Source organism: Pseudoalteromonas sp. NZS100_1, assembly GCF_015864285.1.
Lineage (GTDB): Bacteria > Pseudomonadota > Gammaproteobacteria > Enterobacterales > Alteromonadaceae > Pseudoalteromonas > Pseudoalteromonas arctica.
This window is the reverse complement of record NZ_JADYXN010000008.1, coordinates 1-57,671: the sequence shown is the minus strand read 5'-3', so window position 1 is coordinate 57,671 and position 57,671 is coordinate 1. Positions and strand designations below refer to the sequence as shown.

The window sequence follows — 57,671 nt, the reverse complement described above, 5'->3', positions numbered from 1 at the left end:
AACGCATCAGGTTAATAATCAGGTAGAGCAACTTAGAAGTTTACTGCAAAAGCTCGATGACGAGAACGCTCAACCGCTCTCGCAACTAAGCGAAGTATGGTACGAAGTAACCACTACGCGCATAGATATAATGCACAAAATTGAACAAAATATAGCAGATCAGTTAATTGATACCGCAGCTATGCAAATAGCCTGTGCTCAACGTAGCTTAAATACAAATAAGCAGGTACTTAACAATATGGTAGAGCAACACATAGTCCCTACTTTTGGCCAATTAGCCGTTAAGCAACCAGAGCCAGAAGTGAGCCAAAACATAGCAGCCGATAAGCTCAATAGTAATAAAAGTATGTACGATTTAATTATCGAGCAAAGCCAACATATTAAACAAATAAACCAAGCGTTACTTGACGCTAAAAAAGTAATTAGTGAGCAAAAGGTAATTCACCAAGCCAAGTACATACTTATTGAGCAGTTAAAGCTCACTGAAGAGCAAGCCCATAAACAGCTACAAAAACAAGCAATGGATACGCATAAAACCTTATTTAGCGTAGCGCAAACAATTATACAAATGAGCGATTAAATATGCTGTTTTTACTTGGGCATGTTGATCTTTGGTAAGAACACTACCCAACATAATACTTATTTATTCAGTTATAAATTTCACGATCAGACTTAGTTTTACCTTATTAGAAAATAGATTCATAAGCTACTGACTATAATAAGGTAAGGCTTTAATTTGGCGTTAATTTATAAAGTGAATAATTCAACACATTCAAAATAATCAACTACAATAAGTTAATCATTTGTTGCATCTCATTTTAATGAGGCATATTTATTTAATACTGTTGTAGGAGTTTGAATGCCCAATGTAGAGAGTTATTTAGAAGGTGTATCATTAATAGATGAGCAGCAATTAACGACTTCTCTTGATAATGACATTCAAACAAGCTTAAAAAGCTTTGCTGAGCTAATTTTAAACATTTTTGATGCAAGCTCATTCTCTATTGTTGCTAACCTGCCTCAACGTGCTGTCGAGCTATATAAATCAGGTTCAAAAATAACAGTAGCTAAAGAGCAACTATCTGATGACGTTTTTAATGAATCGATTATCGAGCATGCTCCTAAAATATTTAGAGTGGTATCACCTATTATTTTGCCCTCAAACCTTAAATTTGGATGGTTGGTATTCGAGCGAGCAAGTGATTCACTACTTACCGAAAAAGAAAAATTAATCTTAAATAGTTTACAAAAAAACTTTGTTAATCAGTTAGTCCAACCTAAAAATTCATTAGATAAAATAAACAGTTCTAAGTTTCACTCAACAATTAGCGAGCTAAAAGAAGACGAAACTGAAAAAGATCGCCTAATCAAAAAATTACAAAAAATGAGCGATGAACTAGATGAATTTACCAGTATTGCTTCACACGATCTCAAGTCACCATTAAATGCTATAAAACGTTTATTAGAGTGGATTTATGATGATTGCAAAGATTTACTCCCTCAAGAGCACCTAGAAAACTTTCAGCTTGTGCTCAGCCGGGCTAATAGAATGCAAGTACTGCTAGAAGATTTACTAAGCTACTCGAGAATAAATAGCTGTGATTCAACTCATGCAAACATATCTTTAGAAAGTATTTACCAAGATATAGAACAAATTTTAGAAGTTTCACAAGCTGTCACTGTTGATATACACGCCAATAACGAAGTACTCGATATACCGCTGATCCCTTTTAAAATTGTTTTTCAAAATCTTATTAGTAATGCAATAAAACATAACAATAAAGAGCACCCGGTTATCGATATTTCACTTATCCCCTCTAATCAATATTACATTATTGAGATAACAGATAATGGCCCTGGAATTGACCCTAAATATTTTTCACTCATATTTAAGTTATTTCAGACATTGCAATCTCGAGATGATGTTGAAGGGAGCGGCATTGGACTCTGTATTGCCAATAAGCTCATTATTAATTATGGGGGCAAAATTGAAGTAGCCTCCGATGGGGAACTTGGCAGTACATTCACTATTTTTTGGCCCAAAGTTTAACTATGAAATTATCAATTATAAACGAGCATCATGTAGATGCTGCTCTTAGAAGGAACTTATGAATATTTTAATTGTTGATGATGACTTAGTTGATCGCAAATTAATTAAAAAAATGCTTATTTCTGATGGCTCTCATCATCATGACATTACCGAGGTAACGTGCGTATCCGAAGGCTTGAAAGCCATTGAAGACACGCACTTTGATATAATACTACTCGATTATAATATGCCTAAAGAAGATGGCATTGAAATGCTAATTGAAATGCGTGCAAAGCCTAAACTCGGTAACACCGCAATTATCATGATTAGCTCCTCAGAGAACTCAGCTTTGGCTATTGAGTGTATAGAAGCAGGCGCTCAAGACTTTTTACCAAAAGGTGATATAACGAGGGATAGTTTAAATAAAGCGCTTATATATGCCAAAAAACGCTTCGAGGCAGAACAACGTATGCACAACAGTTATCTTGCTGTAAAGCATATGGCAGAACGGGATCAGCTTACTGGTTTGTCTAATCGATATCATTTTGAAGAAATACTAAAAGTAATGATAGCTAACAATAAACGTGCTAAAAACTGCGTGGCGTTACTTGCTTTAGATTTAGATAACTTCAAAAATATTAATGATACGCTTGGGCATAGTGTTGGCGACGAAATTTTAATACAAACAGTAGAAAGGATTCATAGTTGCCTGAGGCAAAACGAAGGATTTGCACGCTTAGGAGGCGATGAATTTGCAGTTATAATAGGTGGAATTTGCAATATTAATCAAATAGGTATGATAGCAAATAGAATTTTAGCTGAAGTTTCTAAACCCTTTTTGCATGAAGGCAGAACTTTAAATTGCAGTGTTAGCATTGGAAGCGCCATATACCCAAATGATGCTACTGAATCTCATGAACTGCTAAAATGTGCTGATATTGCAATGTATCGCTCAAAGCAAAGTGGTAAAAGTAGAATAAGCTTTTACAAAGAGCAATATCAATATGAATTTAGTCGTCGGGTAGATATTCAAAATAGTATAAAAGAGCATATAGAGGAAAAAAACTTTAGGCTATTTTATCAACCTGTTTATTGTTCAAAAACACAAATAATGACAGGTGTCGAAGCCCTTATCCGTTGGCCAGATACAACCGTTAATTATACCCCCGATGAGTTTATTCCTATTGCTGAAGAGTGCCGATTAATAGCCCCTCTTGGAAAATGGATAATTGCGAGTGCTTTAAAGCAGTTATCTTTGTGGCAGAAAGACTATCAAACGCCGTTAACTCTATCTATTAATATTTCACCGATACAGCTGCAAAGAGAAGTTTTACAAACGTATCTATTAGAGACGGTCGAAAAATACAATTTAAAAACCAGTAGTATTATTCTGGAAATAACAGAAACAGCTTTTATGGAAAACAGTAAAGAAGTGATTGAAATATTAACTTCTTTGTCTAATAAAGGGTTTAGGATTGCTTTGGACGATTTTGGTATGGGTTATTCATCCATATCTCACCTTATTTCCTACCCTATTGATATAGTAAAATTAGACAAAAGCATGCAATCGTTAGGTGGAGAAAATAATAAGCGATTAAAAATAATCGAGAGCTTATCTTTAATGCTGAAAAAACTAGATTTTTCTGTGGTAGCTGAAGGAATCGAAACTGAAACCCAGCATCAGCTGTGTAAAAAATTAAATATAGACTACTTACAAGGTTTTCTCTTTTCAAAGCCTATGCCTGTAAACGAAATTAATTTGCTGCTCGATGACTATAGTAAAAAATAAGCCTTTAATAAATAGGTTATTTTGAGCCTTTGTAAAATTGAAACTTAAATCAAACACCTTTATAACCTTAAGCTAAAAACCTTTGGTTTGTGCCACATACTCAAACTAAAGGTTCTCCAATTGGCACAGCCTAGTGGGTTAAAACTTAAAACACATGCAAATCAGCTGTGTTTTTCCAAATGCTGACCGATGACAGCCAATACTTTTTCTTTTAACTCTGCTGCCTGAAAGCTTCCTTTTACAAGGTAACCTTTAACAAAATCGTGTGACATTATAATCTTTTTTTCTTCTTCTCTTTCTGATGAGCTAAACATCATAACCACACAAGAGCTGATTTCTATCATCTTCCTCAGTTTAGAAAACTCTTCTAAAAACTGAATACCATTGACTCTTGGCATATTGATGTCCAAAAATATGAGTATTGGAGGAAATCCATCAGGGTACTCTTTTCTGTTAGCTTCATAATTTTCTAGAAATTCTAATGCTTCCTGGCCATCTTTTTTTTCAAAAATTGTAAGATCTAATTCAGCCTCTTTAATTAATCTTTTAAGAATATACCGGTCAACTTCATTGTCATCGACAATTAATATAGGGGGTTTAATTTTTGTCATGTTAGCTTATCCATTGGTATTATTATTTTAAACGTCGTACCTTCATCAGAGCTTTGCAGTGATACTTCACCATTTAAATACTCAATATGTTTTTTAACCAGCGCCATCCCTAAACCAGAGCCTGTGCTCGCCTGTGCATGAAATCGCTTAAACATATCAAACACTTCACTTTGATGCTTTTGTGGTATTCCCATTCCGTTATCTGTAACAGTAATAAAAAACGTCTCTTGCTCATTAAAAATGTCACAGCGGACATAAGGCGAGTCTTTATTTCTGTCGTAATACTTCAACCCATTTGATATCAAATTTTCAATAATTTGAGCAAAACGCGCTTTTTCCGACCTTATAGGTACTGATAGATTAATTGTTGTTTCGAGCGTACAAGGATTATCTTTCATGAGCCAAGACAGTCGTTCTTTCATATCAGTAATTAACTGATTAAAGTCAATTACATCTTTATCTTCATTACCAATTTCAGCTTTGGCTAACAATAAAATATCAACAACAAGTGTTTCTAACTTTTCCATTTGTTGATAAATAACCAGTGCATTTCGGCTTGCCTCCTCTGTGTCTCCCGCTTTTATATCTTCGATAACAAAATGCGCTAAGGATTTAGCCCCTGACAGCGGTGACTTCAGGTCATGGGAAGCCCGATAAGCAAACTGGGCAAGCTCATCATTTGCTTGCTGCAGGGAAGCTGTTTGGCTGTTTATAATCTCTTTGAGTTCAATACTGTTTTCAATATTTAAAAGATCATTTTTAATTCGCTGTCTGGCCGCGATAACGAGTGCTTTTAATTCACCCGACGTTTTTATATCAAGTTCATCGTCCAGATTAATATTGTTTTCGGGCTTACTTGATAAAAGTAGAGTTAGATTTCGAATAGAGCTCGATATTGTGCGAGAAAGATAACTTATAAAAAGAATATTAAAAAAAGATATGATTATAACAAGTGGAATTAACGTCATTAGTATAAACGATACTGTTTTTCTAATTGGTTCCTCAAACAGCTCCGTATTTTTATTAAAGCCACTTAGCGAAGTATTAAGATTTAGTAAAAAAGCGTCTCTACTAAGTTCCCCCTTTTTATACTGATTAACCGACAATAAGGCTTTATCAGCAATTTCAATATCGTTTTCACAGATTGTTAATGTATGATCTGTGTTAATAACTTTCATAACAGCATAATTTAACGGGTTTATTTGTTCAATACATTCAATAGGTTGCTGCCTAATTAACAATATATCCGACTCAATGGCATTTATATCTATGGGGATATCATTTTCTATTTTTTTAACTGACTTGGTAAGTTGATGTGTATACTTTAAATGAAGAAAGTTAAGTTGATGAAACTTAGCCCCTTTAGCTATTTCAAAAGCTGAGTAGACAGTAATACTTATCTCTGCTGCAGTTAATATTACAATAAGCATCAGTTTTCTTGAGATATTCATATACGACACCTATTTTAGCTACTAACCCAAAAATCTTTAAATAACACTATAATAATTATAGTATTTATAACCTTAGGTATAGCAGATTTTATCTTTTTTACTAGCTCCTCTATGAATAACAGTTGATATTTAGCTTTATTCACTTTTAATAAAAAGATCCTTTATTAGTTTTTTGCCACTATAAAGCAAACTTGGGTAATATTACGCCTCTAAAAGTACTGGTGCATTGGCAAATACACCAGTAGCTAAATACAAAACTTTGTTAAGTCATCCCATATTTAAAAAGTGTATTAACATGCAGCATTTTTTGAATGAAAAATATAGGCTCGTGTGTGGTCGTACACTAGGTTAAAAGTAAAAGCGTAAAGGGTTATAAAAAAAGTTACGCCGATATCCATTATTAATGCTTCCCATAAGCCTACGTTTAAAATGCTCGCCATTACGGGAATAGTAAAAACAAGTAACCCGCCTTGAAATAAAATCACGTGAAAAATACGGAATAATACAGAACGTTGCTCTTTTGCACCGGTAGCTACTTTGTCAAAAAACCAATTAAAAACAAAATTCCAACACATCGCAATCGTTGCAATTATAATCATAGTGCCTGATAAAGCCGATATTGCATGCTCTGTAAATACAGCCAAACCAATAATCGACAGCGTTACCGCTAATACTTCAAACAAAACAGCCTGAAACATCCTCTCTAGCGACCCCATTTTTGCATCCATAATTAACCCCTTTTACGCCAAATAATTAAAGAAAATAATAGTGACATAATTTAATTATTTGCAAAGTTAGTAGCCATCACCTTTAGTGATAAGATGAGCAAATAAGTACTCACCTTTAAGTTGAATGATATGTATAGTTTTGAGCAACTAAAAATTTTTGTAACCGTGGTAGAAACAGGATCTTTTTCGGCAACAGCCCGAAAGCTTAACCGTGCACAATCGGGAATTAGCCAAGCTATTTCTAATCTTGAAATAGCGATTAATCAAACATTGTTTACGCGTAATAAAAATATACCCAGCTTAACGATCAGTGGTAAGGCATTGTTACCTGTCGCATACTCTATACTTCATCAGCAAAAGTATTTTGACCAAAAAGTGGATGCATTAGCAAAAAATTATGAGCATGAGGTAATTATAGCTATTGATGAAAGCCTAAATAATCAAGATATTTTAAAAGTGATTGCCCCACTTGCTGATCAGTTCCCGATTACTAATTTCGAAATAATATCGACAACAACTGACGATGTAGAAAACTTAGTAAAAATAGGAAAAGCACAAGTAGGTATCATTTATAGTGATGGGGAACTAAAAGTTGATATGGATTTTTTTCTATTAGGTCAAGCTCGATTTTTAACGATTTCATCACCAGAACACCCGCTTGCAAAGCTAAAGGCTGTAACAAGCAATGATTTAAAAGCCCATAGGCAATGTGTTCATCGCAGCCTTAGCCAAAAAGAGTTATGGTTTAGCTACGCAATTAGCTCTAGAATTTGGTACGCAAATACACATCAAACCCTTATCGACTTAGTAGTTCAGGGTATTGGTTGGGCGCTTGTACCCGAGTTTGCTATTAAGAGGTATATAAACCAAGCTGAAGTGGTAACGCTACCCGTTACTCATGAACAAGGCGGTTGGCTTACTCCTGTGGGATGCGTTGTTTCAAGAAGCCAATCAACAGGACCTGTTCTTCAAAGTTTAATAAATAGGTTGCAGCAACACTTTTTAAAGAGTGATAGCGCGGGAATAAAACAGTTTTAAACTGCTTTATTCACTTTTAATAGCAAGCTTCTTCTTTAGCTTTTCTTGCCACTCTACAGCAAGCTCTGGCAAAGTTAATGCTTCTAAAAGTATGTCTTCATAACCTACGTATTTTTTATCAAAAAATGCCTGGAACAGTTTTTTAACTGATATGTCGTGCGAGGCTTTCTTCTCGATAACAACACTATCACCCGTTTTTGCAACGCCTTGCTCTAGTACCCTAAAATAAACGCCAGTGCAGTAATGCTGCGTAAACAGTTTAAGACTGTTTTTATTATTAAGGGCGATAGCGAGTTTAAAACAGGGTACACGAGGCTGGCTTACTTCAAGCAGTGCAGTACCAATTCGAATATGGTCACCTATGTGTATATTCGCTTCATCAAGGTCAGAAATCGTGAAGTTTTCGCCAAAGGCACCTACTGCCAAATCATCATTCTCGAGGGTTTGTTTCCAATACTCATAATGATTGTGAGAAAAAGCATATACCGCTTTATCTACCCCGCCGTGATTAACTAAATCAGCTTGCTCGTCACCTATAATGTTTAGCTTTTCAATCACTACAGGTTCGTTAGTTGGGGTTTTGAATATTCCCGTTTTCACCTCTTTACCATTATGAATAAGAGTTTTAATTTTAGAGATATTAGTCGAGATGATTTTCATTGCAATACCAACGGATGAGGAAGTAAAGATTAATTATGCAGGTTTTAAAATTATTATAAATAAATTTAAGCAAAAAATGACCGCTCAAGACTAGGGCGTGTTTATCTTTGTGGATTGAAATTTATTCAATCTAGGGGCGATTAAATCGCGGCGCGAGGTTTGTAACCTAGTGGGCTAAGTAAAAACCGAGCAACAAAGAGTTAATCGTCCCTAGAAAGAACCCAGAGGGCAGCGCATGTTTGGTATTTATGCTGCGTTATCGCCCATTAATGGGGAATAACCACACTACATAGGCTCTGCCTTGCCTAAAAACCAAACATACTGCTGTAAATTCAACCACCAAAGTTCAACACGCCCTAAGCAGTCATTTCACAATATACAGTTTTTATTATTCTGCTTGTTTTAAAAAATACGTTTCGGCTAGTCCGTTATGTATTCCAGCTAAGTCTATTTGTATTTCATCGATAAAGTCATGCAACAGACCATTTTTAAGTACTCGTACGTCTTTATTTTCTAACTCAACAATTGCATTATCAATTGATTTAATAATTTCTGTTGAGTTTGGCAAAGGTAAAACCAATGCTTTTAATTCATTCATACAAAATAAAATAGATCGTGGGAATACTTTGCTGTGCATCACAAATTCTATTACATCAGCACGCTGTACTCTAACGCCCATTTCTTGGCGATACATTTGATAAGCACTTAACGAACGCAATAAACTGATCCACTGAATATTATCAAACGGCTTCACTTCTTCTTCATTAGTAATTAACGTAGCAGAGCGAATATCTAAAATTCGCGATGTCATATCTGCGCGCTCTATAATCGAACCAAAGCGGATAAAAACGTAGCCCTGATCATGATTAATTGTGGCATCTAACGCCCCAAATATTTGATGGGCTGAATCTATAATCTTTTTTAAATAATCAAAACGTCCGCGCTTTGTTATCCCTTCTTTTTGATTATCTTTTACATAATAATAAAGAGAGTTAATTTCTTCCCATACATCTCGAGGTATTACATCGCGGATTGTACGCGCGCTTTCTCGTGCCGAGGTAATAGAGTTTAAAATTGACGAGCTGTTATCACTACCAACAAGTAAATACCTTAATGCTTTTTGTTCAGTAAAATCAGTATGGTTTTCTGAATACGCTTTACGCACACCAATAATATCAATTAATGGCTCCCAGCCAGTACATACGCCTTTGGGTAAGTCCATCATCAGTAAATTGTTAACGTTGATTAAACGAGCTACATTTTCCGCACGCTCAATGTATCGAGATACCCAATATAAAGTTTCGCCTACTCTTGATAACATATTATTTAGCCTCTTCGTCAACAATCCAAGTATCTTTACTGCCACCACCTTGTGATGAATTAACCACCAAAGAGCCTTTAACCATAGCAACACGCGTTAATCCGCCAGTGGTAACTTGCGTATCTTTACCTGATGATAAAATAAACGGTCTTAAATCGGTATGTCGACCATCTGGTTTATTACCATCAAATGTTGGTACTGTTGATAAATCTAATGTTGGTTGAGCTACCCAGTTTCGTGGGTCCGCTTTAATTTGAGCAATACACGCTTCTTGTTCTTTTTTAGTCGATTTAGGACCAATTAATAATCCATATCCGCCAGATTCATTTGCTGGTTTAACAACAAGCTTATCGATATTTTTAATCACATGGTCGCATTCTTTCGGGTCTAAACATTTGAACGTTGGGACATTAGCAAGTTTAGCTTCCTCGCCTAAGTAGTACTTAATCATCTCAGGTACATAGGCGTAAACTACTTTATCGTCAGCAACACCTGCGCCTGGTGCATTAACTAAAGCCACATTACCTTTAGACCAAGCACGCATTAATCCAGGAACGCCAAGTTGGGATTCTGGTAAAAAGGCTTCTGGGTCTAAATACAAATCATCTATACGACGATAAATAACATCAACTCGTTGTAGCCCTGTGATTGTTCTCATGTATACACAGTCATCTTTTTCAACAACTAAATCGCGCCCTTCTACCAGTTCGCAACCCATTTCTTGGGCAAGGTAACAATGCTCAAAATAAGCGGAGTTAAATACCCCAGGAGTAAGTACCACAACTTCTGGTTTATCTTGTGGGCGAGGTGACATTGCCGCTAGCATATCAAATAATTGTGAAGGGTAATCATCAACAGGTAAAATCGATACTTGCTCAAATAATTCAGGGAATACACGCTTCATTACAGAGCGATTTTCAAGCATATAAGATACACCAGAAGGAACACGCAGGTTATCCTCAAGCACATACATTGTACCGCTACCATCGCGTACTAAATCTGAGCCACAAATATGCGCCCATATCTTATTTGGCGGGTTTATTCCCACGCATTGCTGGCGAAAGTTAACTGATTTTTCTAGTAACCCTTTTGGAAAAACACCATCTTTTATTATTTTTTGGTCGTGGTATAAATCATCTATAAAAAGGTTAAGCGCTTCAACACGTTGCTTTAAACCAACCTCTACGCTTTGCCATTCTTTTTTGCCAATGGTACGCGGTATAATATCAAACGGCCAGGCTCTATCAATCATATTACCTTCGTTGTAAACCGTGAAAGTAATACCCATTTCTTTAATTGCTAAATCAGCAACCGCTCTGGCTTTTACTAATTCTTCTGCTGATAAATTAGCAAAAAATTGTGCTAATTGTGTTCCATGCGATCTAACGTTTCCTTGTGCATCAATTAATTCATCAAAGAAACCTTTTGTTTGGTACGCTTTCCAATCAATTTTCATACACTCTTTCACCTTATCCATCATCATATATGACGTAGTTAAACTGCTATTCCATTCGAATCATATCAACCGCTACATCAAGCAATTGACTACCGCCACCAAATACCACTCCTTTTAAAGGAGTTACGTCAGAAAAGTCTCGCCCTACGGCTAGAGTAATATGCTGATCGCGTGGTAAAACATTATTTGTTGGATCAAAATCAACCCAACCAAAGTTTGGCACAAATACCGCAAACCATGCATGAGTTGCATCTGCACCTTCGAGCTTTTCTTCGCCTTCTGGCGGCATGGTTTCTATGTACCCACTTACGTATCGACCTGCTAACCCTACGCTGCGTAAGCATGCAAGCGCAAAGTGTGCAAAGTCTTGGCAAACGCCCCTTTTTTGTGCAAAAACAGTGCTCAAAGGCGTACTAATTGTTGTAAAACCAGGATCATAATGAAATTCATGAAAAATCCGTGCCATTAAATCTTTGCATGCAGAAATTATATTTTTGTGTGCATCAAACGAAATTAATGCGTATTCCTTAATTCCTTTATCTATTGGAATAAGCTGTGAAGGTAGTACAAATTCAGACGTTTTTAATAATTCCGCCGTATTTGGTTTAACCAATAAATCACGTACTTTTCGCCAAGCAATATCAACACTCTCTAAATTGCTATTAGCGCCGACTAACAGTTCTACCTCGCTGATCATCGTTACTTTAAGTTTTTTATGCTGTATTGCTATTTCAAACGCTGTTACCTGATTATTAAAATAATCAGTAAATGTTTGTAAGTAAGTCGGTGTAGGTTCAATTTCTACACGACTACTGTGGCATATTTGCCCGCGATTCGTTTTTGGCGTTAATCGCGCTTGGTTTTGACACAAACTAACAAAGTCTGAATAGTTGTATGTAGTCGAGTGCTTTATTTTATATTTCACGATTGAGCTTGCTCAATATTAGTCCAGTTCAATTTATTTGCCGTTTGGGTATGAGAAAAATACTGTAGTAATAATACATCACAAAATGTATCTAAGTTCATACGCGTATTATGGTTAAATTCGATTAACTGGTTACGTTGTCCATTTTCACTTTTTTGTAGGTAATCTTTCTCAGTTACATAACAACTTGTTTTAGACAGTAAAATTGCTTTTTCGTGTGCCGCAATTACGCCTTGTCTGCGTTTTGTGGGTAAATGCTTACACAACTTATTAATTTCCTCTAACTGAAATAATAAAGAACGTGGGTATTCAGCATCTAAAAGTAATAACTCAAGCCCTGTACCAATGGTTTGATACATTCTGTATCGGCGCTTATGCGTAACTAAACTAACTTGGCAACTTAGCACTGCTTCAAGTAAGCCAAGCTCTTCGGGCTCGTCTAACTCTTTGGTTAATAAAGCCGCACTTAGTGATGTTATTTGTAAGCTACGCTCTACTCTTCTGCCCATTTCGAGTAAAAACCAGCCGTTACTATTTGGCATACAATCTGTAATCGAGCCATTAAAAGCCATAATTGAGCCTATAACTCTATCTAGGCTGCTTTGCATTGCACGCGTTGGAATATTAATATTTACATTTTTAAATACTTTAATTTGCTCATTAATATCATCAATTATTCGGCGGCTATCATGAGATAGTAATTCTTGAATTTGCACCGACGCATTAGCAATGTACTTTAATGTATTAATAATACTGCCAGCGCATTGCTCGTCTGCAAGGAGTTGAAAGGCAGTTTCTTTAGACAGATTTACATCAATTCCATCTAGTTTTAAATCAGGTTCTATATAGGGATAAACAATATATTGCGACCTAATGGCATTAGAAAGCCGTGCAACTATACTTTTTCGTATTGAATCTGGGTAAACAGAAAATTCGGTGTACTTGTCTATAAAAATACGCAATATACGTATGGTGTTTTCGCAGCGTTCTAAGTATCGACCCAACCAAAAAAGGTGCTCAGCCGTACGGCTCGAAATAACCCCTTCAAGTAGCGTTACATCCATTCTTTTTCTAATTGGCACCGGTGGATTATGCTCGCCTAAATCAACTCTATCGGCTGTATTTATCCATGTATCTTTGATCCAACCAGATATTCTCGGGTTGTTACTTTTTTCGTTCGAAAAACACAGTGCTGAAGGAAGTACTTCTACGCCATTTTCTGTGGTTAATGCATAACACCTAAACACCACTGGCTTGGAGATTAATTGCCCGTCATGCCAAAATGGTGCACTACTAAAAGAAGGTTTTTCTTGGAAAAAGTAATTATCGGGTTCTTTGCTAATAAGTAGCTTTATTTCTTGCTCGTCTAACACTCCATCTAACTTAAGTGTAGGGTCTATAGCAGATAGTAGTTCGAGGTTATTCCAATCAATGGCTTGCGCTTCTTTTACACTTAAGTAATTTGGCTCACCTAACAACAGCGGTTGTTTTAAAATTTGCTGCGATAACTTTTCTAAGTTGCATTTTATTGAAGGTGACGAGAGCACACCACTACCAAACGGGTTTAAAACCTTAACCGACCCTTGTCGTACCGATTGTAATAAGCCCGGAATACCATGAAGTGAATATTCAGTTTGCTCTAAAGAGTCAATACAACGATCAGAAACCCAGCGTAAAATGACATTAATTTTACCCAAGCCTTGTAACGATTTTAAACAAACGTCACCACCACGTACGGTTAAGTCGGCGCTTTGTACTAATGTGTAGCCAAAGTAGGTAGATAGGAATGCATGCTCGTTGTAGTTAGGGTCATCAATTCCTTGGGTTAGAATTACAATTCGTGGGTCATCCATATAGTGGGTATATTCATTAATACCCTCTTGGAATAGGTTTAAAAATTCTTTAATTTGCTGAACATTACATTCGGCAAATTCTTCAGCCATTACACGCCTTGCAATAATACGGCTTTTAATTAATAGCCCTAAGCCTAACGGGCACTGACAATGATCGCTTAATACTTTAAATTCGCCTGTTGGCGTGCGGTAAACATCTAATGCAGTAAAAAATAGTGTTAATTCGTTACTAGGTAAGCTAAAACCTTCGCGTAAGTAATTAGGGTCTTGAAAAAGCTGCTTTGCAGGAATATGACCATCAACTAATAATGTTTGGTCACCGTAAATATCTTGCTGAATTTTATTTAATAAAAGGGTTCTCTGTTTTATTCCCTCTTCGAGCAACGCCCAATCAGCTTTAGATAACATAAATGGCAACGGGTCGAAGTGCCACTGCTTATTGCTTTCATTTTTAATATTGCCATTTTGTAGCAATTGGCTTATTTCTGTAGCGCGGCTACTAACATCATCTGCTGTTAGACTAGCTAAACGCTTAAATAAAGTATCCCAATGGTCTGGGTTTAAACCACTGTGGTTTGCTAGTTCATCATGTCCATGTGATTTATCAAGGTATAAAGACAACCACTCAGGCAATTCCGGCATCGCGTTATTGTTAATATACAAGCTGAAAGCGCTCCAATTTATAGTAAATAGCCGTGTTCATAATGATGCTTTAAAAATATTTAGTCATTCCACTTTAAATAATTTCAAAGTGGAATGACACAACTATCAATTATTATTTAAAGTTAGGCTGCCTGCGTAAATCCAAGGTATTTGGATAATCAGGATTACTACTTTCTTCATCAGGTACCACGTATTCACTTGCGCTTTGCGCCGATTGAAAACTATGCGTAACCGCCGATGGGCTCCAGCTTGGTTCTGCTGATGCAAGTAACGATGGTGTATGCCCATGCTCCCAAAATCTTGCAACTCTGCGCCCTTCAGCTTCAAATGCATTAACCGGTAGCGTTTCAGGATTACGACCCCCAGCATGGCTCACATGATATACAAAGCCTCCAACTGAACGACCTTCCCACGTATCGATTAAATCAAAAACTAATGGAGCATGTACGCCAATAGTTGGGTGAAGCGCTGTAGGTGGTTGCCAAGCTCTGTATCGTATACCCGCGACCATTTCATCTTTTGCTTTACCTTTAACCGGTTTAAGCGGCACTCTTCGACCATTACACGTTACAACATAGCGATCGCTCATTGTTCCTTGTACTTTTATTTGCACTCTTTCTAATGACGAATCTACATAGCGCGCCGTACCCGACGCACTTGCCTCTTCGCCTAGTACATGCCAAGGCTCGATTGCGGTTCTAAGCTCAAGTGTAACGTTATCAAGTTCTCGCGTTCCACATACCGGAAACCTAAATTCAAAAAATGGATTTAACCAACTTAACTGAAATTGAAAACCTGCTTGTTGTAAATCGCGGCTTACTTCAGCTAAATCGTTTTCTACATATTGTGGTAATAAAAATTTGTCGTGTAACTCTGTACCCCAACGTATTAATGGCTTGTGGTAAGGTTTTTTCCAAAACCAAGCAAGTAAAGTACGCAACAGTAGCATTTGCACTAAACTCATTTGTGAATGTGGAGGCATTTCAAAGCCTCTAAATTCTACAATCCCTAAACGACCTGTGGCTGAGTCGGGTGAATAGAGCTTATCAATACAAAATTCTGCTCTGTGTGTATTACCCGTTAAATCCACTAATAAATTACGCAGTAACCTATCAACTAACCAAGGTTCAGGCACCTCACCTTCGGGCATATGCGAAAAGGCAATTTCTAGCTCGTATAAAACTTCATCACGGGCTTCATCCACTCGCGGCGCTTGGCTTGTAGGACCAATAAAAAGCCCCGAAAATAAATACGACAAACCAGGATGATGCTGCCAATAGGTAATAAAACTTCTTAAAATATCAGGTCTGCGTAAAAATGGGCTTTGCTCAGGTGTTTCGCCACCAAGCGTTACGTGGTTACCACCACCAGTACCAGTATGGCGACCATCTGCCATAAACTTATCAGTACCTAATCGGCATTCTTTTGCTAAACCGTATAACGTTGTAGTTCGACTGACTAATTGATCCCACGATGTTGAAGGATGAATGTTTACTTCAATAACACCTGGATCTGGCGTTACAGCGTATTTTTCTACGCGGCTATCTTTAGGTGGGCTATAGCCTTCAATAACAAGCGGCATTTTAAGTTCTTTTGCTACACTCTCTATACTACTTATTAAACCCATGTAATGTTCAAAATGACTTGTTGGTGGCATAAATATATATAAACGCCCCTCTCTCACTTCCATTACAAGCGCAGTTTTAACCATTTCTTTACCAATAAAGCCCTTTTTAAGCTTTTTAGCTTTGGTAAAATTTTCTGGAATATCAAACGGGTCGCGGTCAATAATATTGCCGCTCCACTCAAGGCTGTCTAAAGGTAGGCGATAACCAAGTGGTGATTCACCCGGCAATAAAAAACAATGACCCCGTTTAAACTCCCACGTACACGACTGCCAACAGTTTTTACTATCGTTCCATTTTAAAGGTAGAACATAGCCAACAGGCTTTTCTATGCCTTTATCCATTTTAGCTAAAAAGCCTTTTCGGCTCATTGCATGAAGAAGTTCTGGTTGATCAGGCTTTATTTCGGTAGGTAATGAAGCTTCTTGCCACATGTGATATAAAATATCTTCATAAGCCGTAGTAAGTGCCTTGGTTTCAAGACCAAGTGAGTCACACAGTTTATCAGCAAACTTTTTAGTATCGGTATGATCAAATTTATAATCTTTATTAGGATCGGCTAATAGTGCAGCATCTTGCCATAAAGGCTCGCCGTCTTTGCGCCAATAGCACGCATATTGCCAACGTGGTAATGGCTCACCCGGATACCATTTACCTTGTCCGTAATGAGTAAAGCCACCTTTTGTGTATACTTTATTCATTTCTACAAATAAATTTTGAGCTAATATTCTTTTTTCTTTACCATCGGCATCAGTATTCCACTGAGAATGTTCCATATCGTCAATAGAAATAAACGTAGGCTCGCCACCCATAGTTAAATGTATGTTTTCTTCATTGTAAACATTGTCAACGTGCTGACCTAAGCGGTTAATTGCCGCCCACTGCGCCTCAGAATACGGCTTAGTAACACGTGGGTCTTCGTGTACACGCGTTACTTTATTATAAAAGCTAAACTCAGATTTACAGTCGTCTATACCGCCGGTTACCGGCGCTGCCGAGCTTGGCTCTGGCGTACACGCCAATGGAATATGACCTTCACCAGCAAATAAACCCGAGGTAGGATCAAGCCCTATCCAACCTGCACCCGGAATATACACCTCGGTCCATGCATGCAAATCGGTAAAGTCTTCTTCTGGACCGCTTGGACCATCTAGTGATTTTTGATCAGACGTTAGCTGTACTAGGTAACCCGATACAAATCGAGATGCCAACCCTAAATGACGAAACAATTGTACTAACAACCAAGCAGAATCACGACACGAACCTGTTTTTTTACTTATTGTTTCGTTTGCCGTTTGCACACCGGGTTCTAGCCGAATGCCATAACCTACTAATTCATAAATAGCTTGATTAACAGCCACTAAAAAATCAACGCTTCTAAGCGGCTCTTTAGGGTTTAAAGATTCAATTAATTCTTTAAATTTTGGACTGGCTTTGCGTTTTTTTAAATAAGGAGTGAGTTCTGACTTTGAAATAGTATCGTAAACAAATGGGAAGTTTTCGGCGTAATCTTCTAAAAAGAAATCAAAAGGATTAATAACCGTTAGTTCGGCGACCAAATCAACTGTAAAACTAAATTCGGTAGTTGGCTTGTTAAACACCACCCTCGCTTGGTAATTACCAAAAGGGTCTTGTTGCCAATTTATATAGTGATCTTCTGGAACTATTTTTAAAGAATAACTTTTAATTTTTGTACGGCTATGTGGCGCTGGACGTAATCGGAATATATGCGGCCCCATATTAACTGACCGATCGTATTTATACTGAGTATGGTGCGAAATTCCAACTGTAATTGTCATCTATTAATTCCCCTTTAATAATGTATAGCCACAATATAACGCTGAAAATATTATTTGGACTAATTCACCTGTGCAATTTTTATACCAAAAGACTTGCTTAAGTAGTACTGTTCATCCACTCGCGGCTCTTGCACAAAGCAACGTTATGCATAAAGGTTTTGACCTAATTAATAGGAAAAACACACCAATTAAATAAATAGTAAACTTAGTGTAATTTAAACCATCAATTTTAGATTTTTAATGGTGCAGAAAATGCACCAAAACAGTGCTTTAAAATAACTTACAATTAAAGCTAATTAATTTAAAATATTGAAATAAAACAAATAAAATTAATTTTTCAAAATACTTACTCCGTTATTTATAACGCTAAACGGGTATAATTAAAAGTATTTATTTAGAGTTTAAAAATCATTAAAAATAATCATTAAATAGAAAGAAATAGTTCACAATAAAGCTGCTGTTAAAGTAAGTAACGGTGCTATACTAGATCGATTTTTAACCGCTTACGTTACAGCGAAACTAACAATCTCGATGAGATAAAACAAGTAACTTTTAATACAAAGATGCTTGTTTTAAAGATTAGTTTTGCAGCGGTGTGTTTTAATTTCAGACAAAACAGAACACGTCCAATTTGAAAAACCAACACATCTCACTAACCTGTTAATTTTTCATTATCATCAATGCTAAAGGTAATGCAGCACTAGCGTATTTTCAGATTTTTTAAATCAACCCAATCTACCTAATAGGATATTTTCTTATGCAAAAGCTAACGGATGTCGGTGAAAACTTAGTTAATGGTATAGCATCTCGTTATAACCTCAGCCACGATGCAGTACTACATATGTTAGTAAGCGTTAATAACGGCGGTGGCTCTATGGCTCAGTTTAATTGCCCAGAGCTTGGTGGTTCTGGTCAATGGATGCGCGGCGGAATGACTATGGTTGGCGATATGTTTAACAACGGCTTAAAATCAACCGTTGATAACTTATGCAACGAACTCGCTAATGTATTAAATAATAATCAAATATTTCCGGTTATTCCCGCAGGAACGCCTGGCAGCAATCAATGGTGGCCAGGTAATTTAGGCAGCCCATTTAGTAGTGGAGCGCAAAATAATATTCGCTACGCTATTTTCCCTAATCGCTTAGCCGTTGAATTAAATGGACAAGTGAGCGTATACGACACGCTAGATCACAATATTGGTGGAGTGAGCCAACAGCAAGGCAATAATACCTCTCTTACATTTAACAGTCAGTGGGGAACAATTAATGTTAATACTCTGCCATTAATTTCAGGACAAACGCCACCGGCTCCTCAAAAAGACTTTACGCAGCAAGTAACGCAGCCGAATTTTGCATCGTTAACACCAAACCAAGTTGAAGCACCTGTTAATAATACAATAGCGCAATATTCGGTAGACGAAACGCTTCAGATTATAGAGAAGCTAGCACAACTTCGCGACTCTAATGCGCTTAGTGATGATGAATTTAATATTAAAAAGTCTGAACTATTAAAAAGGATTTAACTACTATCCTCAAATAGCATAACGCTAACTAAAAGTGGTTTATACAGTCTCTTTTTATTCGGTAACATATGAAAACATTTAAATGTAATTGCACAGATCAACTTATTTTATTTTTTGAAAGCAGCCATTGTTTGGCTTGTGGCAGAACCGTGGGTATTGATGATGAGTTCGACCAAGTTGAACCCTATGAAATTGATGAACAATCGGGGCTATTTTACAAAGCAGAAGCGCCTGAAGTTTTTTATAAAAAATGTGATAACAACGCTCAGTATCACGTATGCAATGGCATGGTTAATTTAGATACATTTATACCCGTTGCCGATAAAGACGAAGTGCTGTGTTTTTCGTGTCGCTTTAATGAAACTGTGCCCGATTTAAGTATTGTTGAACATATTCCATTATGGAAAAAAATGGAGACAGCAAAACGTCGCGCTTTGTATACATTAAAGTCATTATCACTCCCTTTAAATACAACGATTCAAGAACCTGAAAGCGGATTAAGCTTCGATTTTATAGCAGACCGTAACGTAAGCGATCACTTTGTAAGCCCTATTATAGGTCAAGACGTTGTATTTACAGGACACGATTGCGGACATATCACTATAAACCTAGCCGAGGCAGACGACGTAGCACGCTCACAAGCTAAAATAGCAATGGGTGAGCGTTATCGTACCTTACTTGGTCATTTTCGCCATGAACTTGGTCATTATTATTTTGATCAACTAATTGCAAATTCACCAAAAAAACATGCTTTATGTAAGCAATATTTTGGTGATGACGAATTAGATTACCAGCAAGCGCTCGACACTCACTACAAGCAAGGTGCGCCAGCTAACTGGCATGAAACCTTTATTAGTGAATACGCTACTATGCACCCTTATGAAGACTGGGCAGAAACATGGGCGCATTACATGCATATTATCGATACGCTAGAAACAGCCAAAAACTTTTCAATTACAGGCTCAACAACAGGTAATGAGTTTGAATTAGATGAAGCAGACGAGCTTAGATTGCCACAAAGTGCTTATTACTTTAATTCACAAACATCGATTGATGCTATTTTAGATACTTGGATGGAATTTTCGATTATTCTAAATTCACTAAATCGCAGCATGGGACTTGCCGATGCCTACCCATTTGTACTAACTCAAGCGGTGCGAACTAAGTTATCTTTCATCCATCATGCTATCCATAACAGGCTCAATTTAATGCCTGATGTGAGCATTGGAAAAGTGTAATAAAATAAGCTCAGTCCAAAAAACATTTTAATAAAGAGCCATTTATTCTTGCTATGACTTTTCATGCATAGGTAGGTGGCTTTTTTATGATGAGAAAAAAGCCGTAAAAATAGTATATCCCCTACTTTCTCGCTGAAGCTTTGTTAGTTTGTCACAGCGAGGTTATTCTTAAGTCGACTTATGATTTTTTCTTGGTAAATACTAACTGTAGAAAACTTTTGTATTGAAACAAATAAGTCAGTTAGTTTTTCGTTTGATATATCAGAGATATTAATCCCTTTATATATAATAGGTGCATTATTTTGTCTGGTTAGATTATTCGACAGTAAAATATTCAATTTTACTGTACGTGCTAACTCTTCTTGATATAGAAAAAATTCTCTTAAATGTGTGCTAACAATATTGGCTGATTTTGATCTGTCTATCATTAAAATTTCGTCAATTAGTCGATTTAACCTGCTGCGAGACTCTATTGCTTCGTCGAGAATATCTAACCAATTAAGTTCGCTATTTGATAGTAAAGATAAAAAGTATACCGTACGTGCTTTATTGTAATTAATAAAACCAGGCCACATAACATCTTCGCTAGATACTTTAAGTGCTTTATCGAACTGCTCAGCGGCAGATTTAAGATACATACTTACTTCTTCAAGTATTGATGGCTCTATGGTATTAATATTTTTTTGAGCCAGCTCTAAACCATCAATCGACAAAATATCTACAGAGTTCATATTTAGCGACTCTCGTAATAAATGCATGCCTTTTTTGTTGTAATACAAACCTAGGTAATTATGGTAAATGGTTTTTGTAACTGGATTACGAAGAATTGGACCTCTCACATGAAGTAAGTCTGCATGAATATTAAAATTATCATCAGCTACAAAACTTTGGTAAGACACAACAGCTTTAAATAGCTTTATTGTTTCCGTTATTTGAATTGAATTACCTTTACTCACCGAGTGCAATATTTCACAGCGCCTATCAACTTCTGACAAAATTGTATCCATACGCTTTTTATAAAGCACTTTGTTAGTTTCTGATGCATTAAAAACAGCTGGAAATAAAACAATTAGGTCAATTATATACTGAAGGGTATCGGCAAAAAGAACGGCGGTTTCTGACTCTTTTTTTAGTTTATGCTCAATAGAGTCAAAAATTTCTTTCTCTAGTGTATTTTCATCTTGGGATTTAAACTGATTAATTAACTCTGGAAGTGAGGTTACGTAATTTTCATTATCTAAAATGTTACCTTCCATTTTACTAATGTTATTTACACTATCAATTGATGTATATGTTCTAACAGTAATAAATAAAGCTAATACGGCTATACAAAAGCTTACTGTTGATATAGTAAAGCTTAGTAAATCTTTACCTTCTTTTAAATCATATACCCATACAGCAAGAAAAGCTGAAAGTAGAACAAGTAATAATATTGTAAAATATAACATTTTTGATGTGCGCATATGTCTTCCAAACTTGGGTCGAGATAACAATCTAATATTGCTGATTTATAACACGAAAAACGCAGACTTCACACGCAAACTGAGAGCTATATAACCTCTGTAGAGCACAAGTAATGAAATATCTGCATCACTTTTCCCATTTACCCAGCGCTTGTTTGTCACTTTGTTTAAACTCAACCCAGTTTGATGAGTCTTTAAAGTGCTCTTTTTTCCAAAACGTGGCGTGGTTTTTTAAATAATCCATTATAAATTGTGCGCCTTCGAACGCGGCTTGGCGATGGCGGGACGTTACGCCAACAAATACAATTTGCTCGCCAAGTGCTAAGTAACCAACGCGATGAATAATACATATTCTCGCCAGTTGCCAGCGAGTTTGTGCTTGCTCTGCAATAGATTGAAGCAGTTGCTCGGTCATACCAGGGTAGTGCTCAAGCTCAAGTGCAGTAACGTTATCGCCACTGCTGAACTCTCTTACCAATCCTGTAAAGGTGACAACAGCGCCATCGCTTTTATTATTACTACAAAGCGTATTGTGCTCGTCACCTACATTAAAATCATCGGTTTGTACTTGAATATGTATGCTCATTAGCCACCTGTAACCGGCGGGAAAAAGGCAAGCTCATCCCCTGCTTTCACTATTTCGTTGCTTGATGACATAGTTTGGTTAAGCGCTGCAAGTAGCTCACGCTCTTCAAGCCACGGTTGCCAATGCGGGTATTGGCTAACTAATCTTAATTTAAGCTCTGAAATACTAAGCGGCTGCGTAATCTCAAGGCTTAATTTACTGCACTTTAACCGCTCTTTTAGTTGCCCAAAAAACAATAACTCTACTTTTCCGGCGCTAGATATAGCATCGTTTGGATTAATCGCGTTGCCAACTGCCATTTTTGCCCCCAGCTTTTTGAGTAACGCGCATGCCGCTAATTTCCATTAGTGGGTCGGCTGCTTTACACATATCAAACAAAGTAAGCGCAGCAACAGATACCGCCGTTAGCGCTTCCATTTCGACCCCGGTTTTACCGGCAAGTTTGCAGTAGCTGGTTATTTTAATTTGGCTGTTTGCTTCATCAAGTTCAAAATCAACAGCGACTTTAGTAAGTGCAAGCGGATGACAAAGCGGAATTAAATCGGCGCACTTTTTAGCGCCTTGAATACCCGCAATACGTGCCACTCCTAACACATCGCCTTTTTTGTTTTGATTAAGCATTACTTGCTCAAAGGCAAGCTTACTCATGCTAATAAAAGCTTCAGCTGAGGCATCGCGCAGGGTTACGTCTTTGAGCGATACATCAACCATATTCGCTTGGCCGTTTTCGTCAACGTGGCTTAACATACTATTGCTCACGCGATTCACACTTTTTACCAATGGTAATGTGCGGTGCAAAGTTACACGGTTTATGCATTGAGTTAAGTTGATCTTTTATAATGCCTGTCCACGCTGTTTTACATGCGCCTGTAGAGCCTGGCATACAAAAAATAACCGTGTTGTTAGCAAGTCCTGCCAGTGCACGTGATTGAATAGTTGAGTTACCAATTTCACCGTACGATATATGTCTAAATAACTCGCCAAAGCCGTCTACGCTTTTATCAAACAGCGGCGCAAATGCCTCAGGTGTTGAATCACGTTCGGTAAATCCTGTACCACCAGTCACTAAAATAGCGTGAATGGTGTCGTCGGCTATCCACTGCGATGCAATAGCGCGCATTTGGTAAACATCATCTTTTACAATTTCTTTATCTGCTAAGTGATGACCCGCCTCAGTTAGCGCTTTAATTAAGTAATGACCAGAAGTATCGGTAATCGCATCGCGCGTGTCGCTTACTGTAAGTACGGCAATGTTTAAAGGTATTTGTGTATCGCTTGTGTGGCTCATAATGTTCTTCTCAATTGGTTAATGCTTAGGTCAAAATGCTCATTTACAGCTTTAAATTGCGCCGGTGTATTGGTGTTTATTAATGCATGCGCTTTATTACATAAAAGCGTTTGCACACCAATGCTTTGGGTAAACTGTTTTATTGATTTATGACTGTTTGCGTTTGTGAGTATGTGTTTTAAATGATTTTTTACACTGCTTGTATTACGAATATACAGCGGTAGCGGTTCATTTTCAAAGTGCCAAGCATGTATTTGTGACTGATTTAATTGATTGCTCACACTTTGTACGTTATTTGACTGAGAAGCCAGCACTATTGTGCTTAACAAACTCCTCGTAAGTAGAGGCATATCTACCGCAGTAATAAGTAAATCGTGCTCGGTGGCTATTAATGTTGAGTAAATTCCGCCAAGGGGTCCACTATTTGGGTATATATCTTTAACGTACTTTTCTGAGGGATAATCACTCGGTGAATAATGGTTCAATGACTTGACTGGATTTGTAACGTTGCGGCTTACCAATATGTTTTTAGCGCCTACCTCTTTTAATAAATCACACGCATTTTGCAATAGCGTTTTATTTTTTAAAACTAAATCGGCTTTGTCTGTGCCCATTCTTGATGACTTACCACCAGCAAGCACAACACCTGTAAAATCTCGCTTAACTTTTATATTAGCTTTTATATTAGCTTTTATATGAGTATTCACATCAGCTCCCATATTAGCCGCCTAACATGGCTAAGTGAGTTGTCGCACCTGTTAGACGCTTATCTAGCTCATGGCTTATTTCTTTATTGCCCATAGCGGCTCGAATTGCCTTTACGGTCGCTGCAGTATCATCCTCGTTTAGCAGTTCGCGTAAATCTATACCTTGCTCGGCAAACAAGCATAAGTGTAATTTACCCAGCGCCGACACCCTTAAGCGATTACAGCTTTTACAAAAGTCTTTACTGTACGGCATTATTAAACCAATACGACCATCGTAATCAGGATGACAAAATTCCTCAGCGGGTCCGTTTAATTTACCCCTAACTACTTGTAACCAACCTTGGTCGAGTAATTGGGCTTTAACCGTTTGCCCACTTAAGTGGTTTTCTTCAAAAAAGGTGGCGCCGTCACCGGTTTCCATTAATTCTATAAAGCGTACCGTAACTTTGTGGTGCTTTACCCACGCTAAAAAATCCTTCAATTGGTTTTTATTAAACTGCTTCGCAAGCACTGCATTTATTTTTATGTCTTTTATGCCCAGCTCTACCGCGCGTTCAATCCCTTTTAAAATAAGGTTAAGTTTGTCGTGCCCTGTTATGAGTTTAAACATACTCGGATTTAAACTATCAATACTGACATTAAGCGCATCAAGCCCTGCTTCAGCAAATTCATCAATTTTCTTTAATAAATTAAATCCGTTTGTAGTAATAGCTACTTTTTCTATGCCGGGCGTGTTTTTACAAAGCTTTATAATATCGGTTACGTCGTTTCGCAAGCATGGTTCGCCACCTGTAATACGCACTTTTTTAGTACCAAGCTCTGCAAACGCATTTACTAACGTGCTAATTTCGTTTTTATTTAAAAAATTACGCGGCGTATCGCACTGATACCCGTTTGGTAAACAATAACTACAACTAAAATTACATACATCGGTTATTGAGAGGCGCAAATAGTTAAACTGCCGACCAAATTGATCATTAAGCATATGCTTCCTTTTTTCTTTACATTACAACCGCAACATCAATGCTGCTAGAACCTGCTTTGTAATGTTGTTTTATTAATTGGCTTAATTGTGTTTTACACGAACCGCAGTTCGTCCCACATTTAAGTTCAGACCCCAATTGCTCGACTGTGTTTGCACCGTTTTTAATGGCGTTTATAATTGGCTGCTCTCTTACTTTAAAGCAGCTACACACTTGCGCGCCTTGGGTAAATTCTTCATCGGGGGTTGCATAAAGCAAAGACTGTAACTGTGTAAAAGTCAGTAATGGCTCTGCAAATAAATGGTTTATCCACTCAAGTGATATTTCTTTTTGTTCATTAGAAATAACACCAACAAACGCTAATTGATCGTTTTGAATACACTGCACATGTATGGCTTTTGCCGTATTCATAGCCGACCACTGCCCTTGTAAACCGGTTAAGGTTTGGCAGTAATACAGTAAATCACTTTTTGGTTCATTAAGCGCCAATTGGTAATTAAAGCAATTACTTGCATTAACTTTGAGCCAAAAATCACTGTCTATAACAAGTTCGTTTTTAGCAAACAGCTGCATATATTGCACAAAGGGTGCTTTAACTATATTAACAGCGCCGTGTTTGCACTCAGCCTGACCAGATAGAGGGTCAACTACCGATTGATACAACCCACTTACTGTTGCTGATGATGCAAATTGCTTGTTCCAATGAATAGGCATAAAGCATTCACCTTTTCGCACGGCATCGGTTACTTTTGCATGCGCGGTAACCTGCCCAGTTTGGGCAATCGCACTTATTAAATCGTTTTGTTTAATTGCTAATTTACTGGCATCAAGCGGATTAATTTCAATGTACGGGCGTGTAATATGCGATGAAAGCGCAGTGCTTTTACCCGTGCGGCTCATGGTATGCCATTGGTCTCGTATACGCCCTGAGTTCATTACAAACGGATAATCGCTTGATGTTTTTTGTACCGGTAATTGTGGCGTTATGGGTATAAAGCGCGCTTTTTTATCAGCGGTGCTAAATTGGTTATCTGTAAAAACCTGACCATTTTTATAAGGCTGATTTTTAACAACAGGCCACATAATGGGTTTTAAATTATCATACTGATTTTGTGTGAGCCCAACTAAACCAGAGAGATTTAATAATCGGCTGCCGTTATTTTCAAAGTCGGTTAATTGTGCCCATTCTTCAAAAATGCCACTTGGGTCTGTAAAATCAAACCCTTCAAAGCCCATTTTTTTAGCGACTTCGCACATAATTTGCCAATCGTTTTTAGCTCCCGAATAAGGTGCTAATAAAGGGCGCTGCCTTGATATTCTGCGCTCTGAGTTAGTTACTGTACCGTTTTTTTCGCCCCATCCGGTTGATGGAAAAGCAACATTGGCAAACTTTAACGTATCACTTTTTGCAATACAGTCAGATACAACCACCAGCTCGCAGTTCTCTAATGCTTTTTTAATTGCGGCGTTGTTGGGCAAGCTCACCATTGGGTTTGTTGCCATTATCCACACTGCTTTTATTTTGCCTGCGGCTATTTGATCAAACATATCGATGGCATTGCTGCCTGCTTTTTTAGCAATAGTTGGCGAGAGCCAAAAACGTTGCACAAGTGATTGATGCTCTGCGTTTTCAATATCTAAATGCGCCGCTAACTGATTAGCCAAACCACCTACTTCGCGCCCGCCCATCGCATTGGGTTGCCCAGTAATCGAAAACGGACCGCTACCTGGCTTAAGTAATTTACCTGAGGCTAAATGCGCATTAATAATGGCGTTGCATTTATCTACACCCGAACTTGACTGATTTATACCCATTGAATAAAAGCTAATCGCACTTGGGCTGTTAGCAAATAGCGCGTAAAACTCAGTGACTTGCTCAATTGCTATATCGCAAAAGTCGCTAACTGCCTCACAGCTCCATTTTGTTGCCTCTTGCAGTGCGCTTTCAAAGCCGTTTGTGTGCTGAGCAATAAATTGCGTGTCGAGGTGGTTATACTCATTTAAATAATTAAGCAAACCGTTATAAAGCGCAGCGTCACTACCTGGTTTTATATTTAAAAATGTGTCGGCAAGCTCAGCGGTGTCGGTTTTACGCGGATCAATAACCACCACTTTCATATTTGGGTTAAGTTGCTTTGCACGCTCCATTCGCTGATACAAAACAGGATGAGTCCATGCGGCATTAGAGCCAATTAAAATAAGTAACTCAGTTTGCTCTAAATCCTCGTAGGTACACGGCACTACGTCTTCACCAAAAGCGCGTTTATAACCAGCCACAGCAGATGACATACACAGGCGCGAATTTGTATCAATATTGCCTGAGCCTATGTAGCCTTTCATTAATTTATTAGCGATGTAGTAATCTTCAGTAAGTAACTGCCCCGATACATAAAAAGCCACCGCATCGGGTCCGTGCTTTTGTATTATGTCGTTAAATTTATTGGCAACGTGGTCGGTTGCTTCATCCCACGTAACGGATTGGTTATTAATAAGAGGCGACGTTAAGCGATTATCACTGCCTGTTGTGTCAAGCAAATGCGTGCCTTTTACACATAAACGACCAAAGTTTGCGGGATGCTCTCGCATGCCTTCAAGCTTGGTTGGCACATTATTAAAAAGTGAAATATCAACACCACACCCTACACCACAGTAAGCACATGTTGTTTGTTTTAAACTCGTTTTATTTATAGTTGGTGACGTGTTTGCGGTTGCCATACTGCTCTCTTTTAGTGTGCTTTAATTTATGCGGGCTGTTTTACAGGCTCATTAAGGGTAACTACGTTAATAGTGTTACTTGCTTTAGCGAGTGCGCTGCTTATTACGTTTTGAACGAGTTTTTCACAACCACCACAGCCTGTACTGGCTTTGGTGCTTTGCTGCACACTTGCCAAATCTATGCAGCCTTTAGCGACTGTTTGTTCAATGGTGTGTTTAGTTACTTTATGACAAGCGCAAATAATGGCGTCATCAGGCAAGTCATCGGCGCTTAGCTCTGCTATGTCGCCAGCAAGGGGCATAATGAGCGCTTCTGGGGCGGTGGTAAGTTCAATGTCGTTTAAATGATATTGCAGTAAATTATCGTAATCGCTGGTATCGCCAACAAGCACGGCGCCAATCAGCTTATTACTTTGTGAATTAGTGACTACTTTTTTATAAATACCATTGGGTTGATCTTCAAAATAATAGCTTATTGCACCTTCGCTGCGTGCATGTGCATCGCCAATAGAGCCTACTTCAACACCCATTAATTTAAGCTTGGTGCTCATATCGGCACCACTGAACTCATCGGCTTTATTGTCTAAGCCATTACTTTGCAAGGAACCTTGCTGGGTCTGTTGTAAAATATGCCCAACTGCAATTTTAGCCATGGCGTAACCGGGTGCCACTAAGCCAAAAATAAAATTATTCCACAGTGCACATTCACCAATTGCGTATATGTTTTTATCGCTCGTTTGGCAGTGGTTATTAATTACAATACCGCCGCGCTCGCCTAACTCTAAATTAAACTCGCGGGCTAAATTATCATAAGGGCGAATACCTGCTGAGAATACAATCATATCGGTTTCAAGGGTTTTGCCGCCTTTAAAACACATTTTGTAACGGCAACTTTCACCTTCTACTATTTCCTCAGTCGCCACTGACGTATGTACAGTAACGCCCAAATCTGTAATTTTGTTTTTTAGTAACCGACCGCCCCCCGCATCAACTTGTACACCCATAAGTTGCGGTGCAAATTCTATTACGTGAGTCTGTAAACCCAATTGCTTTAATGCGTTTGCAGCCTCAAGACCCAGTAAACCGCCACCAATTACCACGCCTACTTTACTACCGTGGGCTGAGTTTTTTATTGCGTGTAAATCGTTAATGGTTCGATAAACAAGGCAATGCTCACGATCTTTACCCGGTATAGGAGGTACAAATGGAAATGAACCTGTAGCAAGCACAAGCTTGTCGTATTCAAACGACTCCCCTTTAGCGGTCGTTACAGTTTGCGCATCACGATTTATGTCAACCACTTTAGAATGAGTATGAAAGCGTACTTGCCAATCGTCATAGGTTTTATTGCATGTAAGTGCGAGGTCGTCTGCGGTTTTGCCTTTAAAAAAAGAGGATAGTTGCACGCGGTCATACGCTAAACGGTCTTCACCGCTCAATACGGTAATTTCAAATTGCTCATCAGCTTGATTTTGAGAAACCAGCTGCTGCACAAAATGGTGCCCCACCATTCCGTTTCCTACCACTACAACACGCTGCTTGCTTAGCATTTACTCACCTTAAAATGATATCTACTTTAGTAATTGACTAAAATTGAAATCGAATGATTTGTTATAGGATTGTTATAGCAATATGTAAGCCAAATATATAAGCATTTAAAATCAGCAAGTTGCCTAAATTGGTGCAGGGGTGAAAAGCATAAAGCTCAACAAGATGGTGCAATTGCACCATCTTGTGTCGCTATAAATTACAAGTGAATATTAGAAGATAAAGAGGATTAAAATTTAGCGCTCATCCATACCCACAATTTTTGAGTATCGACTTTATTAGCAGCGGTATCGCCCGCTGAGTAATCAGCGTATTTAACACCCACTGCGTATTGTTTATTAATAGGTTTAACGTATTGTACGTTTAGTTCAGTACCTAAATCGTCAACCCCATTTGATTGCTCATTAGCATCAAAACTGTGATAAGCCACCAGCCATTTTCCGTCAAACGCTTTACCATTTAAGCTTATGTAAGTGTCGTCCAAGCCTTGTGCGGGTGTATTTAAAAATGTATCTGCCCAACCATTAAATTTATGTAACGTGGCAAGCGGTGTTTCAAACCCGTAATCGCCATTATCAGAGCCAAGTGACTCTATGCCAACTTTTAATGTTACTGTTTTTATACCCAAACCATTTAAATCAACAGCGCCTTCAAGTGCATAGTAATCGGCATCAAAATCACTCACGCTTGTTGAGGCAGACTGCGTTGCATACTCCGCTTTGTAATAAAATTTTATGTCGTTTAGGGTTTTATTACCGTTAAAAGAGACGCCATAAGTGTCTAAACTGTCGTCTTGTAGTGCATCGTCACTTAATAAGTAACTGTATAAAACCACTTTACCGTAGTCTGTTTTAAAGCTTGCATTAATAAGATGATCGGACGATTTAATGTCTTTATCGTCAGCAAATATGCGGTTACGCTTATTTAAATAACTGTATTGTAAATCTATGTTATTAAATGCGTAATTAATGGTTGCTGCATCAAAGGTTTGTCTGTCTTGGCGCCAACCTACGTGCCCAACAAAACGCTGCCCATCAAGGGCTATTACTTGGCGTCCTACTTTTAGCGATAGACCATCGCGGGCATATTTAACAAAACCTTGGTCTATCTCAGTGCTTTCTGGGTCTGCAATAACAGAATAATTAGTGTTTTTCCCCACCGTATTGTTGTAATCATCTACGCCCAATAGGCTGCGAGTGTCTTCTACTTCAATAACGGCTGAAAAACCATTAACCTCATCTGTTTGATGCATTAAGCGAGTTCTAAGTGTTAAGCCGCTTGCATCTTTTAAAGCATTATCTTGATCAACGCTTTCAAAACGCAGTCTAAAATCAAGATCAGTTTGCGAAGCTTGGCTTATTGAAGGCGCAGTGAAGCAACCCAGTATAAAAATAATAGGTAAGCTGTTCTTATAGTTAAGCATTTTGGTTCTCTAAGTTTTAATTATTAATACACATACCAAAGCAATAAATAAACACAGCGAAATACATTTCCACACCATAACTGGATCGCGTTTCATTATTGAACTTTTATTAGCGGTACTTTCTAAATAAGGATTAGGTTTGTTGATATCGTTTATAAACTCAGAAAAAGCTTGGTATCTGAGCTCTGGTTTAGGGGCAAGCGCCTTCATAAGGGCTTGATCTAACCAAAACGGAATATCGGCTCTGTATTTACGAATACTTGTGTAGTGCCAATGGCTGTAATCTTTTGGCGCTACGTGGTTAAGTGGCAGTGGTTTATAAGGCAATTTTGAGCACAATAACTCGTATGCAATAACGCCAAGTGAAAACAAATCACTTTTAAAATCGGCGTGCATAGTAATAAGTGTTTCGGGTGCGGTGTAGTCGGCAGTGCCTTGCGGGCAATCATCCGCAATTTGTTTAACCGACTCGTCCATAGCCGCAACACTTACGGTGCCGTAATCAATGAGCGTTACTTTACCGTGCGCATCTATCATTACGTTATCAAGTTTTAAATCGCGATGCACCATATCGAGTCGCTGAAACGCCCTTAGTGCATGTACTATTTGTTCAATAATACTGCGTACTTGGGTTATTTCTGGGTGCGGGACGTCGTGCTTCCAATCACTGAGTGTTTGCCCGTCCATGTACTCACAAATATGATACAAAAAACGACTTTGCGATTGCGTACTCAGTACTTTCATCACATTTAAATGGTTTATGCGTTGCCCTACCCAGCCTTCTCTTATAAAGCCTTGAAGATAGTGCACATCGTCTTCAAAATTAACCGAAGGTGCTTTTAAAACCACTGGCGGTATATCGGGCGCTTGTTGCACTAAATAAATATGCGAGCGACTACTGGCATGCAATTTACGGATAACCGTGTAGTCATCAATTTTTTGTCCAACATTAAGCGCAGGTGGAATTTTTCGTCGTGTTAGCGAATGATAAAGCTCATCTAACTTTTGCTCGGCAATATTTTCTACTTTTACAAGCAAACAACTTACGTTGTCGTCACTACCTCGCGCTAATGCAAGTTCGGTAATTGCTTTAGCTGCATTTTCTAAATTAGTGTGATCTAAATTAACGTGTTCATTAATTAATTTAGCTATATCACTACTTGGGAGCACATCGTGTACACCATCGCAGGTTAATATATAAATATCGTCTGCTTTTAGGTCAACTTCGTATACATCTATTTCTTGATGAAGTTGTGCGCCAAGTGCACGTGTTAGCGTATCATTTACTTTGTGATCCCGTGTTATTGCCTCTATTTTATTTCCTCGTAGGCGGGTAATACGCGTATCACCTAAGTGAAATATATAACCCGTTGCCGACTTTAAAATAAGTGCTGTAAAAGTGGTCATCCAATCGGCTTGGCGTTGACCAAGGTGATTGTAATTAACTGATTGCGAATAAAGCCACTGATTTAAACTTGCTAACACCTTCGACACTGACTTTTTAACCGCCCAACTTTCGGGGGTATTTAAATACTCATTTATAAAATGAGTAACCGAAAGTTGAGACGCTTGTTTCGCATTTTTTGCTGATGAACACCCATCGGCTAAGCAGGCAATAACGCCTTTAGACTCTTTTTCTTGCGCTTTGGTATTAAGAGCAGCAAACGCATCTTGGTTTTCTGCTTTTAACCCTTTAGCACTGTGCCCGCCAAATGAAACGTTGAGTTCATTTTTTAGCGCTTTAGCGTGGAGTGTTTCATCAAACATAGTCAATAATGCCTTAAGTCACTGAAATAAGTTCAACGGTGCCGTCTTCATTTACTTCGGTAATATGGCCATCAGGTTCTTTCATAAAAAACAGTGCGCCCAAGCCAAGTAATGCACTACCCGCAATAATGAAAAAGAAGGTTTGATAATCAACAAGTGACAATGCCGTTAAGTAAACTACTGCACCAACATTACCGTATGCGCCTGTCATACCTGCAATTTGCCCTGTTAAACGACGCTTAATTAGTGGTACTGCGGCAAATACAGCGCCTTCACCAGCTTGCACAAAGAACGAACATGCCATAGCAGCTACTACAGCAAGCCATAAAGGCCACGATGCATCAACCAAGCCCATTACAAAATAACCAACAGCAAGACCCATCGTAAGTACAATAAGTGTTATACGACGACCTAATTTATCTGAAATCCAACCGCCACCAGGGCGAGATGCTAAGTTCATGAATGCATAAGCAGAGGCTAGAATACCGGCATACACCATATCAAGCGCAAACACATCCATAAAAAACAGCGGCAACATAGAGACAACCGCAAGCTCAGAACCAAAAGTTGTAAAATATAAAATATTTAAAACAGCCACTTGCTTAAACTCATAACGATGCGACTCAGGTACTGGCTCTTTAAAAATATGACCATTTACGTCAAAGGTTTTATACACTTCGTAAATATAAAGTAGGACTAAAAAAGCATACACAGCAAGTACAAAATTAGCCGAAATTAGGTTAGCTCCAGTTGGCGAAAGCTTCCAAGTAAGTAGTGCTAATGCGCCGTACATAGGGATTTTCATAATAAGCAGTAATACAAAGTCGCCTTTACTGGTAACTTCCATTGCGCCTACTTTTTTAGGTTTAAAGTAAGTACCGCCTTTTGGCGTATCGGTTACATTTAAATACCAAATAACACCAAATATAACGCTTAATACACCGGTTAAACCTACTGCATAACGCCAACCGTCTTCGCCACCAAACATTAGTGCAATAATTGGCAATAACATAGCCGCTGCTGCTGAACCAAAGTTACCCCAACCGCCATAAATACCTTCCGCTATACCCAACTCATTAGCAGGAAACCATTCACTCACCATACGAATGCCCACAACAAAGCCAGCACCAATAAAGCCTAAAGCAAAACGCGCTATTGCGGCTTGCTCAAATGTGGTTGCCATAGCAAACATAAAACATGGAATACTACAGCTAATAAGTAGTGCCGCATAAACAATACGGGGACCAAATTTATCGGTTAGCATACCCACCACAACACGCGCTGGAATAGTTAACGCTACATTTAAAATTAGTAATGTTTTAACTTGTGCCATGGTGATCCCAAGTGAACCCGCTATGGCACCTAATAAAGGAGCATGGTTAAACCATACAAAAAATGACACAAAAAAGACCATCCAACTCAGATGCAATACTTTCATTTTTCCGCTAAACGATATTAGGTTAAACCCAGAACTCGGTTGCATGTTTATTTTCCTCGTAAACGTATTATTGTTTTATTAATGCCCCACCCTTTTATATGAGTAGCAGCCCAATGTTTGTTAAATTTAAGTTAACCCGATATAGCAATTACTGAGCCACTAATTAAAAACCATAAATTTCATATGGTTACATGCAACAGTTGTTTTTATACGTTATAGTTGCACTATATGAGTGAAGGGCTCTGGGTTGTTAGAGTGCAAATAAAAAGCGTTACTACTTGCTCTTGGATTTAACAACTTGGTATTGTTCAAAAAAAGTATGAGAAGTTTGAAAATGCAAAAAACACCATTAACTTACCAGCAGCAACTGCGCTATTCTCGGCACATTATGCTGCCGCAGCTTGATATAGACGGACAAGAGCGACTATGGCAATCGCATGCTTTAATTATTGGTGTGGGTGGGCTTGGGTGTGCGGTAGGTCAATACTTAGCGGCATCTGGCGTTGGGACGCTTACCTTAGTTGATAACGATGAAATAGACGTGACCAACCTGCAAAGACAAATACTGTATAAAGAAAGTGATATTGGTAGTTCAAAATGCAGTGCTGCTAAAAAACAGCTTAACGCGCTTAATAGTGAAATAGACATAAACACCATTGAGGCATTTTTTGATGCAAGTACCTCTACAGAACAATTATTTAATAACATTGATATAGTGATTGATTGCTCAGATAACCTAGCAACGCGCAATGCACTTAATAGCGCCTGTTTTAAAGCTAAAGTTCCGCTAGTGTCAGGCTCTGCAATACGTATGGAAGGACAAGTCGCGTGTTTTACTATGGATGAAAACAGCCATTGTTATGGCTGTTTATCGCAATTTTTTAGTGAACAAACACAAAGCTGCTCAGAATCCGGTGTGCTTTCCCCAATTGTGGGGCTAATAGGCAGTATTCAGGCTACTGAAGCGCTAAAAATGCTTGCTGGTTTACCCTGCAGCTTAAGCGAACACTTATTGCTGGTAGATGGTTTAAGCATGGAGTTTAATCGTTTTAAAATAGCTAAAAACAGTCAATGTGCGGTGTGCAGCATTTAGTTATTCTAGATTACTGATTGTTGTATAAAGCACATCGCCCACTTTAAAGTCGTTTTTGTCCCACACTCGTCTTGATGCCAAGCAATACAATGTTTGCCCATCTACATTAAGCGTTAGCTGCCACTTATTATTAATAAGCTCAGCCTGAGTTAATACCGACTTTAAAACATTACTGTGCGTTGTTTGCTCAGGCTTTAACGCACTAAACGACATTTGCTCACTTTCTATAATTAGCTTATTACTGCTATCTACAAGTGCAGGAAGCACAAAAAGCGGCTGCTCACTTTGCTGTAATTGCAGTTGATATAGCCCGTAGTCTTCATCAAATTTAACCACATTGTAATTAATTAAGCTCAGCGGTGTTTGTCTATCGTTTGCATAAATAGCTTTTGCAACGTGTGCACTTGCACCTTGGTTTATCACCTTACCTTTATCAAGCTGAATAAGGGTATCGCAGCAAAATAGCAGCTCTTTTAATGAGTGACTTACTATTATAAATTTAATATTAAACTTAACTGCAAACTCGCTAAGTTTAGTGAGCGTTTTAAAACGCAATGACCAATCAAGCGCACTAAAAGGCTCATCAAGCATTATAAATTTTTGACCGGCAAGCAAAGTGCGCGCAAATACTACACGTTGGCGTTCGCCGCCCGATAAGCTTTGTACGTCACGGTTTAGTAAGTCTTGTAATTTAAGCGCTTTAACAACGTATTCTGACGTTAAGCTGGTTTGTTTATTCCCGCAGTGTTTTTCTGTAAACGCTAAATTACCTGCCACATCTAAATGAGGAAACAACGGGCACGATTGCAACTGAAGCGTTATACCGCGTTTATCGCTTGGCAGCTCATGCACTGGCTGATTGTTTACATAAACATTTTTTGCCGGCTCTAAACCGCTAATACAACGCAGCAATGTTGACTTACCCGAGCCAGAAGGCCCGTAAACACCGAGTACATTAAACGACTCAAGCTCAAGGTTTATATCTAAATCAAAATTATTGAGTGCTTTAAAAAGGCTTAACTTAATCATGTTATTGCTTAACCCCTACAATGCTTTTATTAAACTTAAATAACAGCACTAAACAGGCAAACGAAATAGCCAGTAAAATAAGTGAAAGCTGATGCGCCGCCGTATAATTTAACGATTCAACATGGTCATAAAGCGCAATAGACACCACCTGTGTTTGCCCCTGAATATTACCGCCAATCATTAATACCAAACCAAACTCACCCAATGTATGCGCAAAGCCTAAAGCAAATGCGCTACCAATACTGGGTTTTAAAAGCGGAATAATTAAATGCACAAAGCGTTTAAACGGGCTTAACCCAAGCGCAATGGCAGCTTCGTTATAGGTTTGATTAATATGCTTAAACCCAGCCACAAGAGGCTGCATTACAAAAGGCAGCGAATAAAAAAGCGAGCCAATAACCACGCCCTGAAAACTAAACGCAAGCTGAGTACCCGTTAGCCAAAACCAAAACTGCCCAAAAGCGTGATCAGGCGAAAACAAAACAAGTAAGTAAAACCCTAATAACGTAGGCGGCAGCACTAAAGGCATTGCAATTAATGCCTCTAAAAATGGTTTAAATTTACCGTTATAGCCAGCGAGCTTGTAAGCCAGTGGAATGCAAAAAACAAGAAGGAGCACTGCGGTTATAAAGGCAAGTTTTATAGTTAACCACAGCGCGGTTAAATCACTTTGAAGCATTGTTGTCCTTTATTCTGTAACCTAATTCAATTAACTGTTGCTGCGTAGCCTGCGTCATTAAAAATTGCATAAGTTGCTTAGCGCTAGCATGCTTTTTAGTCGAGCTAATAATAACGCCTTGTTGAATTATATCGGGATATTGATTGGTAGGCAGCACGGTGTAATCTAAATATTTTTGATCTTGCGTGTTACTGTAAGCTGCCTTTAGTGATGAAACAGCCACCAGCCCTACTCCTACATTACCGCTTTCAACAAACTGAAAAGCATGCGTAATATTATTACCGTACACATAATTTACTGGCTTTTTAAAATGGTTATTAGCGTAGTGCTCTGAGGCACGCCCGTATGGTGAAAAGCGCGGATTAGCAATGGCTACTTTATCATTTACTTTTTCAGCTTTTGGTTGCCACAAAGCAAGTTCGCCTAACGCGTAAGTGATTAAACTACTTTGCTCGGCATAGCCTTCTTTAATAAGTGATTGCGGTCGAAAATCGTCAGCCGATAAAAACACATCAAATGGCGCGCCATGCACTATTTGCGAATATAAAACACCGCTAGAAGCGGCTGATATTTTCACGTCAACATTAGGTAATGGGGATTTTTTTAGTAGGGTTTGCAATACAGTTTTAAAATTACTCGCTACGGCTACTTGCAGCGTTTCTTTTGCGTTTACGCCGCACGAAAGCATGCATGCGATAAGCAAAAAATAACCCAACCATGTATTGTAAAGCTTTGACATTATAAGTATTGTTTCAAAATAAAATGATTTAAGTAAGCAATATATATGAACGATGTTTGCAATGCACCCGGTTTATTGCCAATTGAAACTGCAATACAAAATATACTTGGCTCAATAACGCCAGTTAAAGACGTTGAAACCATCACTATAATGCAAAGCGTTGATCGCGTTTTAGCAAGCGATGTTAAATCAACTATAAACGTACCAGCGCATAACAACTCCGCAATGGATGGCTATGCGCTATGTATTTCAGATAAAAGCTTAACCTATACACAAGTAGGTAGCGTGTTTGCGGGGCAAGTTTTTGAAAAAACGCTTACCCCAGGGCAATGCGTAAGAATAATGACCGGCGCAGCCATTGCACCCGGAGCTAACGGGGTTGTAATGCAAGAAAACGCCTCGGTTGATGGCGATAAAATTACGTTTACTGCGCAACCTGAGCTAAATGAAAACGTGCGTTTTGCTGGTGAAGACATTGCAATCGACGATGTTATTTTAAAAGCAGGCGATAAATTAAAAGCCGTTGATGTGGGGTTACTTGCATCTTTGGGAATTGCCAATATAGACGTAGTAAGAAACTTAAAAATAGCCGTACTTTCTACAGGCGATGAGCTAATAGAACCTGGTCAGCCTCTTAAGCAAGGCGCTATTTTTGAAAGCAACCGCGCTGTTATTATTAGTGCGCTGCAACAAAAAAATATAGACGTGATTGATTTAGGAATTATTCCTGATGACAAAGAACTCATCACTAATGCATTTTTAAAAGCGAACGAACTTGCCGATGCCGTAATAAGCTCAGGCGGTGTATCGGTTGGTGAAGCTGACTTTACTAAAGAAGTGCTCAACGAAATTGGCGAAATTCACTTTTGGAAAATAGCCATGAAACCAGGCAAACCTTTTGCCTTTGGTAAACTAGCTAACAGTTACTTTTTTGGCTTGCCAGGTAACCCTGTGTCGGCTGCAGTTACGTTTAATCAGTTAGTAGAGCCGGCACTGCAAAAGCTGTCGGGTCTTGGTGAAGTAAACCCTAAAATGCGTTTTAACGCTGTTACTACATCCGTTATTAAAAAGCGCCCAGGAAGAGCCGACTTTCAACGCGGTACAGCAACAATTAACAAGCAAGGTGACTTGATGGTTGCCCCGTTTAATAAACAGGGCTCGGGTGTACTTTCGTCGCTTAGTAAAGCTAACTGCTTAATTGTAGTGCCAGCACAAAGCGGCAATATCGAAAAAGGCGCAACAGTAAGTATTGAGTTGCTATAAGCCTAAAATGCTACAGCTAACTGTATAATTTAGCTGTAGCGCTATGTAGGTCTTAAAATATTTTTATATTTAATGTTTGAATTAAACAATTTAACTTTTCGCTACGCCCTACAAACTCTTCTTTGCTCAATTTATTAACACACTTTAGCGCATTTTTAGTCGCAAAGTATCTATCATAACTTAGGCTTCTTTCGCATTTAACACTATATGTTGAGGGCCAAGAGCCACCAGCACCTGTTGCTACTCCAACAACATTACATGTAGCATCTATATACTGCTCCCATGCTGATATTTGCGCTTTAACTGCATCAACTTGGTAATCATCAGTTAGTTGCGCGTAAATTTCATCCATCATTTTACTGATTTTAGTTTTGTATCTATTACCCTCTAAATTATAAGTATTGCCGGTGTGCATTGCACCGCCTTCTGGCCAACCATCAGCGCTTTGTGCAAATGCGCCAAATGATGAAATAGCAAAAGCAAACCCAATAATAATTTTATTCATTTTAAATCTCTTTTAATAATTAGACCAGGTACCTGTAACAAATGCCTATAAAAAATGCCGCTGAACTTAGCTCAGCGGCATTATATTATTCAATAAGCTTTTAAAGAGGTCTATTTAAAAACCAAATATTTTTAAATCAAAAAACTTAGTCGCTACGGTATTTATAAATATCACAGCTAAAATAACTGGAATAAACGTTGAAAGTGAAAAGTTAACGTATTTTTCCATCAAGCTTCCAGCATAATTAGGCGAGCCTAAACTTAGCTCTTGCGTTAAGCGTGCTTTTTTCCAGCGGTACATTACAAACAAACACACCATTAAGCCATTAAGCGGTAAAATTGTATCGTAAAATACATCAACAATAATATCAAAAAAGCTCTTATTCGCGCCGCCATAACTGGTGAAAGATGTAAGGCTGTCGATCATACCAAACGACATCGTACATAAAATAGTAAGCACACCGGTTGAAAGTGTAAGAATACCCAATGCTTTTTTACGGCTAATACCTTTACGATCACTTAGTGTTGCTGTCGGTACTTCTACTATTGAAACAAGTGAAGTAATCGCTGCAAAAAATACTAATAAAAAGAATGAGAACGCAACAACAGAGGCACCTACATAACCAATATCATTTTGCAGTGCTAATAATATTTTAGGTAAGTATACAAAAATCATTGATACAGACGAGTCAGAAAGTGCTGATGGATCTGTGTTTGGATCAAAGCTAAATATCGCAGGCAGCACCATTAGGCCCGCTACAAATGCAACGAGTGAGTCCGTAATAGCGACCATTTTAGCGCTACTTACAATGTCATCTTTTTTAGAAATGTATGACGCGTAAGTCATTAATATACCCATACCCAGCGATAGCGAGAAAAACGCTTGGCTTAATGCGCCATTAAGTACACTTGCACTCATCTTAGAAAAATCAGGAATAATGTAGTATTTAACACCGGCCATTGCATTATCAAGCGTTAATACATAAGTAACTAAGGCAAGTAGCATGAAAAGTAAGGCTGGCATTAAAAATTTAGCGGCTTTTTCTATGCCTTGTTTAACACCACCTAACAAAATTAAGTTAACAATAATAACCACAACGGCCATATAGCCAAACACAGTGTAACTATTAATAAAAACACCAAAGTGGCCAGGATCTGCAAGTAAATCTAAATTACCGAGGCCTGTTTGCGTTAAGTAACCAAAAATCCAAACTGTAATTACCATATAAAACACAGCAATCATAAATGGTGTAAGCACCGCTAAAAAACCTGCTAGCTTCCATTTTTTATCGTTATTAGATAATAGCTTGTACGAACCAAGTGGATCTTTTTGAGCGTTACGACCCATTGCCATTTCAGCCATCATGACTGGTAAACAAATGAACACGACAAATAAAGCGTAAATTAATAAGAATGCGCCACCACCATTTTTGGTAGCAGAAACCGGAAAACCAACTAAATTACCAATACCAACAGCCGAACCTGCCGCTGCCATTATGAATCCGAGACGGGAACTAAATCGTTCTCTATTTTCGCTCATGCATAAAACCTTTTTATTATTTTGTATATTTCAGCGACTCTACCAGTGTTACACAGATATTTTCAAGCAATTACAGCTTAAAAATAAAATCGAAGTGTAAACCTGTGTAAATACGCTTTTAATTCACCAATTTTCAACGCTGTGGTAGTATTGCGTTAATCAAATTTAACAATTTTTATGAGATTCCTTATGTTGTACATGATTCACTCAACAGACGTTGAAAACAGCTTAGAGCTTAGAAAAGCAGCACGCCCGGCACATTTAGCACGCCTTAGTGAGCTTGATTCACAAAACCGTTTATTAACTGCGGGTCCGTTTCCGGCAGTCGATAGTGAAGATCCTCAAGAAGCAGGTTTTACCGGTTCATTAGTTGTTGCTGAGTTTGAATCAATAGAAGCAGCTCGAGAGTGGGCAGCAGCTGACCCTTACGTTGCCGCTGGCATCTATGAAAATACAATTGTTAAACCTTTCAAAAAAGTGTTCCCTGCTTAAAAGTGTATTAAACCCTAAGAGCGTGTGTTGCACTGTAATTCAGGGTTTGTTCACAAGATTTTAATTAAAATTACTGAGATAAAAGCGAATTTAGCGTTTTTACTTGAATTTTAGTAACTTAGTTAATTAAACTAAGTGGGTCTGGTCTAGGAGTTTTCCATTATGCGCGTATTATTAAGCCTCGGTTTTATTGCTTGTGTTAGCTTAGCTAACTTTGCTCAAGCAGCGACGGCCACCCAAGCATCTCATGCTGAGGTGGACAAAAAGAAAGCCGTAATACTTGCAAAGAAAACAATAGGCGGTAAGACCTTAAAAATTACCGAAAAAACAGATTTTTATACCGTACGAATACTCAAATCTGACGGCCACGTCGTTGATTTACATATAAATAAAAAAACCGGCGAAGTGAAAAAGGATTAACAAATGCGAATTTTAGTTATTGAAGACGATTTACATTTAGCAGATAACCTACGTAATGCTTTAGAAAAAGAACGTTACAGCGTGGATTTATGTCACGATGGTGAAGCAGGTCTTTTCCACATTACAGAATACCCGCTTGATATGGCCGTAGTTGATTTAGGTTTACCTAAAATAGACGGTATTGAGCTAATCAATAAAGCACGAGCACAAGGCATTACTATCCCTATTTTAATATTAACAGCGCGCGATCGCTGGCAGGATAAAGTAGAAGGTTTAGATGCAGGTGCAGATGACTACCTTACAAAACCATTTCATGTTGAAGAACTTATTGCACGTTGTAATGCATTAATTCGTCGCAGTGCTGGTAAAGCAAATCCAGAAATGACTGCGGGTCCAATTAAAATTCATACACGTTCACAACAAGTATGGGTTGATGATAAAGAACTTAGCCTTACAGCTTACGAATATAAAGTACTTGAATACTTAATGGTAAATCCGCAAAAAGTAATTTCTAAATCAGAACTTACTGAGCATATTTACGACCAAGATTTTGACCTTGATTCAAACGTAATTGAGGTATTTGTACTACGTTTGCGTAAAAAGCTTGATCCAGAAGGCGTACTAAACCCAGTAGAGACACTACGTGGGCGTGGTTACAGGCTTAAAAGCCAGTGGTAATACCGCAAATATCGTTAAAAATAAGGCAAGGATTTATCCTTGTCTTTGTTTTATTAGTCGCACTCCCTATCTTATTTTATTCAATTGGCAAAGCGTATTACGCTTCACTTGTTGATGCGACAGAAAAAACCCTCGAGGCACAGCTCTACTCGCTAATATCTGAAGTCGACTTTACTGAGCATGGTATTATTATGCCCAGCACTATTTTAGCGCCTGAGTTAAACAGATTAAATTCAGACACCTACGCAATGATTTACCGCGATGATGACCCTGTTTGGAACTCAGAATCGGCTGTAAATTTAAACTATGTACCAGAGCAAATAGAAACCAAAGCCGGTGCCGCCGACTTCAGGCGCGTGGAGTATAATAATACCGCGTACTGGCAACTTAGCCTGACTGTAATTTTAAACAACATAGATCAATCAGAACAAGCTCGCTTTATATTAGTCAAACGTAACGACGCTCTACTTCGTATAATGGATGGCTTTAAGCAAACCCTTGTAGATTGGATGTTTATCATGGGGATTGCAATTGCAGGCCTAATGGCGATTGGTTTCATTTGGAGCGCTCGCCCACTCCAACGACTCGATAAAGAGATAAAAGCGATTGAATCGGGTGATATTCAAGAAATTAAAGGCCTCTACCCTGTAGAGCTGCAAACAATAAAAGCAGACCTAAACTTGCTACTTGAGTCGCAACAGCGCCAAAAAGAGCGCTACAGAGCCTCATTAAGCGACCTTGCTCATGCACTTAAAACACCGCTTGCAGTACTAAAATCAAGTCCATTGGCAAACGATGCCGATGCACAAGAACAACTCGACCGAATTAATGTGATGATCGAGCACCAATTAAAGCGTGCTGCAACCGGTGCATCAGACACGTGGAAAAAGCAAACACCTATTAAGCCTGTACTTGATTCAATACTCAGTGCTATGGCAAAAGTATACCGTGATAAAGATATTATTTTTACCTGCACCGTAACCGAAAAAGATTACTTTCTAGGTGACCAAACAGATTTAATGGAATTACTCGGTAACTTGATTGATAACGCCTGTAAAGCGTGTCGCTCGCAAGTAGAAATACAAGTAATCCAAAGTAAAACTCTGTGTATTGGAATTAGCGATGATGGCCCTGGTGTGCCAGAGGATAAACGTGAATCTTTACTTACACGTGGTACTCGCCTCGATACATACGAAAGCGGACACGGCGTAGGCATGGCGATTGTATCTGATTTAGTTAAGTCGTATAACGGGACACTTACCATTACCGATGCTGATAACTTAGCCGGCGCTCAATTTATCTTAGAGTTTAATTACAATGACAAAAAGTAACTATTTATTAAAACTTACTGCCATTGTGCTATTAACTACAAGCCAGTACAGCTTTGCAGATGAGGCATGTACTTTAGCCGCTAAAGCAACAACCGATGAAGCTAAGCGGTATATTCAATGCCTAGATAGCCAGATTGATAAAGCAAAGCAAGCACAAGGCAGTTGGATACAAAAGCGCAAATATGAGCTAACTAAATCACAAGAAAGCACAGGCAATACGCAAGTATTACCGTTATTTATGCGCAGCATTAAAAATAACGAAAAGTACCTTGAGAGTGCCTGCCAATGGCGTTACTTAATAAAACTTCCTAATGCGACAACAGCAGCCATTAGCTATAAACTCTGTGAAATTGAGCTTATAAATCAATTTACAGAATCACTAAAACACCCATTTTAACGTAACTTAAAGCACACTAAACTAGTTACGTTTATCTACTCGTTCCCTTTAGCCTACTTGACAATTTATTCATATCAAAACAAACTACCTACTAGTAGATTGCTAAATAGCTAATAGGTAAACAAATGACTAAACCAGTAATAATTATAGGTGGCGGACTGGCCGGCTTATACAGTGCGTATAAATTACAACTGCTTAATATTGAGTACTTATTACTGGAAGCTAAATCGCAATTAGGCGGCCGAATTTTTGCTGCGCAATCACCAATAAATAACGATGTTAGTTTTGATTTGGGTCCTACGTGGATATTTCCTCACCAACCAAAAATCCAAGCTTTAGTAAAGTCACTCCACTTAAGTATATTTGAGCAATACAACAAAGGTGATGTGTTATATCAAGCACCTAACGCCAAGAAGCCTCAACAAATTGCAGGTGCTGGAGATATGCAGTTATTTAGGCTTAAACACGGCATGAATACCTTAATAACTGCCTTATACGAGCAACTTAATCCTGATTCAGTGTTATTGGAACACAATGTCACTGAGCTTAAAAAAGGTGATAATAACTGGCAAATTACGGTTAATCACTTAGGTAATATAAAGCACCTTACTACTGAAAAACTAATTTCAGCTATTCCTGCTCGTATGGTTACAACACACTTAACACCTGAACTATGGGCTACTCCAACGCTCATAAACCGCCTTAGTAGTGTACCTACATGGATGGCAGGACAAGCCAAATTTATAGCTACTTTTGAACATGCATTTTGGCGTGATAAAAACTTATCAGGACAATGCTTTAGTCGCGTAGGCCCAATGGTCGAAATTCACGATGCCAGTGCTGAAGATGGCAATTACGCCGCATTATTTGGCTTTATAGGTGTGCCGTACTTATCAAGAAACCAAGTAACTACAGAGCAATTAATTCAAGCCTGTGCCCAGCAGCTTAGCTATTTTTATGGTAAGGATGCTGAAAAGGCAACGGGATACTTTATTAAAGACTGGGCAGACGATAAGTTTGTAGCGAATAGAGACGATCAAACTCAACCTTCGCAGCACCCAGAATTTGATTTTTCAAGCTTAGATGAGCAATTAAATAACTTGAACATTCATTTTGTAGCGAGTGAGTTTGCAAAACAAGAAGCAGGATATTTAGAAGGCGCAATAAACGCAGTTGATGAAGCTATCAATTCGTTTACTGATCAATAGCCGAACACTCAATAACTAGTATTAGTAACCGAGTATTTAACTATCAAAGGCCATAATTTTACAGCCCTTGATAGTTATAGATGTTAGTTATTTTTAGCAACGTCTTCGCCACTGCCTAGCAAGGTGGCAACCCACTTACCTTCAGCACTGGCTTCTAAGCCTATTTTTACAATCATAGTTAATGGCACAGATAAAAGCATACCCACAGTACCTAATAACCAGCCCCAAAATATTAATGATAAAAATACCACTAGCGTTGAAAGACCCAGCCCTTTGCCCAAAAACTTAGGCTCTACAATATTGCCCATCACCGTATTTATTGTTAAATAGCCTGCAGCAACCAATCCCGCAATTAACGGACCTTGAGTAATAAGCGCAAGTAATACAGCCGGTACAGCCGCAATAATTGACCCAATATTAGGAATGTAATTGAACATAAATGCCAATACCCCCCACAGCACAAAGTAGTCAACGTCTAAAATCCATAAGTAAAACGCAGCAATAATACCCGTACCTAAACTTACTAGCGTTTTAATTGCCAGATATGAATTAATAGACTCTAAAAAGCGGTCAATTTGCTTCATTTTGCTATCGGGATCTTCAAGTGCCATATGTATTTTTTTGCTCAGCATTGGCCCTTCAAACAACATAAAAACAACGGTTAAAATAATTAAAAACATGTTTGCCATTACGCCACCTAAACCGGTGAGCATATTAGTGGCTACATCAACCATTTTACCTGGGTCGAACATATTGATTAACTGCTCTTTATTAATCAGTATGTTGTATTGAGATGCTAAATCTACAAGCCATACAAATTCTTCTTTGAGTTGTGTTTTATACTCAGGAAGTTGCTGCGAAAAATCGTTTATTGATTGCCCTACAAGCCCGCCAAGGCTTACACCTAAGCCAACTATGATAAGCACTACCAACATAACAGCAATGCCTTTAGGAATTCGGTAGCGCGCAAAAAACTTGATAAGCGGATTACAAATAATGGCAATAAACGCCGCCAAAATAAACGGAATAATAATTACACTTGCCGCTTTTATCCCCGCGAGTACGACCACTAAGGAAGCAAAAACTATTAAGCTTTTATTTACTCCAGTTAAACTTGCCAATTTATTAATCCTTTTATTAATGATATGGCTTTAGTGTAAGGCAAAAGGTAATTAAATGAAATAATTACGAAGTGATCATAAAAGCCTGTTTTACGTATAAATTTGCAAAGCTGTTTGCTAGCGAGTATGTTTTTTAATCACTTGCTACTATTTTATTGTAAGGATTAATAATGCATATATTTGTTACTGGCGCGACGGGATTAATTGGTAAGCACTTATGCCCTTTTTTACTTCATCATAATACTGTTACTGTGCTTAGCCGAAATCCGACTAAAGCAAACGTATTATTGGGCCATAAAGTTAAAGCCGTAAGCAATGTCAATGCAGTAGATTTTAACACTGTTGATATTGTTATTAATTTAGCTGGCGAACCTATTGTAAATAAACGCTGGAGCGACAAACAAAAGCAAATAATACGCGACAGCCGTATTGGTGTTACACAACAAATTAGTGAAGCTATTAAAGCTTGTAGCACTGCCCCGCATACTTATATATCTGGAAGCGCCGTTGGGTTTTATGGTCGACAAAATAGTAACCCTATTGATGAAACTTTTGAAAACCCACACGACGAATTTAGCCACCAGCTTTGTAAAGACTGGGAAAATGCAGCGCTACTCGCGCAATCAGAACACACCAGAGTGTGCCTTTTGCGCACGGGTATTGTTTTAGCTAAAAAAGGTGGAGCATTAAGTAAAATGCTCCCTGCCTTTAAATTGTGTTTAGGCGGCCCAATTGGTAATGGCGAGCAAGGAATGTCGTGGATACACATCGACGATATGATTCAGCTAATACTCTTTATTATTAAGCATCCAGAAATATCTGGCCCTGTTAACGCAACTGCGCCAAATCCTGTAAGCAACGCTCAATTTAGTAAAAGCTTAGGCGAGGCGTTATCGCGACCTGCATTTATCCCTATGCCAACCGTAGTGCTTAAATTATTAATGGGTGAAATGTCAGACTTACTAACAACAGGACAATTTGTAGTCCCTAAAAAGGCACTCGTTCATAATTATCGTTTTCATCATCCTGATATTAAATCAGCTTTAGAGAGTTTGGTTTAGCGGGCGTTAATAATTCTTGAGGTAAAATATAAAAATTGAAAAAGCAATCCTTTTAACTGAATTGACCTTTTCTTATTAATACATAATAATTACAACAGTTAGTTAAATATATATTTCATCATTTTATAATAAAGAGAATAAATCATGTTTCATTTGCCTACTGTGATCTTCTTCTCTTTTATCCTTAACTTGTTCATAAGCTTATTTTTCCTCTCAATTTATAAATATAAAAAACAAACATCTTTTTTATTATTTGGTTTAGCCTGTGCCACATTCGCATTAGCCGAAATACTGGCATGTTTGCGCTTATTCATAGATCTACCTTTAATAACCCACTATTTAGCTAGTGTTTCAATGATAACTAGCCCACTCTTAATTGTTATTGGACTATATAAGTACAAAAACGTACAAAATATTAGCTTAATGCCTCTTTACTGCATATTTGGTTTTTCTAGCTTATTGTTATTGGCAATTTATCCTTTCGGTGCAGCAAAAATGCTAACGAGTTTAGTAATTGCCGGATTATTTATTTACACAGCGTATTTAATCAAAAGCATGAGCTTTGTTGCTAAAGCCCAGAAAAAGGCGTTAATTACCTGCTTTTTAGTGCACAGTGGAGTTATGTTTTTAAATGCTATATTTCTATCAATACCGGTACTTAGTTCGAGTATTCAAGATGTAGCAACCCCTTTGCAAATTGTGCTTATTAGTCATTTACTATTAGCCACACTGAGTGCTCTTATACTGCCATTTTTGTTATTTTCTAATAGTGAATATACGCTATCGAACCTTGCCAATACCGACTCTCTTACACAGTTATTTAATCGCAGAGGTTTCTTTAATAACGCCAAAGCAGTCCTTAAACAACCTAATAACAATGATATAAATGTATCTATAATTATTCTAGATATCGACTTTTTTAAGCATGTAAACGATAAGTACGGCCACGACACGGGCGATCAAGCAATTAAATGGATTGCGCAGCACATAAAAGAGCAATTTATTGATGAGGGTATTTGCGCCAGAATAGGCGGTGAAGAATTTGCAATATTACTACCAGACTATTCCCTACGAGCAGCTAAAGAATATGCAGAGCACTTACGTGAAAATATTTCTAAGCATCCGTTTTATTATCAAAACGCGCATATAAAACTATCTGTGAGCGCGGGAGTGAGTCACTCTGTAAATGGTAAAATGAGTGTAAAAGACTTACTGTCGTTGGCTGATAAACGCCTTTATCTTGCTAAAGAAACCGGCAGAGATAAAGTAGTTAGCTTTGACGAAAAAAACCTCTTAATGCAGTGTTAATTATTTTACAAGCTATTATAAAAAAGGTTCTTCCTATAAAAACGTGGTAACCCTTTGTATTTATAGCGACTTGTTCTTTTTTAGTTATATCAATTAGCTCAAGTATTTATGCAGGTTAGTATTAATCCTCTACATAAAAAAAGCCCTTCATTCGAAGGGCTTTGGTATACACACAATAGAGTTAATAAACTACTTACAAGACAGTGTAGCTTCGCCTGCCTTATTTGGCACAAACTGAATATTAGCCACAGAAATTGATGCTTTACCATTGCTGCGTAAGCTAAATGGGCTTGTTAGGTTTGCAAAATTAACACCCTTATCAGCAAAACAACCTAAATCGATTGATACTGACTGCCATTTATTCTCAATGGTTTTATCCACTACGTTTGCTAAATCAATGCTTGCACCACATTCACCCGAGCAAGTCATAGCAAGTGCTATATCGCTCGTTAGTGCTTCGTTTAATTTAATATCAAAACTAATCACACTATCGGCTTCAACGTAGGCAATGGTATCTTCTGCAAAGCTTGTTACTATTTCAGCACTGGCTTTTTCTGCACCGCTAAAGTTAAATTGGCGCGCGTCTTCTTGTACTATTTTGTCCTCAGTTCGGTATTTAATTGCACCAAATTCATGTGTACTACTCGATACATCTAAAAGCTCATCGCCCGATTTTAACAATAAGCGCCATGGCGCTACAGGTGCACCAACAAGTATATCCATACTCGTAAGCCCTGAGTTATCAAGTTTAGAGTCTTCATCAAGGTCGTCAGCTAGCACGTTTTTATCGCCGTACGTTAAACCAAAACCATAAGGAAGTAATGGGTCGTAATTTTCATCGCCTTTATTAACCGCAGTTTGTACCGCTGATTTAGGCCAAGAAAACGATAATTTACCTTTAAAGTTATTTTGAATGGTGCCGTCTGCCGCTTTTAATAAAACATCAGCAATACCTGCGCCTTCTGTACCTGGCAACCATGCAGCTACAAACGCGTCAGATGCGTTAAGTTCACTGTTCACCCACATAGGTCGACCTGATATAAACACCGATACAACAGGAATACCTTGCTCTTTTAGCGAGTTTAAAAGTGCTAATGACTTTTTATTTCCGCGCTCAAACTCTAGGTTATCTTTATCGCCGTGCCCTTCTGCGTAAGGTTCTTCACCAAATACAACAATAGCAACATCAGGACGCTGTTCAAACGTACCATCAGCACTTAAAGTAACACTTCCACCTGCTGCAGATATTTGTTCTTCAAGCCCTTTGTAAATTGACGTTGCTCCAGGGAAATCAGCATTTTTATTATTAGTCCCCTGCCACGTAATACTCCAACCACCCGACTGTTTACCTATATTATCAGCACCATCACCTGCAACAAGTACGCGTTGATTAGCTTCGATAGGTAATAGGTTATTTTTATTTTTAAGTAATACAAGCGATTCGCGCACAGCTTGACGTGCGACTTCGCGATGCTCTTGCGCGCCAATAAGTTCTGTTTTACCCGAGTAAAGACGCTTAGCCGGGCTTGGTTTATCAAATAAACCAGCGCGAAGTTTTACGCGTAATATTCTGCTCACTGCATCATCAATACGCGACATACTAATTTCGCCTGACTTAACTTGCGCAATTGTATTGTTATAAAGAGGCTTCCAGGCACCTGTTGGCACCATAAATATATCAAGGCCTGCATTAACGGCTTGTGCACAACTTTCGTTAGTACAGCCTTCAATTTGCCCATGACCATTCCAATCGCCCACTACAAAACCATCAAAACCCATACGTGTTTTTAATACATCTGTAAGTAAGTATTTATTGCCGTGATTTTTAACGCCATTCCAGCTATTAAAAGACGCCATAACCGATTGGCTACCCGCCGACAAACCACCAACATAACCTTGGGCATGAATATCAAATAGCGATTGTTCGCTATCTATATTATTTCCCTGATCATCCCCATCAACGGTGCCGCCATCGCCAATAAAGTGCTTAACCGTGCTAATAACACGCTTATCACTTAAAAAGTCGCCATCGGCTTTACCTTGCAATCCATTTACAATCGCTGCTGAGTAATCGTGAACAATCTTTGGATCTTCAGAGTAGCCTTCGTACGTTCTGCCCCAGCGATCGTCGCGCACTACGGCAACTGTGGGTGCAAATACCCAATCAATACCCGTAGCCATTACTTCTACTGCGGTAATAGACGCTATTTGCTCTATTAAATCTGGGTTATTAGCCGCGCCTAAACCAATGTTATGTGGAAAAAGCGTCGCGCCAATTACGTTATTATGACCATGTACTGCATCGGTGCCCCACATAGTTGGGATACTACTGCCATCAAGTGAGTCATCAACAGAAGCTTGATAAAAGCTCTCTGCTAAGGCTACCCAGTCCATTGGTGTTGCGTGTTTGTCGCCATTAGGGAATGCACCACCGCCATTAAGATATGAACCAAAGCCATATTTACGCATGTCTTCAACGGTAATATCACGAATTTCTGGCTGAATCATTTGAGCAACCTTTTGCTCAAGTGTCATTGCTTTTAAATAGTTAACTATTTTAGCTTCAATATCGGCATCTTTTTTAACAGCAATATTAAGTTTTGGCCAAATTTGCGCTGTTTTAGATAACGTTTCATTACTTTCAACCGATGTCACTGCGTCGTTTGAACAAGCCGATAAAGTACCTACTGATGCAATTAATGTTGCTAAGGCTATTTTATTAAGTGTAAAAGGGGTTTTCATTATAGAGTCTCCTGCGCTTGAACTGGTTTGCTACCGCTTAAACCATAGAACACGATAAATATGTAACATAAAATAGGTAAAACATACGAAAGTTGAACACCCACACTATCAGCAAGTGCACCTTGTAAAAGTGGCACTATTGCACCACCTACAATCGCCAAACACAAAATACCAGAGCCTTGAGCGGTATGCTTACCAAGCCCATTTAACGCTAAACTAAAAATAGTGGGGAACATAATAGAATTGAATAAACCAACCAATAGTATTGACCACATTGCTAATTGACCTGACGTGCTCATGGCAATAACGACTAAGATAATAGCCATGGTCGCGTTAAAGCCAAGTACTTTACCAGCGGGTAATTTTTGCATTACAGCAGCACCAATAAAACGCCCAACCATAGCACCACCAAAATAATAAGTGATGTAATGAGCTGCAGCATGCTCTTTTAGTCCTGCAATATGTTCTTGCGCTAAAAAGCTTACTAAAAAGCTACCAATTGCCACTTCTGCGCCAACATACATAAATATACCCACAGCACCTAATGTTAGGTGACGGTATTGCCATGCACTGCCTTCAATTTTTTCTGAGTTTTTAGCCGCTTCTTTTTGCTCGCTCATAATGTCTGGTAATTTAAGCCATGCAAAAATACCGGCTAGTAAAATAAGCATTGCAGCTAAAAGGAGGTAAGGAAGTTGAACTGACTCTGCATTTTGTGCAGGTGTTAAAAAGGCTTCTGACGCTGAGTCCAGAATTAACAGAGCACCAAATGATGGCGCAACCGTAGTACCTAACGCGTTAAAAGCTTGAGTAAGCGTTAAACGAGACGACGCTGTTTTTGCTGAACCCAACAAACTTACATAAGGATTTGCAGATACTTGTAATAACGTTATGCCACTGGCAAGTACAAATAAAGCGAATAAAAATACAGGATAACTATGTAAAGACGCTGCTGGGTAAAATAAGACACACCCTACTGCCGCAATTAAAAGCCCAACCACGATTCCTTTTTTATAACCAAGCTTTTTAACAATGTGTCCACTAGGGAGTGACATTAAAAAGTAAGCGCCAAAAAAGCAAAACTGCACAAGCATTGCTTGTACATACGTTAAATCGAAAACCGCTTTTAAATGCGGAATCAAAATATCATTTAAGCAAGTAATAAAACCCCACATAAAAAACAGTGAAGTTAAAGATGTAAGTGCAAAACCATAGTTTTTATCTTGGTGGTTTTGCGACTGTGTGTGTGATGTCAGTGGTGCTGAACTAGCCATGTGCTCTCCGCAATTTATTATTATAAATTGATCTTCAGTAAGTAATTAATACAAACCCCGCTAAGGCGCAGTATTTAAGAGTTGACCTGAAGATTAATTAACATTAATCTAAAAATGTAAGCGCTTTCACAGCTAATTAAATACGAACATGTTACATATTTCAACAACTTTTATTTTTAATAATGCTTTGTACCCGCTGAAAGTCAGTAAAAATAAGCGCTAAGCGTGCAATTAAGTTCTCAAAAAGGTTTGTAACCAATGACAAAAATATCATTACCATTTAATTCACCTCTATTAACAAAAGACTTTGTTTATGGTGTAGCTACAGCATCATTTCAGATAGAGGGCGGATATGAGCATCGCTTACCGTGTATTTGGGATACCTTTTGTAGTACTGCAGGTAAAATTGCTGACAATTCACATGGTCATATTGCCTGCGATCATTACAATAATTGGCAACAAGACATAGATTTAATAGAGTCTCTAGGTGTTGATGCATACAGGCTTTCTATTTCATGGCCTCGCGTGATGACTCAAGACGGAAAGTTAAATCCTGTAGGCGTTAAGTTTTATACTGATATTTTAGATGAGCTAAAACGAAAAAATATAAAAGCCTTTGTTACTTTGTACCACTGGGATTTACCGCAACACCTTGAAGATGAAGGCGGCTGGCTCAACAGAAAAACAGCTTATGCATTTGAGCAATACGTAGAACTAATTACTAACGCATTTGGAACACGAGTGTATTCGTACGCTACATTAAACGAACCCTTTTGCAGCGCGTTTTTAGGTTACGAAATTGGCATACATGCCCCAGGTCTAGTAGGCAAGCAGTATGGTAAAAAAGCAGCTCATCACTTACTACTCGCTCATGGTCTGGCTATGAGCGTGCTAAATAAAACATCGCCTAATACTAAAAACGGCATTGTGCTTAACTTTACACCCGCATATCCACTTACCGATAATCTACAAGACATAGACAGTGCCAAATACGCTGATGACTACTTAAATCAGTGGTACATGAAACCAATAATGGATGGTAAATACCCGGATATAATTAACCAACTACCAAGCGATCATTTACCAGACATACACCCTGGTGATATGGAATTAATTTCTCAGCCAATTGATTACTTAGGCATTAACTTTTATACCCGCCAAATTTATAAAGCGCACCCTACTGACATTTATGAACCCATTGCACCTACAGGTCCGTTGACTGATATGGGATGGGAAGTTTATCCGCAATCGTTCACCGACCTGCTCGTATCGCTTAACAAAACATACACCCTACCGCCTATTTATATAACAGAAAATGGCGCAGCCATGCCCGATACATATAATAATGGTGAAGTTAACGACTTAGATCGTTTAAATTACTATAATGATCACTTAAATGCGGTTCATAATGCGATTGAACAAGGTGTTGTTATACATGGCTACTTTGCTTGGAGCTTAATGGATAACTTTGAGTGGGCAGAAGGTTATTTAAAACGTTTTGGTATTGTGTATGTAGATTATAAGACGCAGCAACGCACCATTAAAAATAGTGGCTTAGCTTATAAAGAGCTCATCTCTAAAAGATAAAAGTATACCCATAACTAAAAACAAGTATAAAGCGGGATAAATAATCATGGTCAGTGTAAAAGAAAAAATAGCGTATGGCTTAGGCGACACCGCCAGTAATATTATTTTTCAAACAGTTATGATGTTTTTAATGCTGTACTACACAGACGTAGTGGGTTTATCGCCTGCTGTTGTAGGTACTATGTTTTTAGCAGTGCGTATTTTTGATGCCGTAACCGACCCATTAATGGGTAACCTTGCTGACAAAACACATACGCGCTGGGGGCACTTTCGCCCCTACTTACTTTGGCTTGCCCTCCCTTTTGCCATTATTAGTATTTTAGCGTTCACTACGCCCGATTTAGAAGGCACCGATAAAATAATTTATGCCTTTACTACTTACACTCTGCTTATGGTTGTCTACACCGCTATCAATATTCCTTATTGTGCATTGGGCGGCGTACTTACGGCTGATGTAAAGGAGCGCGTGACTATTCAGTCTTACCGGTTTGTATTTGGTATGTTAGGCGGCGTTATAGTAGCGGGTTGTACTATGCCAATGGTTGAGTATTTTGGCCAAGGCGATGCAGCAAAGGGCTATCAATACACAATGACTGCAATGAGCATTTTAGGCTTTGTACTGTTTTTACTTTGTTTTTTAGGCACAAAAGAGCGTATACAACAGCCTAAAGAGCAAAACATTCCTTTTGCCCAAAGTGTTAAAGCATTAATTAAAAACGATCAATGGCGAACACTTTGCTTAGCTGCATTCTTTTTACTTACCGGGCAAGTATTAAGGCTTACGCTTGCTGTTTACTACGTAAAATACTATTTAGGTCGAGACGATTTAATCACCTTATTTATGACGCTAGGTGTTGCAGCCAGCATGGTAGGTTGTGCTTTAGCTCAACCACTCGCAAAGCGCTTTTGTAAAATAAAGGCCTATATAAGCTTACAAGTTATTGCCGCCGCTATTTGTGGTTTTAGTTACTTTATTAGTAAAGATCAATTAGTACTCGCATTTACTGCCTTTATTTTATGGAAATTCTTTTTAGATATGGCAACCCCGTTGTTGTGGGCAAAAATGGCCGACACCATAGATTACGGGCATGAAAAAACAGGTGTACGCATTACGGGTTTAGTTTATTCAGGCGTCATATTTTTTATTAAAATGGGCGTAGCTGTAGGCGGCGCAATTGCAGGCTGGTTATTATCTTTTTACAGTTATCAGGCCGATGCAGTACAAACTCTTGATACCCAACACGGTATTTTACTGTCATTCACTGTACTACCTGCTTTTGGCTCATTATTTGTTGCCTACATAATGAAAAAATATACACTGACTAATCAGGTTGTTGAAAATATTCAATCTAAACTAACAGCTAGTTAAGATATATACTCTAAGGTATTATTTAGCCGAAGTAGTTAAGGATAAGCGAGTGAACAAATAACATGGCAACAATTTATCAAGTCTCAGAGCTTGCGGGCGTATCGTTAGCCACCGTTTCTCGCGTGATGAACAAAAATACCCGTGTAAGCGATAAAACTAAACAAAAAGTGCTTGATGCTATGGCGCAGCTTGGCTACAAGCCTAATTCAATAGCGCAATCTTTAGCCTCTAACTGTACTAACAGTGTCGGTATTTTAGTGTCTGAGTTACATGGTCCTTTCTTTGCCCAAATGATGGCAGGCATTGAGTCGGAGCTTCGTGCTGCGGGTAAACACGTTATTATTACTACCGGACACAGTGAAGAAGACAAAGAACAAGAAGGCATTGAGTTTTTAATTAGCAGACGCTGCGATGCCATTATTTTGCACGTAGAAGCCGTCTCAGACGACTACCTAATAAAACTAAGCCAAGGCTCTACACCCGTTTATTTAATGAGCCGTTACGTAGAGCAACTAAAAGACAACTGTATCAGTCTAGATAATCAATTAGGTGGTTACCTAGCCACTAAATCTATATTAAATCAAGGCCATACACAAATAGCGTATATTGCAGGCCCGCAGTTTAAAGCCGATGCATTTAATAGACTTGAAGGTCACAAACAAGCGCTTACAGAGGCTGGTGTTAAATTTGATCCTACGCTTTTTTATATTGGCGACTTTAACGAAACTGGCGGTAGTAAAGGCTTAAAACATTTTATTGATGAAAAACTTAGCTTTACTGCACTGGTATGCGCCAATGACGAAATGGCCTCCGGTGCTATGAAGTATGCACGAGAGCACGGTTATAACTTACCAATTGATTTATCGATTGTTGGATTTGATAACGTTATTTTTGCAAACTACCTATACCCTACACTCACGACCATAGATAATCCGGTCGGGAAAATGGGCGAAATGGCAGCTAAATTAGTGCTTAAAGACGTATATCAAAATAAAAACCTCGTTATAAATCGCTTTTTTGAACCTACTTTAATGCAGCGCGATTCATCAGCACCACTTATTAAATAAAAACTAAAGGCTAAAGGCTAAAAACGAGTACTGATTTTGGTACAAAAAAAGCGGCTAAATGCCTAATGCCAGTCAGTTAAGCTGACTGGCATTTTTCTTTTTATGGGGATACTTAGATGGTTTTGGCTTAACCCATCGGG

The 57,671-nt window shown here is 38.3% G+C and carries 48 protein-coding genes (1 of these 48 running past the window's edge); 19 read left to right on the top strand and 29 right to left on the bottom strand.

Annotated elements, in window-relative coordinates:
* The 3 genes from I6F66_RS07675 to I6F66_RS07665 form a co-directional block, all read left to right on the top strand.
* Positions 1-580: the final stretch of a nitrate regulatory protein gene (locus I6F66_RS07675; RefSeq protein ID WP_197209034.1), read on the top strand. The gene continues 683 nt to the left of window position 1, outside the view; 580 of the gene's 1,263 nt are visible here — the last part of the coding sequence; its start codon lies beyond the left edge, outside the window; its stop codon occupies positions 578-580.
* 279 nt (positions 581-859) lie between these two features.
* Entirely contained in the window at positions 860-2,050 is a 1,191-nt protein-coding gene (locus I6F66_RS07670; protein ID WP_197209033.1) for an ATP-binding protein, read from the top strand.
* A 58-nt stretch (positions 2,051-2,108) separates the two neighbouring features.
* On the top strand, positions 2,109-3,818 hold the full coding sequence (locus I6F66_RS07665; protein ID WP_197175017.1) for a GGDEF domain-containing response regulator: 1,710 nt from the start codon (positions 2,109-2,111) through the stop codon (positions 3,816-3,818).
* Between the two features lie 161 nt (positions 3,819-3,979).
* Here I6F66_RS07665 and I6F66_RS07660 read toward each other — a convergent pair whose 3' ends face one another.
* The 3 genes from I6F66_RS07660 to I6F66_RS07650 all read right to left on the bottom strand — a co-directional run bounded on the left by I6F66_RS07660 (position 3,980) and on the right by I6F66_RS07650 (position 6,608).
* Positions 3,980-4,429 carry a response regulator gene (locus I6F66_RS07660; protein ID WP_010552557.1) on the bottom strand — a complete coding sequence of 150 codons (450 nt, stop codon included), beginning with the start codon at positions 4,427-4,429 and terminating at the stop codon, positions 3,980-3,982.
* Entirely contained in the window at positions 4,426-5,880 is a 1,455-nt protein-coding gene (locus I6F66_RS07655; protein ID WP_197175016.1) for an ATP-binding protein, read from the bottom strand. The genes I6F66_RS07660 and I6F66_RS07655 overlap by 4 nt, the downstream gene beginning before the upstream one ends.
* A gap of 290 nt (positions 5,881-6,170) precedes the next feature.
* Complete coding sequence (locus I6F66_RS07650) at positions 6,171-6,608, bottom strand: PACE efflux transporter (protein WP_007585216.1); 438 nt, start codon at positions 6,606-6,608, stop codon at positions 6,171-6,173.
* A 129-nt stretch (positions 6,609-6,737) separates the two neighbouring features.
* On the opposite strand from I6F66_RS07650, the gene I6F66_RS07645 reads away from it, so the two are divergent.
* Positions 6,738-7,646: a LysR family transcriptional regulator gene (locus I6F66_RS07645; RefSeq protein ID WP_024593784.1), complete on the top strand. Its 909-nt coding sequence runs from the start codon at positions 6,738-6,740 to the stop codon at positions 7,644-7,646.
* 6 nt (positions 7,647-7,652) lie between these two features.
* On the opposite strand, the gene I6F66_RS07640 is transcribed toward I6F66_RS07645, so the two are convergent.
* From I6F66_RS07640 to I6F66_RS07615, 6 genes are all read right to left on the bottom strand, one after another.
* A complete protein-coding gene (locus I6F66_RS07640; protein ID WP_101163847.1) occupies positions 7,653-8,306 on the bottom strand; it encodes an MOSC domain-containing protein in 654 nt (217 codons plus the stop codon).
* A gap of 388 nt (positions 8,307-8,694) precedes the next feature.
* A complete protein-coding gene (locus tag I6F66_RS07635) occupies positions 8,695-9,627 on the bottom strand; it encodes an alpha-E domain-containing protein (protein WP_165721829.1) in 933 nt (310 codons plus the stop codon).
* Between the two features lies 1 nt (position 9,628).
* Positions 9,629-11,083 (bottom strand): circularly permuted type 2 ATP-grasp protein, encoded by a 1,455-nt coding sequence (locus I6F66_RS07630; RefSeq protein WP_197209032.1) that lies wholly within the window; start codon positions 11,081-11,083, stop codon positions 9,629-9,631.
* Positions 11,084-11,129: 46 nt separating this feature from the next.
* Positions 11,130-12,008: a transglutaminase family protein gene (locus tag I6F66_RS07625; protein ID WP_024590933.1), complete on the bottom strand. Its 879-nt coding sequence runs from the start codon at positions 12,006-12,008 to the stop codon at positions 11,130-11,132.
* A complete protein-coding gene (locus tag I6F66_RS07620) occupies positions 12,005-14,524 on the bottom strand; it encodes a circularly permuted type 2 ATP-grasp protein (protein WP_024593781.1) in 2,520 nt (839 codons plus the stop codon). The genes I6F66_RS07625 and I6F66_RS07620 overlap by 4 nt, the downstream gene beginning before the upstream one ends.
* 112 nt (positions 14,525-14,636) lie before the next feature.
* Positions 14,637-17,948 (bottom strand): DUF2126 domain-containing protein, encoded by a 3,312-nt coding sequence (locus I6F66_RS07615; protein WP_197159523.1) that lies wholly within the window; start codon positions 17,946-17,948, stop codon positions 14,637-14,639.
* A gap of 757 nt (positions 17,949-18,705) precedes the next feature.
* Between I6F66_RS07615 and I6F66_RS07610 the strand changes: the two genes are divergently transcribed.
* A complete protein-coding gene (locus I6F66_RS07610) occupies positions 18,706-19,473 on the top strand; it encodes an SHOCT domain-containing protein (RefSeq protein ID WP_166111424.1) in 768 nt (255 codons plus the stop codon).
* Between the two features lie 68 nt (positions 19,474-19,541).
* Positions 19,542-20,711, top strand: a complete 1,170-nt coding sequence (locus I6F66_RS07605) for a putative zinc-binding metallopeptidase (RefSeq protein WP_197140217.1) — start codon at positions 19,542-19,544, stop codon at positions 20,709-20,711.
* 143 nt (positions 20,712-20,854) lie between these two features.
* On the opposite strand, the gene I6F66_RS07600 is transcribed toward I6F66_RS07605, so the two are convergent.
* From I6F66_RS07600 to I6F66_RS07545, 12 genes are all read right to left on the bottom strand, one after another.
* Positions 20,855-22,174 carry a hypothetical protein gene (locus tag I6F66_RS07600; protein ID WP_197159524.1) on the bottom strand — a complete coding sequence of 440 codons (1,320 nt, stop codon included), beginning with the start codon at positions 22,172-22,174 and terminating at the stop codon, positions 20,855-20,857.
* Between the two features lie 127 nt (positions 22,175-22,301).
* The gene (moaE, locus tag I6F66_RS07595; RefSeq protein WP_197159525.1) at positions 22,302-22,760 is read right to left on the bottom strand and encodes a molybdopterin synthase catalytic subunit MoaE; all 459 of its coding nucleotides are present in this window, start codon (positions 22,758-22,760) and stop codon (positions 22,302-22,304) included.
* Entirely contained in the window at positions 22,760-23,059 is a 300-nt protein-coding gene (locus tag I6F66_RS07590) for a MoaD/ThiS family protein (protein WP_197140211.1), read from the bottom strand. The genes moaE and I6F66_RS07590 overlap by 1 nt, the downstream gene beginning before the upstream one ends.
* A complete protein-coding gene (gene moaC / locus I6F66_RS07585) occupies positions 23,037-23,507 on the bottom strand; it encodes a cyclic pyranopterin monophosphate synthase MoaC (RefSeq protein WP_024593775.1) in 471 nt (156 codons plus the stop codon). Before moaC ends, I6F66_RS07590 begins: the two co-directional genes overlap by 23 nt.
* A 1-nt stretch (position 23,508) precedes the next feature.
* A complete protein-coding gene (gene moaB / locus I6F66_RS07580) occupies positions 23,509-24,048 on the bottom strand; it encodes a molybdenum cofactor biosynthesis protein B (RefSeq protein ID WP_024609783.1) in 540 nt (179 codons plus the stop codon).
* On the bottom strand, positions 24,045-24,767 hold the full coding sequence (locus tag I6F66_RS07575) for a molybdenum cofactor guanylyltransferase (RefSeq protein WP_197140209.1): 723 nt from the start codon (positions 24,765-24,767) through the stop codon (positions 24,045-24,047). Before I6F66_RS07575 ends, moaB begins: the two co-directional genes overlap by 4 nt.
* Position 24,768: 1 nt before the next feature.
* Complete coding sequence (gene moaA, locus I6F66_RS07570) at positions 24,769-25,740, bottom strand: GTP 3',8-cyclase MoaA (RefSeq protein ID WP_149602496.1); 972 nt, start codon at positions 25,738-25,740, stop codon at positions 24,769-24,771.
* A gap of 16 nt (positions 25,741-25,756) precedes the next feature.
* Positions 25,757-28,453 (bottom strand): nitrate reductase, encoded by a 2,697-nt coding sequence (locus I6F66_RS07565; RefSeq protein ID WP_197209031.1) that lies wholly within the window; start codon positions 28,451-28,453, stop codon positions 25,757-25,759.
* A gap of 26 nt (positions 28,454-28,479) precedes the next feature.
* The gene (locus tag I6F66_RS07560) at positions 28,480-30,003 is read right to left on the bottom strand and encodes an FAD-dependent oxidoreductase (RefSeq protein WP_197209030.1); all 1,524 of its coding nucleotides are present in this window, start codon (positions 30,001-30,003) and stop codon (positions 28,480-28,482) included.
* Positions 30,004-30,230: 227 nt separating this feature from the next.
* Positions 30,231-31,424, bottom strand: a complete 1,194-nt coding sequence (locus I6F66_RS07555) for an alginate export family protein (RefSeq protein ID WP_197209029.1) — start codon at positions 31,422-31,424, stop codon at positions 30,231-30,233.
* Positions 31,425-31,433: 9 nt separating this feature from the next.
* On the bottom strand, positions 31,434-33,191 hold the full coding sequence (locus I6F66_RS07550; protein WP_101216445.1) for a bifunctional protein-serine/threonine kinase/phosphatase: 1,758 nt from the start codon (positions 33,189-33,191) through the stop codon (positions 31,434-31,436).
* Positions 33,192-33,204: 13 nt separating this feature from the next.
* Entirely contained in the window at positions 33,205-34,674 is a 1,470-nt protein-coding gene (locus tag I6F66_RS07545) for a NarK family nitrate/nitrite MFS transporter (protein WP_007585259.1), read from the bottom strand.
* A 289-nt stretch (positions 34,675-34,963) separates the two neighbouring features.
* Between I6F66_RS07545 and moeB the strand changes: the two genes are divergently transcribed.
* A complete protein-coding gene (gene moeB / locus I6F66_RS07540; protein WP_197209028.1) occupies positions 34,964-35,722 on the top strand; it encodes a molybdopterin-synthase adenylyltransferase MoeB in 759 nt (252 codons plus the stop codon).
* Here moeB and I6F66_RS07535 read toward each other — a convergent pair whose 3' ends face one another.
* The 3 genes from I6F66_RS07535 to modA are packed head-to-tail and all read right to left on the bottom strand — an operon-like array spanning position 35,723 to position 38,169.
* Positions 35,723-36,751 (bottom strand): ATP-binding cassette domain-containing protein, encoded by a 1,029-nt coding sequence (locus I6F66_RS07535; protein WP_197209027.1) that lies wholly within the window; start codon positions 36,749-36,751, stop codon positions 35,723-35,725.
* A gap of 1 nt (position 36,752) precedes the next feature.
* Positions 36,753-37,430, bottom strand: coding sequence for a molybdate ABC transporter permease subunit (modB, locus tag I6F66_RS07530; protein WP_002959821.1), 678 nt, complete (start codon positions 37,428-37,430; stop codon positions 36,753-36,755).
* Positions 37,417-38,169 (bottom strand): molybdate ABC transporter substrate-binding protein, encoded by a 753-nt coding sequence (gene modA, locus I6F66_RS07525; protein WP_197209026.1) that lies wholly within the window; start codon positions 38,167-38,169, stop codon positions 37,417-37,419. The genes modB and modA overlap by 14 nt, the downstream gene beginning before the upstream one ends.
* A gap of 45 nt (positions 38,170-38,214) precedes the next feature.
* Here modA and glp point away from each other — a divergent pair, with 45 nt between their 5' ends.
* Entirely contained in the window at positions 38,215-39,432 is a 1,218-nt protein-coding gene (gene glp, locus I6F66_RS07520) for a gephyrin-like molybdotransferase Glp (protein ID WP_197174998.1), read from the top strand.
* A gap of 52 nt (positions 39,433-39,484) precedes the next feature.
* Here glp and I6F66_RS07515 read toward each other — a convergent pair whose 3' ends face one another.
* Positions 39,485-39,937, bottom strand: coding sequence for a DUF1311 domain-containing protein (locus I6F66_RS07515; protein WP_165727747.1), 453 nt, complete (start codon positions 39,935-39,937; stop codon positions 39,485-39,487).
* A 114-nt stretch (positions 39,938-40,051) separates the two neighbouring features.
* On the bottom strand, positions 40,052-41,476 hold the full coding sequence (locus tag I6F66_RS07510; protein WP_197209025.1) for a sodium-dependent transporter: 1,425 nt from the start codon (positions 41,474-41,476) through the stop codon (positions 40,052-40,054).
* A 189-nt stretch (positions 41,477-41,665) separates the two neighbouring features.
* Between I6F66_RS07510 and I6F66_RS07505 the strand changes: the two genes are divergently transcribed.
* From I6F66_RS07505 to I6F66_RS07480, 6 genes are all read left to right on the top strand, one after another.
* The gene (locus I6F66_RS07505; protein ID WP_010552536.1) at positions 41,666-41,968 is read left to right on the top strand and encodes a YciI family protein; all 303 of its coding nucleotides are present in this window, start codon (positions 41,666-41,668) and stop codon (positions 41,966-41,968) included.
* 162 nt (positions 41,969-42,130) lie between these two features.
* Positions 42,131-42,388 (top strand): PepSY domain-containing protein, encoded by a 258-nt coding sequence (locus I6F66_RS07500; protein ID WP_002959808.1) that lies wholly within the window; start codon positions 42,131-42,133, stop codon positions 42,386-42,388.
* 3 nt (positions 42,389-42,391) lie between these two features.
* Positions 42,392-43,066, top strand: coding sequence for a response regulator transcription factor (locus I6F66_RS07495; RefSeq protein ID WP_007375447.1), 675 nt, complete (start codon positions 42,392-42,394; stop codon positions 43,064-43,066).
* Complete coding sequence (locus I6F66_RS07490) at positions 43,060-44,397, top strand: ATP-binding protein (protein ID WP_007585276.1); 1,338 nt, start codon at positions 43,060-43,062, stop codon at positions 44,395-44,397. The genes I6F66_RS07495 and I6F66_RS07490 overlap by 7 nt, the downstream gene beginning before the upstream one ends.
* Positions 44,384-44,794 carry a hypothetical protein gene (locus I6F66_RS07485; RefSeq protein WP_007585278.1) on the top strand — a complete coding sequence of 137 codons (411 nt, stop codon included), beginning with the start codon at positions 44,384-44,386 and terminating at the stop codon, positions 44,792-44,794. The genes I6F66_RS07490 and I6F66_RS07485 overlap by 14 nt, the downstream gene beginning before the upstream one ends.
* Before the next feature lie 125 nt (positions 44,795-44,919).
* Positions 44,920-46,002 (top strand): FAD-dependent oxidoreductase, encoded by a 1,083-nt coding sequence (locus I6F66_RS07480; RefSeq protein ID WP_197209024.1) that lies wholly within the window; start codon positions 44,920-44,922, stop codon positions 46,000-46,002.
* A gap of 83 nt (positions 46,003-46,085) precedes the next feature.
* Here I6F66_RS07480 and I6F66_RS07475 read toward each other — a convergent pair whose 3' ends face one another.
* The gene (locus I6F66_RS07475; protein WP_007585280.1) at positions 46,086-47,123 is read right to left on the bottom strand and encodes an AI-2E family transporter; all 1,038 of its coding nucleotides are present in this window, start codon (positions 47,121-47,123) and stop codon (positions 46,086-46,088) included.
* Between the two features lie 170 nt (positions 47,124-47,293).
* Between I6F66_RS07475 and I6F66_RS07470 the strand changes: the two genes are divergently transcribed.
* On the top strand, positions 47,294-48,184 hold the full coding sequence (locus tag I6F66_RS07470) for a TIGR01777 family oxidoreductase (protein ID WP_197209023.1): 891 nt from the start codon (positions 47,294-47,296) through the stop codon (positions 48,182-48,184).
* A 354-nt stretch (positions 48,185-48,538) separates the two neighbouring features.
* The gene (locus tag I6F66_RS07465; RefSeq protein WP_197209022.1) at positions 48,539-49,492 is read left to right on the top strand and encodes a GGDEF domain-containing protein; all 954 of its coding nucleotides are present in this window, start codon (positions 48,539-48,541) and stop codon (positions 49,490-49,492) included.
* 189 nt (positions 49,493-49,681) lie between these two features.
* On the opposite strand, the gene I6F66_RS07460 is transcribed toward I6F66_RS07465, so the two are convergent.
* Positions 49,682-52,234 carry an exo 1,3/1,4-beta-D-glucan glucohydrolase gene (locus I6F66_RS07460; RefSeq protein ID WP_197174996.1) on the bottom strand — a complete coding sequence of 851 codons (2,553 nt, stop codon included), beginning with the start codon at positions 52,232-52,234 and terminating at the stop codon, positions 49,682-49,684.
* Positions 52,234-53,508 (bottom strand): sugar MFS transporter, encoded by a 1,275-nt coding sequence (locus I6F66_RS07455; RefSeq protein WP_165721849.1) that lies wholly within the window; start codon positions 53,506-53,508, stop codon positions 52,234-52,236. The genes I6F66_RS07460 and I6F66_RS07455 overlap by 1 nt, the downstream gene beginning before the upstream one ends.
* Positions 53,509-53,766: 258 nt before the next feature.
* Here I6F66_RS07455 and I6F66_RS07450 point away from each other — a divergent pair, with 258 nt between their 5' ends.
* The 3 genes from I6F66_RS07450 to I6F66_RS07440 all read left to right on the top strand — a co-directional run bounded on the left by I6F66_RS07450 (position 53,767) and on the right by I6F66_RS07440 (position 57,531).
* Positions 53,767-55,095 carry a GH1 family beta-glucosidase gene (locus I6F66_RS07450; protein WP_197209021.1) on the top strand — a complete coding sequence of 443 codons (1,329 nt, stop codon included), beginning with the start codon at positions 53,767-53,769 and terminating at the stop codon, positions 55,093-55,095.
* 46 nt (positions 55,096-55,141) lie between these two features.
* A complete protein-coding gene (locus tag I6F66_RS07445; protein WP_024590902.1) occupies positions 55,142-56,464 on the top strand; it encodes a glycoside-pentoside-hexuronide (GPH):cation symporter in 1,323 nt (440 codons plus the stop codon).
* 62 nt (positions 56,465-56,526) lie between these two features.
* Positions 56,527-57,531 (top strand): LacI family DNA-binding transcriptional regulator, encoded by a 1,005-nt coding sequence (locus I6F66_RS07440; RefSeq protein WP_165726368.1) that lies wholly within the window; start codon positions 56,527-56,529, stop codon positions 57,529-57,531.
* Positions 57,532-57,671: the final 140 nt, after the last annotated feature.

Excerpts from the sequence above, each read along its gene's own strand:
- moaE (WP_197159525.1), bottom strand. The coding sequence starts at position 22,760 with ATGAGCATACATATTCAAGTACAAACCGATGATTTTAATGTAGGTGAC.
- moaC (WP_024593775.1), bottom strand. The coding sequence starts at position 23,507 with ATGTTAAGCCACGTTGACGAAAACGGCCAAGCGAATATGGTTGATGTA.
- glp (WP_197174998.1), top strand. The coding sequence starts at position 38,215 with ATGAACGATGTTTGCAATGCACCCGGTTTATTGCCAATTGAAACTGCA.
- I6F66_RS07545 (WP_007585259.1), bottom strand. The coding sequence starts at position 34,674 with ATGCAACCGAGTTCTGGGTTTAACCTAATATCGTTTAGCGGAAAAATG.
- modA (WP_197209026.1), bottom strand. The coding sequence starts at position 38,169 with ATGTCAAAGCTTTACAATACATGGTTGGGTTATTTTTTGCTTATCGCA.
- I6F66_RS07560 (WP_197209030.1), bottom strand. The coding sequence starts at position 30,003 with ATGCTAAGCAAGCAGCGTGTTGTAGTGGTAGGAAACGGAATGGTGGGG.
- I6F66_RS07575 (WP_197140209.1), bottom strand. The coding sequence starts at position 24,767 with ATGGGAGCTGATGTGAATACTCATATAAAAGCTAATATAAAAGCTAAT.
- I6F66_RS07450 (WP_197209021.1), top strand. The coding sequence starts at position 53,767 with ATGACAAAAATATCATTACCATTTAATTCACCTCTATTAACAAAAGAC.
- I6F66_RS07630 (WP_197209032.1), bottom strand. The coding sequence starts at position 11,083 with ATGAAAATTGATTGGAAAGCGTACCAAACAAAAGGTTTCTTTGATGAA.
- I6F66_RS07645 (WP_024593784.1), top strand. The coding sequence starts at position 6,738 with ATGTATAGTTTTGAGCAACTAAAAATTTTTGTAACCGTGGTAGAAACA.
- I6F66_RS07615 (WP_197159523.1), bottom strand. The coding sequence starts at position 17,948 with ATGACAATTACAGTTGGAATTTCGCACCATACTCAGTATAAATACGAT.
- I6F66_RS07480 (WP_197209024.1), top strand. The coding sequence starts at position 44,920 with ATGACTAAACCAGTAATAATTATAGGTGGCGGACTGGCCGGCTTATAC.
- moeB (WP_197209028.1), top strand. The coding sequence starts at position 34,964 with ATGCAAAAAACACCATTAACTTACCAGCAGCAACTGCGCTATTCTCGG.
- I6F66_RS07440 (WP_165726368.1), top strand. The coding sequence starts at position 56,527 with ATGGCAACAATTTATCAAGTCTCAGAGCTTGCGGGCGTATCGTTAGCC.
- I6F66_RS07445 (WP_024590902.1), top strand. The coding sequence starts at position 55,142 with ATGGTCAGTGTAAAAGAAAAAATAGCGTATGGCTTAGGCGACACCGCC.
- I6F66_RS07660 (WP_010552557.1), bottom strand. The coding sequence starts at position 4,429 with ATGACAAAAATTAAACCCCCTATATTAATTGTCGATGACAATGAAGTT.
- I6F66_RS07670 (WP_197209033.1), top strand. The coding sequence starts at position 860 with ATGCCCAATGTAGAGAGTTATTTAGAAGGTGTATCATTAATAGATGAG.
- I6F66_RS07495 (WP_007375447.1), top strand. The coding sequence starts at position 42,392 with ATGCGAATTTTAGTTATTGAAGACGATTTACATTTAGCAGATAACCTA.
- I6F66_RS07635 (WP_165721829.1), bottom strand. The coding sequence starts at position 9,627 with ATGTTATCAAGAGTAGGCGAAACTTTATATTGGGTATCTCGATACATT.
- I6F66_RS07510 (WP_197209025.1), bottom strand. The coding sequence starts at position 41,476 with ATGAGCGAAAATAGAGAACGATTTAGTTCCCGTCTCGGATTCATAATG.
- I6F66_RS07555 (WP_197209029.1), bottom strand. The coding sequence starts at position 31,424 with ATGCTTAACTATAAGAACAGCTTACCTATTATTTTTATACTGGGTTGC.
- I6F66_RS07565 (WP_197209031.1), bottom strand. The coding sequence starts at position 28,453 with ATGGCAACCGCAAACACGTCACCAACTATAAATAAAACGAGTTTAAAA.
- I6F66_RS07610 (WP_166111424.1), top strand. The coding sequence starts at position 18,706 with ATGCAAAAGCTAACGGATGTCGGTGAAAACTTAGTTAATGGTATAGCA.
- I6F66_RS07655 (WP_197175016.1), bottom strand. The coding sequence starts at position 5,880 with ATGAATATCTCAAGAAAACTGATGCTTATTGTAATATTAACTGCAGCA.
- I6F66_RS07605 (WP_197140217.1), top strand. The coding sequence starts at position 19,542 with ATGAAAACATTTAAATGTAATTGCACAGATCAACTTATTTTATTTTTT.
- I6F66_RS07550 (WP_101216445.1), bottom strand. The coding sequence starts at position 33,191 with ATGTTTGATGAAACACTCCACGCTAAAGCGCTAAAAAATGAACTCAAC.
- I6F66_RS07665 (WP_197175017.1), top strand. The coding sequence starts at position 2,109 with ATGAATATTTTAATTGTTGATGATGACTTAGTTGATCGCAAATTAATT.
- moaA (WP_149602496.1), bottom strand. The coding sequence starts at position 25,740 with ATGCTTAATGATCAATTTGGTCGGCAGTTTAACTATTTGCGCCTCTCA.
- I6F66_RS07515 (WP_165727747.1), bottom strand. The coding sequence starts at position 39,937 with ATGAATAAAATTATTATTGGGTTTGCTTTTGCTATTTCATCATTTGGC.
- I6F66_RS07460 (WP_197174996.1), bottom strand. The coding sequence starts at position 52,234 with ATGAAAACCCCTTTTACACTTAATAAAATAGCCTTAGCAACATTAATT.
- moaB (WP_024609783.1), bottom strand. The coding sequence starts at position 24,048 with ATGAGCCACACAAGCGATACACAAATACCTTTAAACATTGCCGTACTT.
- I6F66_RS07465 (WP_197209022.1), top strand. The coding sequence starts at position 48,539 with ATGATAACTAGCCCACTCTTAATTGTTATTGGACTATATAAGTACAAA.
- I6F66_RS07470 (WP_197209023.1), top strand. The coding sequence starts at position 47,294 with ATGCATATATTTGTTACTGGCGCGACGGGATTAATTGGTAAGCACTTA.
- I6F66_RS07485 (WP_007585278.1), top strand. The coding sequence starts at position 44,384 with ATGACAAAAAGTAACTATTTATTAAAACTTACTGCCATTGTGCTATTA.
- I6F66_RS07590 (WP_197140211.1), bottom strand. The coding sequence starts at position 23,059 with ATGGCAGTTGGCAACGCGATTAATCCAAACGATGCTATATCTAGCGCC.
- I6F66_RS07500 (WP_002959808.1), top strand. The coding sequence starts at position 42,131 with ATGCGCGTATTATTAAGCCTCGGTTTTATTGCTTGTGTTAGCTTAGCT.
- I6F66_RS07600 (WP_197159524.1), bottom strand. The coding sequence starts at position 22,174 with ATGCGCACATCAAAAATGTTATATTTTACAATATTATTACTTGTTCTA.
- I6F66_RS07650 (WP_007585216.1), bottom strand. The coding sequence starts at position 6,608 with ATGGATGCAAAAATGGGGTCGCTAGAGAGGATGTTTCAGGCTGTTTTG.
- modB (WP_002959821.1), bottom strand. The coding sequence starts at position 37,430 with ATGCTTCAAAGTGATTTAACCGCGCTGTGGTTAACTATAAAACTTGCC.
- I6F66_RS07455 (WP_165721849.1), bottom strand. The coding sequence starts at position 53,508 with ATGGCTAGTTCAGCACCACTGACATCACACACACAGTCGCAAAACCAC.
- I6F66_RS07505 (WP_010552536.1), top strand. The coding sequence starts at position 41,666 with ATGTTGTACATGATTCACTCAACAGACGTTGAAAACAGCTTAGAGCTT.
- I6F66_RS07535 (WP_197209027.1), bottom strand. The coding sequence starts at position 36,751 with ATGATTAAGTTAAGCCTTTTTAAAGCACTCAATAATTTTGATTTAGAT.
- I6F66_RS07640 (WP_101163847.1), bottom strand. The coding sequence starts at position 8,306 with ATGAAAATCATCTCGACTAATATCTCTAAAATTAAAACTCTTATTCAT.